Origin of the sequence: Dactylosporangium sp. NPDC006015 (assembly GCF_040614215.1) — a bacterium.
GTDB classification, from domain to species: Bacteria; Actinomycetota; Actinomycetes; order Mycobacteriales; family Micromonosporaceae; genus Dactylosporangium; species Dactylosporangium maewongense.
Genome location: NZ_JBEXUD010000012.1, coordinates 1 through 55,689, shown reverse-complemented (window position 1 = coordinate 55,689; position 55,689 = coordinate 1). Strand labels below are relative to the sequence as shown.

Here is a 55,689-nt window from a genome sequence, read left to right as displayed (position 1 = left end):
CGGGCATGACTTCCAAGGCCACCAGCCATGCCCCCTTCTCCTCCACGACTCCGCGGATGAGTTGCTCGAGTCGTTCCTCGATCCGGCCGCCGAGCACGCGTCGCCGGTACTTCGGGCACCACACCACATGAAACGCGCACTGAAAGACGATGCTGCTGTTCGACCGCAGCCTGACGGACACACGAACAATACACAGCAACGCGCTTTCCACTGTCCGCGCAGAGTTGACGCGCTAACCCCACGGCTGAAGCCGGGAGTCTGCGCGCTACGCATTTCGATCACGAAAGCGGCGGGTCCTCGCCGACGAGCCCGTCGATGGCCTCACGGAGCAGGTCGGCGTGGCCGACGTGGCGGGCGTACTCGTCGTGCAGGTCCATCACGAGCCGCCGGAGGTTCGGCCGCCTGCCGTCGTCGAACGCCCGGTACTTCGCGGGCTGGTCGAGCCCGCCGTCGGCGAGGGCCTCGGCCATGGCGGCCCGGGAGCGCTCGACCGCGCCGCGCCACAGCTCGTAGAGGTATTCGGCGGAGTCCCCGGCCGCGCTGCGCCACACCCAGTCGAGGTCGGTGGCCGCCGCGGGCGCGTCGAGCGGCGGTCCGGGCGCCCTGCCGGTGAAGTCGATCGTGTACAGCTCCTCGACCAGCGCCAGGTGCTTCAGCAGCCCGGCGAGGGTGAGGGTGGACGGCGGCTGGGCGCGCCGCAGCCCCGCCTCGTCGAGCCCGCCGGCCTTCCACGCGAACTGCGCGCGGGACCGTTCGAGGGCGAACAACTGCATCTCCGCCTCGCCGGCGTCCGGCGGTGGCTCGTTCAGCATCATGCCGATCACGGTAGGATCGGTTCCGGACGTTTCGCGTCCGGATTCGCGGAAGGGCGACCGTGGAAAGTCCCGCCTCCCGGGCGCTGCTCGCGCTGGAGCTCGTCCAGGCGAGCCCGGGCATCACCGCCGACCGGCTCGCGGCCAGGCTCGGCGTGTCGGAGCGGGCGGCGCGGCGGTCCATCGCGGTGCTCCGCGACGCGGGGATCCCGATCGAGTCGGTCCGCGGACCGTACGGTGGCTACCGGGTGGGTCGTGGCCTGCGGCCGGCGCCGCTGACGTTCACCGCCGCGGAGGCGCTCGCGCTGGTCATGGCGGTCCTCGACGGTCACCACGACGCCGGTGACCCGGCGAGCCCGGTCGGCGCCGCGCTCGGCAAGCTGGTGCGGGCGCTGCCCGAGCAGGTCGCCGCGCAGGCCGACGCGGTGCGGCGGGCGACCGCACCGGCCCCCGACCGCGCCGCCGCCCGGCCCGACCCGCAGATCACGGCCACGCTCGTGCAGGCGTGCGCCGGCTTCCGGCGGTTGCGGGTGTCGTACCGCAACGAGTCCGGCACCGAGTGGGACGGCGAGGTCGACCCGTGGTCGGTCGTCGTCCGGCACGGAAGGTGGTACCTGATCTGCTGGTCGCACGCGTCCGGCGCGCGCAGGGCGTACCGCATCGACCGGATGCTGGACGTCGCGCTACTCGACACCCGCTTCGACCCGCCGGCGCCGTTCGACCCGGTCGCGGTGCTGGAGGAGCATCTCGCGGTCGGCTGGGAGTACACCGCCGACCTGGTCCTGCACCGCCCGCTCGGCGAGCTGTCGGGTCGCGTACCGGCGGCGCTCGGGCGGCTCGAGCCCCTGGACGACGCGTCGTGCCGCCTGATCGGCTCCACCGGCAACCCATGGTGGTACGCCGAGCAGCTCGCCGCCCTGCCCTGCGACTTCCGGATCGTGGGCGGCCCTGAGCTGCGCCACACGGCCCGCGCCATCGGTCGCCGCCTGCTGGACGCCGCCGGACCTACCCCGGGTTGACGGACCGCCCGTCGGACCACTCCCGCCTGGGCGCCGTCCGCTCGCGGGTGCGAGCGGACAGCAGACCGTCGACCGGCGGCGGCAGGCGCGAATGCCTCGACGCGCCCGCCGCGACGGCCCGGTCCATCGACTGGGCCAGCATGGCGGCGGTCGTGGCCGGCGACGGGAGAGCTGCATGTGGGTCCTCCAGGGATGTCAGGCGAGCGTGCAGGCGGCGCCGTTGAGGGTGAACGCGGCCGGGCGGGCGGTGTTGCCGGTGTGGGTCGCCTGGAAGCCGATGGTCGTGGACGCGCCGGGGGCGAGCACGGCGTTGTAGCTGACGTTGCGGGCGGTCACCTGGCCGCTGCCGGGGCTGATCGTGGCGTTCCAGGCCGACGTGACGGTCTGCCCGGCGGGCAGCGTGAACGCCAGCGCCCAGCCGTTGACGGCGGTGGCGGCGGTGTTGGTGATCGTGATGCTCTCGGTCAGCCCGGTGTTCCACGGGTTGACCACGTCGGCGACCCGGCAGGCCGTGCCGCCGGGCGGCGGGCTGGACACCGGCGGCACCGACGGGCTCGCCGATCCCGGGGCGCTCGGCGAGCCGCTGGGGCCGCCGCCGGGCGTGGCGAGGCCGAAGAACGCGACGGCGTAGGCGGCCATGCCGGCGGAGGGCAGGCTGTGCCCGGCGCCCTGGATGCTGTACGCCTCGACCTGGACCGTGCCGGACGCGTCGGCGTAGCGGCGGCGGTTCCATCCGGACTGCGGCGTGTCCGTCGACGTGGGGGTCTGGCTCAGCCCGAACACGTCGGTCCACTGCTCGATCTCCTCCTGCAGCAGCCGGTACGGCACGAGGGTGTCGTTGGTGCCGTGCCACAGCTGCATGCGGGGGCGGGGTCCGGCGTACCCGGGGTACGCCTGGCGTACGGCGTCGCCCCACTGCTGCGGGGTACGGTCCAGCCCGCCGTTGCCGGTGCAGCGGCTGCTGCCGGGCGGGTAGTCCGCGGCGCCGGCGAAGCAGTTGAACGGCACGCCCATGAACGCCGCGCCGGCCTTGAACACGTCCGGGTAGAGGGCGAGCATGTGGTTGGTCATCATGCCGCCGGAGGAGCTGCCGGTGGCGTAGACCCGGTTCGGGTCGCCGCCGTACTGCCGCTGGACGTAGGTCACCATCGAGATGATCGAGACCGGGTCGCTGCCGGCGCCGCGCCGCTTGGCGGTGTCGGACCAGGTGTCGAAGCAGTTGCCGAAGCCGGCCTGCTGGGTGGCGGTCGGGTAGATCACGATGTAGCCGTGCCGGTCGGCGAGCGAGGCGAACTCGCTGCCTGCGTAGAAGCCGGGCCCGGATCCGCCGCAGCCGTGCATGGCCACGACGATCGCCGGGTTGGCGGGGCGGGTGTCGGGCACGTACACGTGCATCCGCATGCCGCCGGGGTTCGCGCCGAAGTTGGTGACCTCGGTGAGGGTCGCCGCGTAGGCGGGTCGCAGGGCGACCAGGCTCAGGCCGGCGGCGAGGACCGCCGCGGCGGGGGCGATCAGGAGCTTCCAGGTGATGTGCATGCGCCATCTCCTCCGATGCCGCGACCCGTGTCACGGCCCGTGGGTGAGATCGATCGATCGGATCGACGAGGACAGCGCGGCTCCCGAACCATGCGCGGCACTTAGTGTGCCTCCGGTCATCACAAGTGTCAATCGATGAGATTCGCTACAGTCGACCGGTCCCGCTCTACCGCCGGAGGTCGCGTGTCCAGCCCGTTCGACATCGAGGAGATCTTCCCGGACGAGGACGCCGCGGCGGTCCGGCTGCCCCGACGGCAGTCCGGCCCCGCACCGCAGGGCCTGGCGGTGACCCTGCTCGCGGACTACACCATGCGCACCGGCGCCTGGCTGCCGTCGGCGGCCATCGCGGCGCTGCTCGCCGAGACCGGGGTCAGCGAGGCCGGCGCCCGCACCGCGATCAGCCGGCTTGCCCGCCGCGGCGTGCTGCACGGCAGCCGGCAGGGGCGGCACAGCTCGTACCGACTCGCGCCGGCCGCCGTCGCCCACCTGTCCGAGGGCGGGCGCTGGATCGTGCGGTCCGCGGCGGCCGCCGAGCCCTGGGACGGGTGGTGGACGCTGATCGCGTTCTCCCTGCCGCAGCAGGAGCGCACGCGCCGGCGGGCGCTGCGAGGTCAGCTACGGTGGCTGGGGTACGCGCCGCTGTACGACGGGTTGTGGATCTCGCCGCACCCGCTGACGCCGGCCTCCACGGCGCAGGTCGCCGGGGTCGCGCCGGGCGCGGTCACCGTGTTCCGGGCCCGGCACGTCGAGCTCGGCGCCATGACCGGCCGTGAGCCGCTGCGGGCCTGGGACGTCGCGGCGATCGCGGCGCACTACGAGTCCTTCCTGCGGCGGTGGCGGCCGCTGCTGCCGGATGTCACCGCCCGGCGGGTCGGCGGCGCCGACGCGGTGCGCGCCCGGACCGAGGTCATGGACACCTACCGGCGCTTCGCCGTGCTGGACCCGCGGCTGCCAGTGGCCCTCCTGCCGGCCCGCTGGCCGCGCGCGGCGGCCCTCGAGGTGTTCACCGCCGTGTACGACGGGCTGGCCGGCACCGCCGAGGAGCACGTGCGGGTGGTCGCCGGGCGGTATGCCGACGGGCCGCCGCCGGCCGTGCGGTCGCACACCGTCGCGGACCTCCTCGCCGGCGTCGGCCGGATCGCTGAGGCCAGCGGCGCATGAAACTCACGGCGCCTCCGCGCGCAATCAGATCAGGAATCGAGAAGTCGGTCCGACGAGATCGGATTAGCGTGGACGGGAGCCGACGACAGAGGGAGATGTGATGGCCGACGAGCTGATCCGGGTGCGGGGCGCACGGGTGAACAACCTCAAGGACGTCAGCATCGAGATCCCGAAACGCCAGCTGACGGTCTTCACCGGCGTGTCCGGCTCGGGCAAGAGCTCGCTCGTCTTCGGCACGATCGCCGCGGAGTCGCAGCGGCTGATCAACGAGACCTACAGCACGTTCGTGCAGGGGTTCATGCCGACGCTCGCCCGGCCCGACGTCGACGTGCTCGAGGGGCTGACCACCGCGATCATCGTCGACCAGCAGCGGATGGGCGCGGACCCCCGCTCGACCGTCGGCACGGCCACCGACGCCAACGCGATGCTGCGCATCCTGTTCAGCCGGCTCGGGCAGCCGCACATCGGCTCGCCGCAGGCGTTCTCGTTCAACGTCGCCTCGATCAGCGGTGCCGGCGCCGTCACGGTCAAGAAGGGCGGCCAGACGATCAAGGAGCGCCGCGCGTTCAGCATCACGGGCGGCATGTGCAGCCGCTGCGAGGGCCGCGGCAAGGTCAACGACATCGATCTTTCGCAGTTGTACGACGACAGCAAGTCCCTCAGCGAGGGCGCGCTGACGATCCCCGGCTACAGCATGGACGGCTGGTTCGGCCGGATCTTCAGCGGCTGCGGCTACTTCGACATGGACAAGCCGATCCGCAAGTACACGAAGCGGGAGCTCAACGACCTGCTGCACAAGGAGCCGACGAAGATCAAGGTCGACGGGATCAACCTGACCTACGAGGGGCTGATCCCGAAGATCCAGAAGTCGATGCTGTCCAAGGACGTCGACGCGCTGCAGCCGCACGTGCGGGCGTTCGTGGAGCGGGCGGTCGTGTTCGGGGTCTGCCCCGAGTGCGGCGGCACCCGGCTCAGCGAGGAGGCCCGCTCGTCGAAGATCGACGGTAGGAACATCGCCGACGCGTGCTCGATGCAGATCAGCGACCTGGCGTCGTGGGTCAGCTCGTTGTCTTCATCCCAGCCGTCGGTCGCGCCGCTGCTCGCGGCTTTGCGGCACACCCTGGATTCCTTCGTCGAGATCGGGCTGGGGTACCTCTCCCTCGACCGCCCCTCCGGCACGCTGTCCGGGGGCGAGTCGCAGCGGGTCAAGATGATCCGGCACCTCGGCTCGCCGCTGACCGACGTCACGTACGTGTTCGACGAGCCCACGATCGGCCTGCACCCGCACGACATCCAGCGGATGAACGACCTGCTGCTGCGGCTGCGCGACAAGGGCAACACGGTGCTGGTCGTGGAGCACAAGCCGGAGGCGATCGCGATCGCGGACCACGTCGTCGACCTCGGTCCGGGCGCCGGCTCCGGGGGCGGCACGATCTGCTACGAGGGCACCCTGCCGGGCCTTCGCAACAGCGGTACGCTCACCGGCAAGCACCTCGACGACCGTGTCGCACTGAAGCCCGACGTGCGGTCGCCGTCCGGGTATCTCAAGGTCCGCGGCGCGAACGCGCACAACCTGCGCGACGTCGACGTCGACATCCCGCTCGGCGTGCTCTGTGTCGTCACCGGGGTGGCCGGCTCCGGCAAGAGCTCACTGGTGCACGGCTCCGTTCCCGCGTTCGGCGACGTCGTGTCCGTCGACCAGAGCCCGATCCGCGGCTCCCGGCGGAGCAATCCCGCGACGTACACCGGCCTCCTCGAACCCATCCGCAAGGCCTTCGCGAAGGCCAACGGCGTGAAGCCCGCGCTGTTCAGCGCCAACTCGGAGGGCGCCTGCCCCAACTGCAACGGCAACGGCGTCATCTACACCGACCTGGTGGTCATGGCCGGCGTCGCCACCGTCTGCGAGGTGTGCGAGGGCAAGCGTTTCGACGCGTCGGTCCTCGACTACCACCTGGGCGGCCGCGACATCAGCGAGGTCCTGACGATGTCGGTCGCCGACGCGTTCGAGTTCTTCGGCCCCGGGACCGACGCGCACACGCCGCCGGCGCACGTGATCCTCGGCCGGCTGGTCGACGTGGGGCTCGGGTACCTGACGATCGGGCAGCCGCTGACGACGCTGTCCGGCGGCGAGCGGCAGCGGCTGAAGCTGGCCACGCACATGGGCGACAAGGGCGGCGTGTACGTGCTGGACGAGCCGACCGCGGGCCTGCACCTCGCGGACGTGTCGCACCTGCTGGGGCTGCTCGACCGGCTCGTGGACGCGGGCAAGTCGGTGATCGTGGTCGAGCACCACCAGGCCGTGATGGCGCACGCCGACTGGATCATCGACCTCGGGCCGGGGGCGGGGCACGACGGCGGGCAGGTCGTGTTCACCGGGACGCCCGCCGCGCTCGTGGCGTCACGTGCGACGCTGACCGGGCAGCATCTGGCGGAGTACGTCGGCGCCTGAGTTTTTGTCGTACCTCGTCGTTAGTGTGTCGGCGTGGATCTCGAGTTTCCGGCCTCCTGGCGCAAAGTGTTCATCCCCCGCCGGGGCGGCACCCCTGGGCCCGCACTGAAGCACGACCGGGCCCGGGGGACGGAGCTCATCGCCGCTGCGCGGGGCATGATCGACGCCCGGCTCGACCATCCCGACAGCGACCCTTCGCTCGTGGCGCCCGCGCGGGCGTATCTCGCCGACCCCTCCAGCGGCCCTGCCGCCGGCGCGGGGGTGGTGGCGGCGCTCGTCGCCCCCTACGTGGCGTGGAAGGACACGGGCCGGCTGGCCCGGCTCGCCGACCTGTGGATCCCCTCAAGGGGGCTGCTGTTCGCCGCTGCCGCCACGATGGAGGCGGTCGACCTGGACACCGGCGGTTACATGCACAACAGCGTCCAGGTGCCGGCGCGGGTGACGTGGCGGACCCTGCCCGGCTGGGGCTATTTCCCGCACTGGGTGGCGCTCGCCGGGCGGGTCAGGGCGTCGCTGGCCGTCGCGTCCGACGACGACCACGCCGCGGTGGTCGCGATGCTCGCCGGCCACCGGGACCGATCGGCCTACCGGCGGGCCGCCGCCGCGTTCCTCGTCCCCACGCAGCGGGACTGGGTCGACGGCGTCGCCGCGGAGCTGGCCGGCACCACCGACAACTACCGGGCCAAGCTGCTGTGGTGCGCGGCGTCCGGCAGCGCGCACCTGGCCGCGGCGGCGCCCTCCGGCGGCTGGTGGCTCGCCCGCGACACTGAGGCCCTCGCGACCGCCGTGGACGGCACCGGACCCGCCGTCACGCCGCACCTGCTGGAGTGGCTGGATGCGGGCAACGTCGATGCCGCGATCCAGCAGCGGCTCGTGAGCACCCTGGCGCTGTTCCCGACCGACGAGGCGTTCGCGGGGCTGGTCGCCCGCCTCGACCGCAAGTACGTGCCGCTCGCCGCCCTCGACGCGGCCCGCCGTTTCCCGGAGCGGGCGCTGCGCATCCTCGCCGCCGACGCCGGCCGGGCCGCGCAGGACGTGCTGCGGGTGCACGTCCTCGCGCACCGCGACCTCACCGCCGGCGTCTCTCTGCCGCCCGCCGCGCAGGCGCGGGTCGAGGCCATCCTGGCCGACGACAGCGCCGTGCCCCTGGCGTCGCCGCCGGCGCTGCCGGAGCTGCTGGTCACCCCGCCGTGGACGGTGCGGCGCCCGCGTTCGCGGCCGCAGGTCGTCCCCGGCCTCGGCTTCACCGCCGAGCCCGGGCTCGACTGGGCGCCGGGCGAGCGGGACGCGTGGGCCGCGCGGCGCGTGCCGAATGCGACCTGGTGGGCCCTCGACACCTCCATCGAGACCGCGGTGCAGCACTACCGCGCCGGCGCCCTGCAGGGGCACCACGAGGTCACGCTCATGCTGACCGCCCCCGACGACGTGGTCGCCGAGCTGCTGCCCGACTGGCGCCCCCAGCGGATCTGGGACGCCCCGCAGTGGTTCCCGCCGATCGCCGCCCGCTTCGGGCTCGCCGCGCTGCCGGCCGCCCTGCATCTCGCGGACAAGCAGGCCGGGACGTGCACCGAGCTGCTGTTGCCGTTCGCCTCGCCCGAGGTCGCCACGCACATGGCCCGCTCGCTGCGGCGGCTCAAGTCGCTGCGGGCGCTCGTGCTCGCCTGGCTCGACCGGCACCCGGCGTATGCGGCCCGGGCGCTGACCCCGGCCGCGGTGGGCCCGACCGGCCCGGACCGGCAGGCGGCCGAGGAGGTGCTGCGGATGCTCGCGGTCCGGCACCGCGACGAGGTCCTCGCCGCCGGCACCTCGTTCGGCCCCGACGCCGGCGCGGCGCTCGACGCGCTGCTCGGCGGCAGCACCCTCGACGTCCTGCCGGCGAAGATCCCCGACCTGCCGGCCTGGGCCGACCCTTCGCTGATGCCCCGCATCCTGCTCAAGGACCGCTCAGCCGCCCTCGGCGACGAGCCGGCCCGCCACCTGTGCACGATGCTCGCCATCTCCCGGCCCGACGAGGTGTATGCGGGAGTGCCGCTCGTCGTCGAGCAGCTCGACCGCCGCTCCCTCGCCCAGTTCGCCTGGGCCGTGTTCACCCAGTGGCAGTCGGTCGGCGCCCCGCCGAAGGAGCCGTGGCCCCTGCTCGCCCTGCAGTGGCTCGGCGACGACGACACCGTCCGCCGCCTCTCCCCCGTGATCCGCGCCTGGCCCGGCGAAGGCGGCCACGCGAAGGCCGTCACCGGCCTGGACGTCCTCGCCGGCATCGGCTCCGACCTCGCGCTGGCGCACCTGAGCGGGATCGCGCAGAAGGCCAAGTTCAAGGGCCTCAAGGAGCGGGCGACGGAGAAGGTCGCCGAGGTCGCCGCCTCGCTCGGCCTCACCGAGGAGCAGCTCGCCGACCGCCTGGTCCCCGATCTCGGCCTCGACGCCTCCGGCTCCCTCCTGCTGAACTACGGGCCCCGCCAGTTCGTGGTCGGCTTCGACGAGCAGCTCAAGCCCTATGTCACCGTGGACGGCGGCGCGCCGCGCAAGGACCTGCCGAAGCCGGGGGCGCGCGACGACCAGGAGCTGGCGCCCGCCGCGTACCAGCGCTACACCGCCCTCAAGAAGGACGTCCGCACCATCGCCGCCGACCAGATCCGCCGCCTGGAGGCCGCGATGGTCAGCCGGCGCCACTGGACGGCAGCATCGTTCCAGGACCACGTCGTGGCGCACCCGCTACTGCGGCACATCGCCCGGCGCCTCGTGTGGACCGCCACCCTCCTTCCGACCGAACCCGGCGTCGACGCGACCACCGCCGCCGCGGACAACGGTGGCATGACCACGTTCGGCGTGACCGCGTTCCGTGTCGCGGAGGACGGCACCTTCGCCGACGCCGCCGACGACTCGTACACCCTCCCGCCCACCGCGGCCGTCGCCCTCGCCCACCCCGTCCTGCTCGGCGCGGACCTGCCCGCCTGGGTGTCGCTGTTCGCCGACTACGAGATCCTCCAGCCCTTCGCGCAGCTGGGCCGCGCGGTGCACACACTGACCGCGTCGGAGCGGGCGTCGACGAGCCTCGCCAGGTTCACCGACCTGAAGGTCCCCACGAAGACCCTCCTCGGCCTGGAACGCCGCGGCTGGCGACGCGGCGAGCCCCAGGACGCCGGCGTGCAGTGCTGGATCTGGCGCCCCGCCCCGGACAACCGCGCCATCGTCATCGACCTGGACCCCGGCATCCCGATCGGCGCCCACGACATCTTCACCGACCAGGAGCTCAGGACCGTCTGGCTCAACGACCACCCGCGGGGCACCTGGGCCCCACGCACCCTGACCCGCACGTTCGACGCCCTCGACCCCGTCACCGCCTCCGAGATGCTCCGCGACCTGACGGAGGTCCTCACGCCCCAGCAGCCATGACCTCAACCCCGCACACCGTCCGGCGACCGCCGCGGCCAGCGCCGTGTACCGCCTCGTCGTGAGCTACGCCCGCGGCTGGTTCCGCCTGCAGGTACGCCGGTCCTGGCCCCGGCAAGGGATGCGCATCACCGCGTACAACACCACCGGGGGAGCCTGCCTGGTCGCGGGTTCGCCAGCTGGTGCGATGGACCAGTTCGATCTTCAGGGTCGACCAGAAGTACTCCATCAGTGCGTTGTCGAACGAGTCGCCGACGGGCCCCATGGACGGCCGGATTCCGTTGTCGGTCAGACATTGCGAGAGCGGAAGCTCGTGTGGTTCCCGGCGTCGCTGTGTCTCCTCCGCCGCGGTCAGTGCTGCACCGGGGTCACACCATGATCCGTCAGTTCCGCGATGGTACGAGCGGCGGCCAGATCGGCCAGGCAGGTCTCGACGTCGCGACCCTGCGCGTCGAAGCCGACCCGTCGCTCGACGACCCGTCCGGCCGGTCAGGTAGCAGCCGTGCACCGCCAGGTAGTCCATGTTGATCTCGATCCCGGACCGCGCCGAGCTCAGGTGACAGCGCCACCCTGCGCGCCGGGCGACCGGCGACGCCGGACCGTTCGAGCCCGGTCTCACGGACGAGGCGGCGGCTCAGCAGCTCTTCGACGAGACTCGACACGGTCGTCTTGTGCAGGCCGGCGGCGATCGCGGCCCGGGACCGCGGCCCGCTGGCGCGGATGTGCCGCAGCGTGCGGCTCAGGTTGCCGCGGCGCACCGCCGGCTGGTCCGTCGTCTCACGGACCGGTCCCACCCCGCACGCTCCATGACCACCATCGTGCCTCCACCCGACGCACCCGGGTTCGGCGGGCGGTCCTACAACTGCATCGCACCGCATGCGGGTGTCGAAAGGCCAGCGATCCAACCGCGTTCGAAAGGCCGTTACCTCCGCTACCCGCGTGGCTGCCGGCGGATCAGGGCCGCGTCGATGACGGCGGACGGGCCGGCCGGGCTGGGGTTGCGCTGCGCGGACGTCAGGTGCTCGGTGACGAGCCGGTGCACCTCGTCGGCGGCGCCCTGCTCGATGAGCGCGAGGATCCGGCCGTGCACCTCGCCGGCCGCGCGGCGTTCGCGCAGTGGTACGCCAGTGGTCTCCCGGATGCGGGTGGCCCAGTCCTGCTCGTGACTGGACCACAGGGCTTCCAGCGCCCCGGCGAGCACGATCAGCGGCGGGTTGCCGCACAGGCCGACGAGGGCCTCGTGGAAGCGGCGGGACACGCCGACGACCTCGACCAGGTCGTCGATGCGGGCCAGATACTCCTCGTGCAGCGCCCGCAGCCGCGGGACCACGGTGTCGGCCCGGTCGGGCCGGCCTGCGCACAGGGCGGCGCAGGCCGGCTCGACGTGGCGGAGCGCGGTGGCGACGTCGTCGATGCCGACGCGTTGCGCGGCGAGGACGAGGCCGAGGTTGTAGCCGAGGTTCGCCGGGGAGGGCCGGTGCACGACCGCACCGCCGAGCCGTCCCCGGCGGACCGTGATCAGGCCTTCCGCCTCCAGGATGCGCATCGCCTCGCGGAACGTCGGCATGCTCACCGGGTAGCGCTGGATGAGTTCCTCCGACTTGGGCAGCGGGGCACCGTCTGCGAGCTCACCGCGCACGATCTGGCCGCGGATGTGATCGGCCACCTGCTCGGCGAGCCGGTCGGCTGAGACCATGGAGGCGGAGTCTAGTAGGCGTCCGGGTCGTCCTGGACCGCGGGTGGGACCGGGTGCCGGTATACCCTGGACGCGTTCTCCCAGGTCATCTTGCGCACGTCGGCGTCGGGCAGGCCACCGATCTCCTCCTCGATGGTGCGCTGGGTGTGCGGCCAGGTCGAGTCGCAGTGCGGGTAGTCCTGCTCGAGGAAGATGTGGTCGACGCCGATGACGTCGCGCAGCGCGAAGGACGACGGGTCCTCGACCGCGCAGAAGTAGAAGTTGCGCAGCAGCACCTCGGCTGGGGTCAGGTCGATGCCCTTCCAGGTGCCGTACATCTCGTGGTAGCTCAGCATGTGGTTGAGCCGGTCGACGAGGCCGGGCACCCAGCCGATGCCGCCCTCCGACAGCACGATCTTGATGCCGGGGAACCGCACCGGGATACGGGAGTACAACCAGTCCACGGCGGAGAACATCGAGTACCCGAAGAACAGCACGCCGACGACGTCCGGTGGGGCGTCCGGGGCGGTGGACGGCGAGGTTCCCGACGAGCCGATGTGCAGGTTGATGACGGTGCCGGTCTCCTCGCAGGCGCGCATGATCGGGTCCCAGTGCCCGGTGTGCAGCGACGGCATGCCGAGCAGGTGCGGTGCCTCGGTGAAGGTGACGGCCTTGAACCCGCGCTCGGCGTTACGGTAGATCTCCTGGGCGCCGACCTCGGGGTCCAGGAAGTACGGCAGCTGGCAGGGGATCATGCGGTCCGGGTAGGCGCCGGACCACGCCTCGATGTTCCAGTCGTTCCAGGCGCGGGTGGCGGCGAGGGCCAGCTCGGTGTCCTTCGTGGACAGTTGCAGGCGCTGGCCGGCGAAGCCGGGCAGGAACGACGGGAAGCACAGCGAGGCGTACACGCCGCTGAGGTCCATGTCCTTGATGCGTTCGTGGATGTCCCACGAGCCGCGGCGCATGTCGTCGAAGCGGCTCGGTTCCATGCTGTACTCGTCGACCGGCCGGCCGACGACAGCGTTGAAGCCGACGTTCGGGAACTCCTTGCCGTCGTAGATCCAGACGTGGCTGCCGTCCTGTTCGACGACCCGGGGCGTCTGCTCGGCGAACTTCGCCGGCATGCGGCCCTCGAACGCGTCGGGCGGCTCGACGATGTGGTCGTCGACGGAGATGAACGTGTACTTGCGGGGCTGGCGGGGCGGGTCGGGCAGGAAGGTCACCTTCGACCGGTCGGCGATGGTGAACGAACTGTTCTGCAGTAACTCGTCGATCGATGCCATGACGTTGCCTTTCAGTCCAGTACTTCGGGCTCGCGGCGCAGCAGTGAGCGCACGGCGCCGGCCCAGAACACGTCGGTGCCGCGCTCCAGCAGTGACTTCTTCATGCCGTGCCGCAGGCCGGGGGCGATCTCCAGGGGGTCGCGGCCGAGCAGCATGACGTCGTAGGCGAGGCGGCAGGCACGGTCGATGCTCGCCGAGCGGTATGTCGCCTCCTGGATCGTCGGGGCGGTGACGATGATGCCGTGGCTGGCGAGGATGACCACGGAGCTGTCCCCGATCCGGCGGGCCAGGTCGGCGCCGAGCGCGGCGTCGTCGACCTCGCCGGTGTATTCGTGCACGAACGCGAGGTCGCCGTCGTACATGCACCCGGTCTGGTGCACGATTTGCGGCAGCACCCCGATCGCGGCGAGCACGGTGACGTAGTACGGGTGGTTGTGCACGACGACCCTGGCGTCGGGCCGGACCCGGTGCAGTTCGGTGTGGATGTGGATGGCCGGGGTAACGTCCCACCGGCCATCCAGGACGGTGCCGTCCCGGTCGACCACGCACAGGTCGGACGCGGAGATCTCCTCCCACCACAGGCCCCACGGGTTGACCCACATGGCACCTTCGGTGCCGCCTTGGCCGTCTTTGACCATGGTGATGTGGCCGGCGATGTTCTCGCTGAAGCCGCTGTTCCCCAGGATGCGGAACGCGCAGGCCAGGGCCTGCCGGTCGGTGAGGTCGACGCCGATCGGCGGGGTGATGCGGGGCGACCAGGTGGCGGTCCCGCCGTCGCGCATGGGCGCGTCGGTCGAGCCGGGCGGTGCTGTCGTGAGTGTCACGGCTCACCTCCAAATCTTTTAGAAGATTAAGCCGCACCCCGCCAGCAAATCAAGCAATCGCTTGGTTGAATTCGCCTCGCCACTGACGTGGCGCCGCCCAAGGCGGCAGCATGACTACCCAGTGGATTGCCGGTCTGCTGGGACCACCGATCCACCGGGTAGACGACGTGTTCATCAAGCCCCGCGGGCTAGCGCTCCTTGGCGCAGATGACGACGCCCTTGCTGCCGGGCTGTTCGCGCCAGTAGTCGAAGGTGGCGTCCGGCCAGCGGGCGCAGATGATCGAGACGTCCCTGGCGTCCTCGTCGGTGCGGTTCTCGACCCGGCCGAGCACGACGTACCGCGCGCCGGTGGACCCGCAGTCGGCCGTCTCGAACGTCGACGGGGTGGGTTTCCTCAGGCAGTCACCGGCGTCGGGGGCGGCCGGCTCGTCGCGGACGAGGAACCACACGGCGGCGACGGCGACGGCGAGGACCGCCGGGTGCGGCGTCGCGAGATATCGAAGGACATGGCGAACGAACACCAGCGCCACGGACTGTCGGCAAACCGTCTCGGTGTGACTGTGCGCGCGACGTGGCCTGCTACGACAGCGGCGGCGCGCGGGTCAACGCCGGCTTCCTGACCAGCGCCGACTCCAACAACTGACCGTCCGTCGGGAGCCTCGCCGCCCTCACGCGGGCGGCGGGGTGTATCGGTAGACGGCGATGACGAAGTCGGGGCAGACGATCTGGCAGGCGGTACATCCAGTGCAGCCGTCGTGCAGCTCCGGATACCGGTAGCCCTGCTCGTTGACGGTCGCGGACATGCTCAGCACGCTGGGGGGGCAGGCGGCCAGGCACAGCTCGCAGCCCTTGCAGCGGTCGGTGTCGATGACGAGGGTGCCACGGCTCACGGGGTCGTTCCCTTCAGGACGGCCGCCGCGTCCGTCCACTCTGCACCGTCCACGACGGACGGTGGGAAGACGCCGCGGCGGCGCAGCGCGGCGACGGCGTTGTCGGCGGTGAGGCGCAGGTGCGCGAGGGCCGCGGCGCCGGCGGCGTCGGGGTCCCCGTCGCGGATCGCGGCGTATTCGGCGTGCAGGGCGGCACGCTCGGCCGGCAGGGCGTCGTCGATGGAGAACCGGGCCGCGGCCGGGACCAGGCCGCTGAACGTGCGCAGCAGCGCCCGCAGGTGGTTGCGGGCGCCGGCGACGTTGACGACCCGGCGGAACTCGCGGGCCAGGGACTCGAATTCGGCCGGGTCGTCGCAGCCGGCCAGGCTCTCGTCGAGCTTGCCCAGAGCCTCCACGACCGCTGGGTCGCGGCGCGCGGCGACGCGGCGGTTGGTCAACGCGCTGAGCATGCCGTAGAGCTCGAACGCCTCCCGGACGGTGGCGTCGTCGAACTCCGCGACGAACGCCCGCCTGTAGTGGGCGCGTTCGACGAGACCGTCGCGTTCGAGCTGGATGAGGCCCTCGCGGACCGGCACCCGGCTCACGCCGAGCCGCGAAGCGATCTCGTCGAGGTCGAGACGCTGGCCGCTGCGCAGCTCACCGGCGAACAACAGGTCCAGCACGTGCGCCGCGACCGCCTCGCTGGTGTTGGCCCGCTGCAGCTTCACCGGGTCACCAGCTCGCCGATGCCGTACGTCTGCTCCATGGTGCCCTGCTGATACGACGGTCCTTCGGCGGTCGGCACGAACCAGCCGGTCGGGCACATGGTGAGGATCTCCACCAGGCTGAACCCGCCGCCGGCGAGCTGGGTCTCGAACGCCTTGCGCAGCATCCGTTTCGCCTGCAGCACCCCACCGGCGCTGGAGACGGCGCCGCGGGCGACGTAGCCGACGCCCTGCAGCGACGCGACCAGGTCGGCGACCGGGATCGGGTAGCCGTGGGTGTCCGGGTCGCGCCCGTCGATGCTGGTCTTGGTGCGCTGGCCGAGGACGGTGGCGGCGGTCTGCTGGCCGCCAGTGTCGCCGAAGACCCCGTTGTTGAGCATCACGCAGGTGATGTTCTCACCGCGGGCGGCGGCGTGCAGCACCTCCTGCAGCCCTTCGTTGGCCATGTCCCCGTCGCCCTGCAGGGTGAACACGGCGACGCCGGGGCGGACCCGTTTGATGCCGGTGGCGCACGCCGGGGCGCGGCCGTGCAGGCACTGCAGGACGTCGACGTCCATGATGCGCACGAAGCTGCCGTAGCAGCCGTGCCCGACGACGCCGATGCTGCGCTGCACGATGTCGAGCTCCTGCAGCACCTCCAGCAGGATCCGCAGGGCGACGGGCTCGCCGCAGCCAGGGCACAGCGAGTGCTCGCCGAGCAAGAGACTGGGCTTGAAGTCGGCGACCTGTTTCGCCGGGACGGCGGGCGGCCCGGACGTGTCGATGATCATGTCGCACCTAGGATTCGTTCGCGGATCACGGGGGCGTCGAGCAGGGGACCGTAGGAGAGCCCGGACTCGGCGATGCTGACCCCGCCGACGAACCGGACGGCGTCGCGGTCGGCGGCGTGGATGCGCACGTCGTCGAGCATCTGCCCGGCGTTGAGCTCGAAGACCAGGACGTTGCGGGCGCCGGTGGTGGCACGGCGCAGCGCGGCGCCGGGAAACGGCCACAGGGTGACGGGCCGGAACCAGCCGATGCGGTGGCCTTCGGCGCGCAGCCCGGTCACGACGTGCTCGACGAACTTCGCCGCCGTGCCGAACGCCACCACGACGGTCTCGGCGTCGTCCACCATGGACTCCTCGTGGCGCTGCTCCTCCGCGGCGATCCGGTCGAACTTGTCGGCGACCGCGCGCCAGTGCCCGTCGGGGCCGGGGCCGGGGTCGTTGGCCTTGCCCATCGCCCAGGTCCAGATCTGGCGGCTGCGGCCGGTGCCGCCGCCGGTGCCGTCCAGCGCCCAGTCCTTGGCCGGCAGCGGGCCGAAGTCGAGGGCCTGGACGTCGACGCCGACGCGGGTTTGCGCGAGCAGCGGGTCGCCGTACAGCATGACCGGCGCGCGGTGCTTGTCGGCGAGGTGGAACAGCAGCTGGGTGTGCTCGATGGCCTCCGGGACGTCCTTCGGGGCGAGGGTGATCGTGCGGTAGTCGCCCCAGCCGCCGCCGCGGGTGGCCTGGAAGTAGTCCTGCTGGTTGCGGGCCAGGTTGAACACGACGAACGGGGTCTCGTTGAGCGCGGCCTCGGCGATCGCCTCCTGCATCAGCGCGATGCCCTGCCCGCACGAGCCGGTCGCGGCGCGGGCTCCGGCCGCGGCGGCGCCGAGGGTCATGTTGACGCCTTCGATCTCGCTCTCCGCGTTGAGGCAGACCCCGCCGGCCTTGGGCAGCCGCCGTGACATCTCCTCCAGCAGGCCGGTGAACGGTGACATCGGGTAGCCGGTGAAGAACCGGCACCCGGCGGCGATCGCCGCCTCAGCCATGGCGGCCCCGCCGTCGAGCAGCTCCAGGCTCATGCCACACCGGCCCGCACGGTCAGGGCGCCCGCCTCGAGGGCGCGCGCGTTGGCGGGGGCGTGCTGCTGCCGGTAGGGAGGCAGCAGTTCCTCCATCGCGGCGACCAGCGACGCCGCCGCCACCATCGTGGTGAGGGCGTTGTAGGCGCCGAGGAGGACGAACCCGGACGCGTTCGGCGCGCCGCACTCCTTGGCCGCGGCCATCGCGTCGACGACGAAGACCCGCAGGTCGGCGCGGAAGCCGTCGGGGTCGACGAGCGGGGTGTTGGCCACGACGATGCCGCCGGGTCGGAGCCGGTCCTGCACGCCCTCGGCGAAGCGATGGTGGGCGAAGATCGCGGACCAGGCTGACGGCAGGATCGGCAGGGCGTGCAGTGGGGCGTCGCCGACGACGACGCCGGCCTTGGACGGCCCGCCGCGCATCTCGCCGCCGTAGTCTGCGGCGAGCATCGCATAGCGCCCCTCCCGGGTGGCGGCGAGGGCGAGGGTCTTCGCGAGCAGCTGGATGCCCTGCCCGCCGACCCCGGTGACGATGAGCTCCCGCTCCATCCGAGCCTCCCTTGACGAGATTTGAATATTGAATACAAAATCTAACTGCACCGTCAAGCACGGCCGAGGAGAGCATGAGATGCGGGCACTGGTACTGCACGGCTTCGGCGATCCGACCGTCGAGGAGGTCCCGGACCCGGTCCCCGGGCCGGACGAGGTCGTCATCGACGTCGCCTGCGTCCAGCCGAGCGTCACCGAGTGCATGCTCATCGCCGGTGACCCGGTCGCCATGCACGACGTCCTCGCCGCCCGGCTCGCCGCCGGGCCGACCCGCTTCGGCGGCCACGAGTTCGCCGGGGTCATCAGCGTCGCCGGGCCGGGAAGCGGGCACGCGGTCGGGGACCGGGTGACCGCCGTCGAGACGGCCGCGTGCGGCACCTGCGCCGCCTGCCGCCGGGACCGCCCGGACGCCTGCCCCTCCCCCGGTGTGCTCGGCTTCACCCGGGCGGGGGCGTTCGCCGAGCGGGTCGCCGTGCCGGCGAAGTCGGTCGTCACCGTCCCGGACGGGGTCACCGCGGCGCAGGCCGCCGCCGTGCAGCCCCTCGCCGGCGCGCTGCACGGGCACGCCATCGCCGAGGTGCGGCCCGGCGACAGCGTCCTGATCCTCGGCGCCGGCGTGATGGGCGTGCTGCACACGCAGGTGGCCCGGCACGGCGGCGCCGGCCTGATCATCGTCACCGGCCGCAGCCCCGCCAAGCGGCGGCTCGCTCTCGCGGCCGGTGCCGATGCAGTCATCGACGCGACCGAGGACGTCCACGCCGCGGTCCTGGAGGCGACCGGCGGCATCGGCGCCGACGTGGTGTTCGAGACCGCGGGCGGCATGCCGAGCGCCGGACTCGCCGGCACGTCCACCTTGGAGCTGGCCGCCCAATGCGTGCGGCGCGGCGGGCGGATCGTCATGGTCGCGGTCCTGCCCCGGCACGCGAGCGCACCGCTGGGCCTGCTGCGGGAGCGTGCCGTGGCACTGCTGCACCCGCGGTCCGGCGCGGGCGGCTACTCCCCCGGCGGCAGCGCGTTCGAGCAGGCGCTGCGCCTGGTGCGCCGCGGCTACGTCGACCTCGACTGCCTGGTGACGCACCGGCTCGACGGCGTCGACGCGCTGCCGAAGGCCCTGGAGATCACCCGCGACAAGGCGGCGCACGCCGCAGCCGGCCCCGCACAGGTCAGCATCGGCCCCTGGGACGCAGCCGCATGAGCCTGCTGATCGGGGACATCGTCACGCTTGCCGCGCTCACCGCCCCTGGACGGACCGCTGCCACCCTCGGCGCGGGGGCGGTGACGTTCGCGGAGCTGGACGTCGCCGCGAACCGGACCGCGAACGCCCTCGCCGCCCGCGGGGTCGGCACCGGCGACATCGTGCTGTGGTGCGCGACGCCCACCCTGCGCTCCCTGGACGTGTTCGTCGCCTGCGCGCGGCTCGGCGCGGTGTTCGCCCCGCTGAACCCCGCCCTGCCGGTGCACGAACGCGACGCGGTCCGCCGGTACCTCGACCCCCGGCTCGTGCTGTCGGACCTGGCGTTCGGCGAGGCGGGAGTCGTACACCACGAAACCCTCGGCAACGGCTCCAGCGTCTGGGACCGGCGGCCGGTGGACGACGCGGCGCCGCACATCGTGTACCTGACCAGCGGTAGCACCGGCACACCGAAGGGCGCCCTGGTCAGCCACCGGGCGAGCTGGCTGCGTGCGGCACCCGGCGGCGGCACGTTCACCAGCGGCCTGCGCGGGCACGGCGGCGTGGTGTGCACGTTCCCGCTGTACCACTACGGCGGCTGGCACTACGTGATGGAGGCCTGGCAGCACCGCACCGCCGTGCACCTGGTGCGCCGCGCCGACGCCGTCGAGGTGATCGACGTGGTCCGCCGGCAGCGCCCCTCGGCGCTGTACTGCATCCCGGCGGTCTGGGAACGTCTGCTGGACCGGGAGCACCGCGCCGCCGACCTGCGCTCGCTCCTGCACGCCGACACCGGCACGTCCAGCGTCGCCGCGGACCTCGTCGAACGGATCAAGGCCAGGCTGCCCGGCACGACCACGACGATCCTGTACGGCTCCACCGAGGCCGGCCGGATGGCGGCACTGCACGACTGGGATCTGGCCCGCAAGCCCGGCAGCGTCGGGCGGGCCGCGACCCCGAACGCCTTGTGGCTGGCCGCCGACGGCGAGGTCTGCGTCGAAGGCCCCGCGCTGATGAACGGCTACCTCGGCGCCGACCCGCTCACCGGCGAGTACCGCTCCGGCGACCTCGGCCGCCTCGACGAGGACGGCTACCTGTTCCTGACCGGCCGCACCCGCGAGGTGATCCGCACCGGCGGCGAGTCGGTCGGCCCGGCGGAGGTCGAGCACGCGCTACGCGACCTGTCGGGCGTGCTCGACGTGGCGGTCGTCGGCCTGCCCGACGACCGGTGGGGCGAGGTCGTCTGCGCGGTGTTCGTGGTCCCCGACGGCTGCCCGCCGCCGACGGTGGCCCAGGTGCGGTCGCATGTGGAGGGCCGGCTCGCCGGGTTCAAGGTGCCCCGCCGAGTCGCGACGACCAGCACGATCCCCCGCACCCCCGCGACCGGCCAGATCCAGCGCGGCCGCCTGCGCGATCTGCTCACCGACCCGAAGGCCTGACGGCCCGGCAACGCCGTTCAGGCACGCAGGCGCTGGCGGAGCTGGGCCTTGGCGACCTTGCCACCGGAGCCGCGGGGCAGGTCCGGCACGATCTCCAGGCGCTCCGGCCAGTTGTCCCGGGACACCCCGCGCACGTCGAGGTGCTGGCGGAGCCCGTCGAGGTCGAGGGTCTCCGCGTCGCGCAGCACGACGAAGGCGCAGACCCGCTCGCCGAATGTCGGGTCCGGCACTGCCACCGCGGCGACCATGGCGACCGCGGGGTGCGAGCCGACGTGGTCCTCGACAGCGGCGGCGCTGATGTTCTTGCCGCCGCGGATGATGAAGTCGGACTTGCGGTCCACGACCCGCAGGTAGCCGTCGGCGTCGATGGTGCAGATGTCGCCGGTGAGCATCCAGCCGTCGGCCGTGAACAGCGCCTCGTTGGCGGCCGGGTCGGCGAAGTAGCCCAGGCACGTGGCGGGGCCGGCGCACGCGGCCTGGCCGGGGCCGCCGACGGCGGTAACGTCGGTGCCGTCCTCGGCGAACAGCCGCACCCGCATCGCGTCGATGACCTTCCCGGCGGTACGCAGCCGCTGGTCGGTGGTGTCGGTGACCGAGGTCCGCGACAGTGCGCCGGTCTCGTTGGAGCCGAAGAACTGCAACACTCTGGCGCCGGTGCGGCGTTCGAACTCGGCGGCCCGCTCGAACGGCACGGCCTCGCCGCCGGTGAACATGACCCGCAGCGACGACAGGTCCACGTCCGAGGCGACCGGCGAGTTGAGCATCATGATGAACTGGGTGCTGACGCAGCACACGACGGTGACCCGCTCGCGCTCGATGAGGCGCAGCGCCTCGTCGGCGGAGAAGCGGGGCATGACCACGGTTGGGGCGCCCAGCAGCGTGGGGGTGAAGTTGGCGGTCCACTGCGCGAAGCCGTAGGGCGCCGGGATCAGCGTCAGGAACACGTCGTCGGGGCGCAGGTCGCCACACTCGACGGCGAGCTCGTGGTAGTAGAACCAGCGGTCCTGGTTGTGCACCACGCATTTGGGCATGCCGGTCGTGCCGGACGTCGAGTTCAGCAGGTGGATCTCGTCGCGGCGCAGCTCGTGCGCCCCTTTCGGCGCGACCGTGCCGTCCTCGAGTTTCTGGATTTCGAGGTGTACGACGATGCCGAGCCCCTCCACGAGTGCGGCGACCGGCTCGTCGCGGTGCCGGGCCAGACTGACGAGCGCGGTGGCACCCCCGACGGTGAGCAGGTGCCGGACCTCCAGACGGGCCGCCCGCGGGCCGATCGCGACGACGATCATGCCGGCCTTCATCGCGGCGAGGTACACGACGTGCACCTCGACGCCGTCGGGCAGCAGGACCCCGACGCGGGTGCCGCGCGGGAGCCCGGCGTCGGCGAGCCGCTGCGCGAAGGCGGTGGAGCGGGCGTCGAACTGCGCCCAGGTGAGCCGGTCGTCGCCGGCGACGAAGGCGACGCCGTCCGGTTGCGCCGCGGCGTGCCGGCGGACGGTGTCGGGCAGCGTCTCGCCGTCCCGCACCTCGGCGAGGCGGTCGGCGACGTAGCGCTCGTGGACGCTGCCGGGCGCCGGCGCGGCTCCGGCGGGGAACAGGTCGTGCACGAAGAACCCCCAAGACCTCTACCAAACAAGCGCTTGGTTGTGCCATTCTGTTCCTGACCCTTCGAGCATGTCAAGGTAGGGAGCGCCGCGTGCCGGACCTCTGGACTGCCCCCGCCGGCACCCCGGCGGACCTTCGCATCCTGCCGCTGCTGCCCATCCCGGCGGACGCCCACGTGGAGCAGCTCATCTGGCACGGCGACCCAGCGGGTCACGGCGACGACCCGCTGCGGCTCACCTCCGTGGAGGGTGCGACCGGCGGCCGGGTGGTGATGCTGCGGCTGGTGCGGGGTGAGCGGCTCGTCGCCGACCTCCGCGTGCGCCACGGCGCACCCCGCGACGAGGCACCGCACCGGCTGCTGCGCACCGACCTCGGCCCAGGCGCCTCCCGCACCCGCACCTTCACGGTCACCGCGGACCAGACCACCGACCACGTCCCGGACACCGAGCCGGTGCTGAGCACCCCGGCGCTCATCGCCTGCCTGGAGGACACCGCCGCCGACGTCCTGCGCCCGTATTTCGCGCCGGCAACCGCGTCACTGGGCACCTGGATCGGGGTACGGCACACCGGCCCGGCCCGCACCGGCCAGCAGTTCGTGGTGACGGCCGTCCTTGCCGACGTCCGCGGCCGGCGCTACCTCTTCGACGTGCACGCCACCCTCGACGGCCGCCCCATCGGTGACGGCCAGGTGGCCCAGACCCTCATCAGGCACTGAAGCTGACCTACCTGGGCCAGCTCACCGTCGTGCAGCGACGGCTCCACACGCGTCTCGGCCTGCGCTGCCAGCCGCTCGACGATCCCGTCCGCGAGCGCGGTCTCGGCTCCGCTCAGCGGCCGGTGCAGCCGGATCTCGGCGAGGACCGGCGCGAGCCCCGCGGTGCCGGCGTGGAGGGAGTCCCGGTCAGGCGCGGGCTCCGGCCAGCCGTCGGTGACCCGGTCAGGCAGCCACGGCCCGTCGTCGCGGTGCACGTGGCGCAGCGTCCACGCCCAGGCCGCCTCCCCGAGGTCCCGGTAGGTCGCAGCGTCGCCCGTGCCGCCACGCTGTCCGGTGCCCGCGGCGCCGCGGACGTCAGGCGGTGAAGCGCCGGGCCGCGTCGGCTCGCAGCGCCGCCTTGTCCACCTTGCCGCCGGTACCAAGGGGCAGCGACGGCAGGGCGACCAGGTACTCCGGCCAGTTCTGCTTCGACACCCCTGCCGCGTCCAGGTGCACCCGCAGGGCGTCGAGGGTCAGCTCGTCGCGGGTGACGACGTAGGCGCAGACGCGTTCGCCGAGAACCGGGTCGGGGACGGCGACGACGGCGGTCTGCGCGACCGACGGGTGGCCGCCGACCGCCTCCTCCACGACGAGCGCGCTCACGTTGTGGCCGCCGCGGATGATGAAGTCCGCGATCCGGCCGGTGATGGACAGGTAGCCGCCGCCGTCGATGGTGGCCACGTCGCCGGTCAGCAACCAGCCGTCGGGACGGAACAGGGCGGCGTTCGCGGCGTCGTCGTCGAGGTAGCCGGGGGTGCAGCCGGGGCCGCTGGCGGCTACCTGGCCCGGTCCCCCGGCGGCGGTGACGTCGGCGCCGTCGGCGAGCAGCCGCAGCCGCGCCCCGGGGATCGGCCGGCCGGCGGTGGTCAGCCTGGCCGTGCGCGGGTCGTCCACGGTGGTCACCGACAGCGGACCGGCCTCGTTGGAGCCGTAGAACTGCAGCACCGCGCAGCCGGTCCGTTCCTCGAACTCGCGGGCCCGCTCGACCGGCACTCGTTCCCCGCCGGTGAACATGACCCGTAGCGAGGAAAGGTCCGTGGTCGCGAACGCCGGCGAGTTCAGCAGCATGATGAACTGGGCGGTGACCGCGCACAGCACGGTGACCCGGTGTTCCTCGATGAGCCGCAGTGTCTCGGCGGCGTCGAACTCGGCGGTGAGCACGGTCGGGTAGCCGTACATGGCCGGCACGACGTGGGCGCTCCACAGCCCGAAGCCGTACGGGGCGGGCAGCACGCTGGCGAAGACCTCATCGGGGCCGAACCGGCCGGCGGCGTGGGCGAGGGGTCCGAAGTACTTGCGGTTGTTCATCGTCTGCCGTACGCACTTCGGCAGCCCCGTCGTGCCGGACGTGGAGTTGACGAAGAACAGGTCGTCCGCGCCGAGCCCAGGGCCCGGGTGGCCGGCGGCGGGCAGGGACGCCAGGTCGAGTGGGACGTGCCGGGGCGCGCCGCAGCGCGCGGCGATCTCCGCGCCCGGCCGGCCGCGGTGCGACCAGCGGGTGGCGAGTCCCACCGCACCGGTCTTGGCCAGCAGGTGGACGATCTCGGCGTCGCCGGCCCGGGGGCCGATCCCGACGGTGACCAGGCCGGCCTTCTGCGCGGCGAGGTAGGCGATGTGGGTCAGCGCGCCGCCGGTGAGCAGGACGGCGAGCCGGTCCCCGGGCGCGAACCCGGCATCCACATAGGACTGCGCCAGGCGTGACGACAGGACGTCGTATTCGCCCCAGGTGAAGGTGCCCTCGGGGGCGATGAACGCGACCCGGTCGGGGTCGTTGCGGGCGACCATCGCGGCGATCGTCTCGGCGGTCCAGGTGCCGGAGGCGTGGTGGGCGACGACGTCCGGAGGGTACTCAGACACCGGCGCCGCCGTCGAGGCGCAGCACGGCACCGGTGGCGAAGCGCGCTTCGGCGGAGCCGAGGTAGGCGATCGCGGCGGCGACCTCGTCCGGCTCGGCGACCGGCGGGTCGAGCAGCGCCCGGGCGTGCCCGGCCAGCCGCGGGTCCTGGTCCGGCACGGGCACCAGGTTACGTTTCAGCGGCGTGTCCACGGACCCCGGACACACGCAGGCGACCCGCACCCCATCCGGCGCGTACTCCACGGCGAGTGCCCGGGTGAGCGCGACGACCCCGCCCTTCGCGGCGGAATACGCGGCACTGTACCGCCAGCCGCGGACCCCTGCCAGGGACGCCACGTTGACGACGGCACCCCGCGCGGCGATCAGGTGCGGCAGCGCGGTCCGGCAGGCGAGGAACGTGCCGGTGAGGTTCACCGCGAGGATCCGGTCCCACTCGGCGAGGGTGACGTCGGTGGTGTGCGCGTAGGAGGCGACCCCGGCGACGTTGGCGAGCAGGTCGATCCGGCCGCCCCAGCCGGCCGCGTCGGCGACGGCGGCGGCGACCTGATCTTCGTCGCGCAGGTCGCAGCGGATGCCGTGCACCCCGTCGATGTCCACGGCGGCCGTGTCGAGGCCGGCGACCCGGGCGCCCTCGTCCCGCAGGCGGGTCGCGACGGCCCGCCCGATGCCGGAGGCGGCACCGGTGACGAGGGCGACGCGGCCGTCGTACCGTCGCGGCATCAGCGACCGCCGTCGCGCATCGACCGGGCGTCGTGCCCGGCGAGGGAGTCGTGGCCGACCTCGGCGTTGTGCGCGTGGGCGACGTGGTGCAGGCCGAACACCGAGTCCATCCCGGCGCGCAGGCCCATCAGGTCCTCGGCCTGGTTGACCGCCTTCTTCGTCAGGGCGAGGCCGAGGCGGGGCATCTCCGCGATCCGCCGGGCGATGTCCATCGTGGACGATTCCAGGTCGGCGCGTGGCACGACCCGGTTGATCATGCCGAGTTGCAGGGCGCGGTCGGCGTACACCCGCTCACCGAGGAACAGGAACTCCTTGGCGTGCCGGGGACCCATCACCCACGGGTGGGCGAAATACTCGACGCCCGGGATGCCCATGCGCACCACCGGGTCGGCGAAGAACGCGTCGTCGGCGGCGACGATGAGGTCGCAGCACCAGGCCAGCATCAGCCCGCCGGCGATGCAGGCGCCCTGGACCGCGGCGATGGTCGGCTTCGGCAGTTCCCGCCAGCGCCGGCACATGCCGAGGTACACCTCGGACTCGCGGGCGAAGCGGCTCTCCGCGCCGGGTTTGCCGACGTGGTCCCACCACAGGCCGGCGCGGCGCGGGAACGTGGTGTCGATGTCCCGGCCGGGCGTGCCGATGTCGTGCCCGGCGGAGAAGTGTTTGCCCTCCCCCGTGAGCACGATGACCTTGACCTCGTCGTCGTCGGCGGCGCGGTACAGCGCGTCGTCGAGCGCGTAGGTCATCGCGGAGTTCTGGGCGTTGCGGTACTGCGGCCGGTGCATCGTCACGACTGCGACCGGGCCTTCGGTGCGATACCGGACGACGTCTGCTTCGTCGGTCATGTCCCTTGCTCCTTCAGACCGATGGTGGTGGCGAGGGCGGCGAGGCGGTCGCCGGGGCCGGCGAGGGCGGCGAGGGCCCAGGCCCGTTTGGCGAAGCGGTGCAGTTCGTATTCGACGGTGTAGCCGATGGCGCCGTGGCACTGGATCGCGGCGCGGCTCGCCGCGTGCGCGGCGTCGGCGGCGAGCACGACGGCGCCGTCGACGGCGGGTCCCGCGTCCGCGCCTTCCTGCAGTGCCCAGGCGGCGGCAAGGACGGCGGGCCGGGCGAACTCCAGGCCGAGGTACGCGTCGGCGAGTTGGTGCTTGACGGCCTGGAAGCTGCCGACGGGCGCCCCGAACTGGTAGCGCTGCTGGACGTAGCCGACGGTCAGGTCGAGCATCCGCCGGCCGAGCCCGACCAGTTCGGCGGCGTGGCCGAGGGCGGCCCGCCCGGCGGCGGCCTCGACGAGTGCCGGGTCGTCGGTGAGGACGCCGGCAGCCATGGAGACGACGGCGTCGAGACTGGTGTCCACAGTGGATGCGGCAGTGCTCAGGCCACCGATCCGGGCGACACCGCCGTCGAGGTGCAGCACGAGGTCGGCCTGCCCACCGAACGGGGTGAGGCCGCCCGGCCCGGCGACCGCGATCCGCAGCGACCCGGTGGCGGCCGCGGCGGCCCGGTCGTCGTCGAGCGCGGCGAGCAGCGGCACGGCGACGAACGCGGTCGCGGTGACCGGCAGCGCGACGGCGGCGTAGCCGACCTCCTCAAGGACCGGGACGAGGTCGGTCTCGTCCAGGCCGAGGTCGGCCATGGCGGCGAACACGCCGAGATCGGCGAGCGTGGACCAGCCGCCCGCGGCGAGCGGCGCCCGCACCGCGTCGCGCAGCGCGGTCTGGTCCTCAGTCAACGCGAACCGCACAGTGGCTTCCCTTCACGCTCGTGGCAGGCCGAGCACCCGCTCGGCGACGATGTTGCGCTGGATCTCGTTGGTGCCGGCGTAGATCGGGCCGGCGAGCGAGAACTGGAAGCCGCGGGTCCACGGCGAGTCGAGGACCGCTTCCGCGCCGAGCAGCTCCAGGGCGATCTCGTGCAGCTCGATGTCCAGCCGCGACCAGAACAGCTTGTTGAGGCTCGATCGGGCGCCGGGTGGTCGCCCTTCGACGAGGTCGGTGACCTGGTTGAGGGTGAACAGCTGGTAGGCGCGGGCGTTGAGCCAGGCCCGGGTGACCCGCTCCCGCACGACGGGCCGCAGCCGGTCGCCCTGCGCGGCGGCGAGCGCGACGAGCCGCTGCGCGGTGTGCAGGAACCGGCCCGGGGAGCGCAGCGTGAGGCCGCGTTCGGAGCCGGTCGTGGACATGGCGACCTGCCAGCCCTTGCCGGGTTCGCCGAGGACGGCGCCGGCGGGGACGAACACGTCGTCGAAGAAGACCTCGGCGAAGCCCTCGTCGCCGTCGAGGCGGCCGAAGCCGCGGACTGTCACCCCGCTGGCGTCCAGGGGGACGAGGAAGTAGGTGAGGCCGCGGTGCCGGGCGGCGGCCGGGTCGGTGCGGAACAGACCGAAGAGGTGGGTGCTGAAGGCGCCTCGGGTGGTCCAGGTCTTCTGCCCGTTGAGCCGCCAGCCGCCGTCGACGGGTTCGGCGCGGCTGCTGATGGCGGCGAGGTCGCTGCCGGCGCCGGGCTCGGACCAGCCCTGGCACCACAGGTCCCGGGCGGCGGCCATCCGAGGCAGGAGGGTGTCCTGCTGCGCAGCGGTGCCGAACTCGAACAGAGTCGGGGCGAGCAGGAAGATGCCGTTCTGGGTGACGCGCTGCGGTGCGCCGGCGGCGTAGTACTCCTCCTCGAAGATGAGCCACTGCCACAGCGAGGCGTCGCGACCGCCGTACCGGCGCGGCCACGACACGACGGCCCAGCCGGCGTCGAACAGGGCGCGTTCCCAGTGCAGGTGCTCGGCGAAGCCCTCGCGGGTGTCGCCGGACGGCAGCGGGCCGGGCACGTTGGCTCGCAGCCAGGCCCGTGCCTCGGCGCGGAAGGCGGCCTCGTCCGGGGTGTCTTCCAGGCGGATTCCGGTCATTGGCCGAACTCGTCCCGGACTTTGTCGGCCACGCCGGTGAGGTTGAGCTCGAAGGTGAAACCCTGCTCGTAGCGGTAGCTGCGTTTCGGGTCCCACGGGTCGATGCCGTTGAGCGACTCCTTCGCGGCCCGGATGACCGCCGGGTCCTTGGCCGCGATGTCGTGGGCGACGGCGAACGCGGCGGCCCGCAGCTCGTCGCGGGGCACGACGGTGAGGACCGAGCCGAACGCGTGCAGCTCGGCGGCGGTCGCGGTCGCCGACGTGTACATCATGGCCCGCATCTTGTGCTGCGGCACCAGCCGCGACAGGTGCGTGGCCGCGCCGAGGGCGCCCCGGTCGACCTCCGGCAGCCCGAACGTGGCGTCGTCGGAGGCGACGATGACGTCGGCGTTGCCGACCAGGCCGATGCCGCCGCCGAGGCAGAACCCGTGCACGGCCGCGATGACGGGGACCGGGCAGTCGTAGACGGCGCTGAACGCGGCCGCGCAGCCACGGTTGGCCCCGACGAGGGCGCCGTAGCCGGTGCTCGCCTGGAGTTCCTTGATGTCGACGCCGGCGTTGAAACCGCGTCCCTCGGCGCGCAGCACGACCGCGCGGACGCCCGCGTCGGCGCCGGCCGCGTCGAGGGCGGCGGCGAGGGCGAACCAGCCGGCCACCGGCAGCGCGTTCACCGGCGGGTTGGCCATGACGATCTCGGCCACCCCGAGTTCGTCCACTGTGGACTCGATCACGATGCCTCCGTGGTGAAGGTCGCCCAGCCGTACACGGCGACGGTGCCGTCCTGGGTGGTGCACGTCATCTCGACGTCGAAGCTGTCCTCGTCCTGCCGCACGACGGTGCCGTCGCAGGTGACGGTGTCGCCAGGGAAGACCTGGGCGGCGAAGCGGACCCGGAAGGAGCGGACCGCCGCGGCGCCGAACCGGTCGGTCGCCCAGGTCGCCAGGAACCCGGCCTGCAGCATGCCCAGCGACAGCGGCGCCGGCATCCCGGCCGCCAGGGCGAACAGCTCGTCGTGGTGGATCGGGTTGAAGTCCCCGGACGCCCCCTGGTAACGCACCAGGTCAGTCCGAGTCAGCGGGCCGTGGACGGAGGCGGTCATGCCGTCACCTTCGCTTCGGCGCCGCCCTGACCTTGGGACTGCGCTGCCTGATGACCGGCCTCTCCGCTGCGCTGCGTACCGGTCACTGCCGTCTCCACGCCGGTGAGGCGGGCGGTGGCGACGTGGCGGCCGGTCTCGTCGCGGAACTCGGTGACCATCACCGCGAAGGTCAGGGTGCCGCTGCGGCCCTCCTTGCGGGTGACCGACTCGATCCGGGATCGCCCGGTGAGCCGGTCGCCGGCGCGGGGTGGCGGGCCGTGGAACACGAACTCCTGCTCCGCGTGCAGCCCCTTGCGCTGGTCCATCGCGACCGCCGGCCAGGGGTCGGACCCCCCGGTCTGCCAGAAGAACGCGGTGGTCAGAAACGTCGGCGGGATCACCGGGTCCTCCGCCGTCAGATAGTCGGGGTTCGCCGAGCCGGTCGCGCGGGCGAACTCGCGGATCTTGCCGCGTTCGATGTCGAGGGTGAACGGCTCGCCGGTCACCCCGACTGCACTGTCGTCGACCATGCCGGCCTCTCTACGGGTGTTGACTGCTGACCGAGACGACCTCGCCGGTCATGTATGAGCTGTATTCGCTGGCCAGGAACACGATCACGTTGGCGATCTCCCACGGCTCCGCGGGGCGGCCGAACGCCTCCCGGGTGGACAGCTCGGCGAGCAGTTCGTCCGTGGTGACCTTCGCCAGGTGCGGGTGCATCGCCAGGCTGGGCGCGACGGCGTTGACCCGCACCCCGGAGCGGGCCGCCTCGAGGGCGGAGCAGCGGGTGAGCGCCATGACCCCGGCCTTCGCCGCGGCGTAGTGCGCCTGGCCCTCCTGGGCCCGCCAGCCGATGACGGAGGCGTTGTTGACCACCACCCCGGTGCCGCGCGGGATCATGTGCCGCAGTGCCGCCCTGGTACAGCGGAAGGTGCCGGTGAGCGTGACGTCCAGGACCGTGCTCCACTGCTCGTCGGTCATGTCCACGACGGCGGCGGTGCCACCGAGCCCGGCGTTGTTGACCAGCACGTCGAGCCCGCCACCGAAATGCGAGACGGCAGTGGCGAAGAGGTGCTCCACCTGGGCCTGGTCGGTGACGTCGCACGGCACGCCGAGAACGCCGAGGCGTTCGGCGGATTCGGCGAGGCGGCGCTCGTGCCGGTCGGAGACGACGACCGTGGCGCCCTCCTCGACGCACCGCTCGGCGGTGGCGAAGCCGATGCCGGTGCCCGCGGCGGCGGTGACCAGCACGGTGCGACCGGCGAGCAGCCCGTGGCCCGATGTCTTGTTCGGCATGGTCACGACTCTACCAAGCGCTTGCTTGGCTGACCAGAGGCGCGCCGGGCCTGATCGAGCGGCACCGCGACCGCCGCGGTCGTCGACAGCCGCGGCCGGTCCGGCTCCTCCTCCGTCAACGGCGTAGCAGGTCGCAACGAGTCGCGGCTGCGCACGGCCAGGGCCTGATACACCGCCGTCCCGTGCGCCTTCCAGGCCAGTTCCACGTCCGTCAGGTCCCGCACGACCTTCGCCGGCGCGCCGGCCACCAGGGTCCTCGACGGCACCACGAACTCGGCCCTGACGAGGGAGTGCGCGCCGACGAACGCGTATTCGCCGACGTCGACGCCGTCCAGCACGACCGCGTTGATGCCGATGAGCGCGCCGGCGCCGACGCGGCAGCCGTGCAGGACCGCGCCGTGCCCGACGTGTCCGTCCGGGCCGAGGGTCAGGACCGTGCCGGGGAAGGTGTGCAGGACGCAGGAGTCCTGGACGTTCGAGCCGGCCGCCATGACGATGCGCCCGAAGTCGCCGCGCAGGCTGGCGAGTGGGCCGACGTAGCAGCCGGCGCCGACGTGGACGTCGCCGATGAGCACCGCGGTCGGATGGACGTACGCGGTCGGGTGGACGACCGGCACGACGTCCTCGATGGCGTAGGCGGGCATCAGGCGAACCGCTTCAGCGTGTCCGCGGCCTCGGCCATGATGCGCTCGATGAGCTCCGCGCAGCTGGGCAGGTCGTCGATGAGCCCGGCAACCTGGCCGGTGGCCATGACGCCGGCGTCGGCGCGGCCGTCGACCATGGCGGCGCGGATCAGCATCGGGGTGTTCGCGGCGAGGACGAGCTGGCTGAGGCGCAGGTCGTGGCTGCCGCGCATGGCCCGGCCCTCGCGCAGCATGCTCAGCCACGACCGGCCCGACAGCTTCCGCAGCAACTGCGCGTTGCGGACCGCGCGGGGCAGCCGCCGCAGCGCGCCGGTGTCGGCGAGGTCATCGACGAAGGGGGTGCGCAGGACCCGCTGCGGCACGCCGTCCAGCGCCGCGGTGACGACCGTGTCGGTGACGGTGGCGTCGAGGTACCGCTGCTTCACCGCCGCACCGACCGGGCTGTCGCTGGTGAGCAGGAACCGGGTCCCCATCGCGATCCCGGCGGCGCCGTAGGCGAGGGCGGCGACCAGGCCACGTCCGTCGAAGAAGCCGCCGGCGGCGATGACCGGAATGTCGACGGCGTCGACGACCTGGGGCAGCAGCAGGGTGGTGGGGACCGGGCCGGTGTGCCCGCCGCCCTCGCCACCCTGCACGACGACGGCGTCCACGCCCCACGCGGCGACCTTCTCCGCGTGCCGGCGCGCCCCGACGGACGGCACCACCACCACGCCGGCGGCCTTGAGCCGCTCGATCAGTTCGGGCTTCGGCGCGAGGGCGAACGAGGCAACCCGTACACCTTCCCGGATGAGCAGATCGGCGCGCTTTGCCGCATCGGGGGCGTCGGCGCGCAGGTTGACCCCGAACGGCGCGTCGGTCAGCCGCCGCACGTCGGCGACCGCGGTCACCAGTTCCTCGTAGGACAGGGTCGCGCTGGCGAGGATGCCGAGGCCGCCGGCGTTGGAGGTGGCGGCGGTGAGCCCGGCGTCGGAGACCCAGCCCATGCCGGTCTGCACGATCGGGTACCGGATGCCGAACAGCTCGCAGATCGGCGGCCGCAGCGCACTCACGTGTCGACTTCCCGCGAACGGACCGAGGCCGGGTCGATGACCTCGCGGATCAGGGCGAGCTCGGCGTCGGTCGGCAGCCGGGTCTGCGGTACGTCCGCGGGCACGGTCAGCTCGAAGCCGGTCGCGGAAACGATCTCGTCGACGGTGACGCCGGGATGCACCGAGACCAGACGCATCCGGTGGTCGTCGGTGCCGAAATCGAAGACGCCGAGGTTGCTGACCACCCGCCGGATCTCGTGGTAGCGGCCGGCGGCCGGGTTCGCGGCGGCCCGGTCGTAGCCGACGCCGCTGACCATGTCGACCGTGGCGACGAACGAGCGCTGCCCGTGCCGGGGCACCCAGTAGCTGGTGGGGTGATTGACGGTGTTGCCGGGCGCGCCGCGGACGCCGAGCAGCGCCCGGGTCGGGCGGGCGAAGTCGCCGATGGCGGAGATGTTGGCGTTGCCGTAGCGGTCGATCTGGCTGGGGCCCATCATGACGTGCCGGCGGCCGGTGTACAGCAGGTCGAACACGGCCCGGAACGGGATCCAGCCTTCGACGACCGGCGGGGTGGCGCCGATCGCCCAGGTGCCCTGCGTCAGGTACGCCTCGCCGTCGGACAGCAGCAGGTCCGGCGCGAAGGTGGCACGGGCCAGCCGGGCGGCGATGCTCGGCACCAGGCCGATCGGGCTGGCGAGGATCTCCCCGTCGCCGCGCCACACCTCGGCGCAGGCCACGACGCACACCTCAGCGCGAGTGACAGCGCTCATGCCGTTGCTCACGTCAGGACCTCCAGGTACCGGTCGTAGAACGCCGCCCACGCCTGCGGGTCGGCGGCGGCCGCGACGTATTCGCGCTGGAACGCCTCGTCCCGGCCGTAGTCAGGGGCGCAGGAGGTGAAGTGCGCGCCGCGGGGCGCCTCGACGACCCCGTGCACCATCCACCGCTGCAACAGCAGCGACTGCACGGGTGCGGTCCGGATGAGCTCGGCGGTGTCGACGATCTGCTCGCACGACACGTAGGCCTTGTCGGCGGCGCTGCAGAACAGGTCGTCGAAGTACGGGTCGGGCCCCAGGTACTGGGCGTTGCCGTGCACGTCGGCCCGGTTGAGGTGCACCAGGGCCGCGTCGAGGCGCACCGCCGGGATCGCGACGAGTTCCTCGTCGTCGTAGGGCGAGGCGACGGTCCGCAGCGCGGGGTTGACCTTCAGCACGTCGGAGCCGAGCCCGGCACGGCTGGGCATGAAGGGCAGCCGGCACGCTGCGGCGTACAACGCCCAGCGCAGCATGCCCTCGTCGTATTCGGTCACTTCCACCGCGCCCGCCTGGCGGGCCGCCCGGAAGTGCGGCTCGAGCGGGATCGTGTCCAGGGAGACGAACCCGTACACCAGGCGGCGGACCTTCTTGGCGGCCAGGAGCAGGCCGACGTCAGGGCCGCCGTAGCTGACGATGGTCAGGTCGGTGAGGTCGGAGCGCAGGATCGCGCGCACCAGGGACATCGGTTTGCGTCTGGATCCCCAGCCGCCGATCCCGATCGTCATGCCCGAGCGCAGCTGTGCCACGACCTCATCTTCGGTCATCTGCTTGTTCGCCATCGCCGCCTTCTTCACCGCGCAGGCTGGACCTTGCCCGATGAACGTACCAAGCGCTTGCTTGATTGCGCTACACTCGCTGCCGAGCCGTATCTCACGGCCGCGGTCCACGTAGACTCCTGGTGCGAACGGGATTGACGAGGCTGCACAACGACATCGGTGAGGAAGAGCGGGATGGCACGAGAGCCTGGGGATCGACGCGAGCGGATTCTCGCCAGCGCTGCGGCGCTGTTCGCCCGTAAGGGCGTCTCGGCCACGACCGTGCGCGAGATCGCCGACGAGGCCGGCATCCTGTCCGGCAGCCTGTATCACCACTTCGAGTCCAAGGAAGCCATGGTCGACGAGATCGTGACCTCCTACCTGGACGACCTGCGCACCCGCTACAAGCGCGTGCTGGACGGCGAAAGCCACCCGCGGACCCGCCTGCACGACCTCATCGTGGCCTCGCTCGAGGTCGTCGAGGCGCACCCGCACGCCACCGAGATCTACCAGAACGATGTCAACTATCTGACCCAGATCGAACGGTTCGGATATCTGCGCACCGCCGGCAAAGAGGTGCAGAGCACCTGGCTGTCCGTCATCGAGGCAGGCATCGCCGAGGGCGTCATCCGCGACGACCTGGACCCCAAGATCCTCTACCGGTTGATGCGTGACGCCGTCTGGCTGTCGGTGCGCTGGTTCAAGCCCACCGCGGCATACCCGATCACCCGCCTCGCCGAGGACTGCACCTCACTGTTCCTGGACGGCCTGGCCAAGTCCCGCTAACTTGATCTTCAACCTCGGGTGGGCTGGCATCGGCCCCTGGCTGATCATGGGTGCAGCCCTTGATCGATCATTCCTCTTGTCTGGGAAGAAGATCCGATCAAGGGCTGCGGCGGATCAGCGTGCCTGACGGTGGCCGTGGTGGTGCGGGTGGGAATCTCGGCCGGTTCCGCGGGGAAGAAATCCACCAGTCCCGACCACGCCGAACAGGTTTAAAGATCAAGTTAGGCGCGGTGCAGGCCGACCGGGCTGATCGGGCCGACGGCACCGGCCGCGAAGGCCGCTTCGACCTTCTCCACCGTCCACTCGGCGTCCTGGGCTCCGGTGCCCTGCACGACGGGGTGCGCGATCATCGACAGCTCGTCGCCGTCGATGCGGACCACCTGCCCGTGCACGGCCGCGGCGGCGTCGGAGAGCAGGTAGATGACCGCCGGGGCGTTCTGCTCCGGCGGCTTGCTCACGTTCTGTCCCTTCGCGGCCGCGCCGAGGTACGCCTCGAACGTGTCGGCCATCCGGGTGTGCGCGTTCGGTGAGACGGCGTTGACCCTCACTCCCGTGCCGGTCAGGTCGGCCGCCCAGCAGTAGGTGAGCGAGGCGACGCCGCCCTTGCTGGCCCCGTAGGCGCCCATTGCAGCCGACCCGGCGTGCGCGCCGGACGTCACGTTCACCACCGAGCCGCCGCCCTGCGCGAGCATCGCCCGGATCGCGTGCAGGCCGCAGTACGCCGTGCCGAGCAGGTTCACCTCGATGACGGCGCGGAACTCGTCGGGGTCCTGCTGCGACGGGTGCGCGAGGCGGAAGATCCCGGCGTTGTTGACCAGGCCGTCGATCGCGCCGAACACCTCGACGCACCGCTCGACCACCGCGCCGGCGCCGTCCCAGGTGCTGATCGTGCCGACCGCCACGTCGGCCTGGCCGCCGGACGCGGTGATCTGCGCAGCGACGGTCAGAGCGAGGTCGGCGTCGACGTCGTTGACGAGCACCGCCGCCCCCTCGGCCGCGGCGAGACGGGCGTAGGCGGCGCCGAGGCCCCGCCCGGCGCCCGTGACGACGACCGCCTTGCCGTCCAGGGCACCCATCAGGCGAGCCGCTCGATCACCATGGCCATGCCCTGCCCGCCGGCGGTGCACATGGTCTCCAGGCCGAACTGTGCGTCGCGGTGCACGAGGCCGTTGAGCAGTGTGGTGGCGATCCGGGCGCCGGTCATCCCGAACGGGTGGCCGACCGCGATGGCACCGCCGTGCACGTTGACGCGCTCCGGGTCGGCGCCCATCTGCCGGTACGCCGGGATCGCCTGCGCGGCGAACGCCTCGTTGATCTCGACCAGGTCGATGTCGCCGATGCCCAGGCCCGCGTTGGCGAGGGCGCGGCGGGTCGCCTCGACCGGGCCGAGGCCCATGATCTCCGGGCTGAGCGCGGACACGCCGGTGCTGACGATCCGCGCGAGGGGGGTCAGGCCGAGCTCGCGGGCCCGCACGTCGCTGAGCACGACCAGGGCGGCGGCGCCGTCGTTGAGCGGGCAGCAGTTGCCGGCGGTGACGGTGCCGTCGGGTCGGAACGCGGGTTGCAGCGCCGCGACCTTCTCCAGGGTGACGCCGGCCCGCGGCCCGTCGTCGTGGCGCAGCACGGTGCCGTCGGGCAGGGTGACCGGGGTGATGTCGCGGTCCCAGAAGCCGTCGGCGAGGGCCTTCTCGGCGTTGTTCTGGCTGCGGACCGCGAACTCGTCCTGTTCGAGCCGGGTGATCCCGCACAGCTCGGCGACGTTCTCGGCGGTCTCCCCCATCGCGATGTACACGTCGGGCAGCTCCCCGCGGTCCCGCGGGTCCGACCAGGGCCGGGACCCGGTGATGCCGTCGAAGCGCGGGTTGCGGGTGCCGGGCATGCCATCCGCCTTCCCCAATGGGTAGTGCGAGACAACCTCGGCGCCGGCGGCGACGAACGCGTGCCCCTCTCCGGCCTTGATCGCGTGGAACGCCATCCGGATCGCCTGCAGCGACGACGCGCAGTACCGGTTGACGGTCGTGCCGGGCACCATGTCCAGGCCGAGGTGCATCGCGACCTGCCGGCCGAGGTTGTACCCCTGTTCGCCGGCCGGCTGGGCGCAGCCGAGCATGAGGTCGTCCAGCGTCCGCGGGTCCAGCGACGGGACCCGCTCCAGGGCGAGGCGCACGACCTGCACGGCGAGGTCGTCGGCGCGCACGCCGGCGAGGGAACCCTTGTAGGCGCGACCGATCGGCGAACGCACGGCCGAGACGATGACGGCGTCAGGCATCTGCGCAGCCCCTTTCCTTGACGGTTACTGGGAGACCGTCCAGCCGCCGTCGACGGGCAGCAGGACGCCGTTGATGTACGCGGCGGACGGGGAGAGCAGGAACAGCACCGCGGCGGCGACGTCCTCGGGGCGCCCGGCGCGGCGCATCGGGTTGCGGGCGATGAGGTCCCGGCCGAGCGGCGTGTCGCCGAACCCGGCCATCCTCGGCGTGTCGATGAAGCCGGGGGCGACGGCGTTGGCGCGCACCGCCGGCGCGATCCGGGTGGCGAGGTGGCGGGTGTAGCCGGCGATGGCGGCCTTGCCGGCCGAGTACCAGGCCGAGTCGGTGCCGACGAGATTCCCGGCGACGGAGGCGACGTTGACCACCGCCGCGCCCTCGGGCGGGCCGGTGCGCAGCCAGGCCGTGGTGACGGTCTCGACGCTGCCGGCGGTCGCGGTGAGGCCCTCGGCGAAGCCGAGCGGGGCGCCGCCGCTGGCCGGGCCGGCGTTGTTGACGAGGAACCGGGCCGGCCCGCTCGCCTCCAGCGCCGCCGCGACCGCGGCCGGGTCGCGGACGTCGACGACGAGACCGCCCTCGGTCGGGGCCAGGTCCCAGACGACCGGGCGGAGGCCTTGTTCCAGCGCGAGGCGGACGATCGCGGCGCCGATGCCGCTGGCACCACCGGTGACGATGACGGTGTCCATCTACGCCGCCGCGCGCAGGGTCGTCTTGAGCACCTTGCCGCTGGCGTTGCGCGGCAACGCGTCCAGGAACACGTAGGAGCGCGGCAACTTGTAGTTCGCGAGGCGTCCCTTGCAGTACACGGCAAGCTCCTCATGCGTCACTGTGTGGTCCGTTCGCGGGACGATGTAGGCGCGGGCGACCTCGCCGAGGCGCTCGTCGGGGACGCCGATGACCGCGACCTCGGCGACGCCCTCGTGCCGGGCGAGGACCTGCTCGATCTCGGCCGGGTAGGCGTTGAACCCGCCGACGATGAACATGTCCTTGAGCCGGTCGGTGATCCGCAGGTAGCCGCGCTCGTCGAGGACGCCGATGTCGCCGGTGTGCAGCCAGCCGGCGGCGTCGAGCGCGTCGGCGGTCGCCGCCGGGTCCTGCCAGTAGCCGCGCATCACGTTGTACCCGCGGATGAGCACCTCCGAGGTGACCGGATCGACGGCGACCTCAACGCCGTCGATCGCGGCGCCGCAGGTGGTCGACACGGTGGTTGGGTCGTCGTCGGGGCGGCACATGGTGGCCGTGCCGCAGGACTCGGTGAGCCCGTAGGCGGTGAGCACCCTCGCCAGCTTCAGCTCCTCGCGGAGCCGCTCGATCATGACCACCGGCACCGTGGTGGCGCCGGTGACCGCGACCCGCAGGCTGAAGGTGTCCCACTCCGCCAGGGTTACGATGTCCGACAAGTCGGGTAGGTTCTCCGCCGCCAGCGAGTCGACGTAGCGGTTGCCGAGGAATCCGTCGTCGACCAGCAGCAGCCGCGCGCCGCTGCGAGCCAGGATGTAGCCGGCCTCCGGCCCCTTGAAGCGGGTGTTCAGCGGGACGAGGACACCACCGGCGGTGACGACGCCGAGCGCGGCGACGACCCACCGCCACGAGTTCGGCGCCCACAGTGCGACCCGGTCGCCCTTGCCGACACCCCTGGCGGCAAGGGCCCCGGCGAACCGGGCGACCTCTTCGGCCAGCCCGGCGTAGGTGAGCCGGACCGGGCCGTCGGCGATCGCCTCGCGGTCGCGGTGGTGCTCGGCGCCGGAGCGCACCAGGTCCGGCAGCGTCCGGGCACTCAACGGTTCCATGCCACGCACCTTACCAACCAAGCGCTCGCTTGGTAAAGTGTCGAGCATGACAGAGGCTTACCTGGTTGAAGCGGTGCGCACCCCAGTCGGCCGGCGGGGTGGCGGCCTCGCCGGCGTGCACCCGGCCGACCTCGGCGCGCACGTGCTGACCGCGCTCATGGACCGCAGCGGCGTCGACCCGGCCGCCGTCGACGACGTCATCTTCGGCTGCGTCGACGCCATCGGCCCGCAGGCCGGCAACATCGCCCGCACCTCCTGGCTCGCCGCCGGCCTGCCCGACGCCGTCCCCGGCGTCACCGTCGACCGGCAGTGCGGCTCCTCCCAGCAGGCGCTGCACTTCGCCGCCCAGGCCGTCATGTCCGGCACCGCCGACCTCGTCGTGGCCGGTGGCGTGCAGAACATGAGCGCCATCCCGATCTCCGCCGCGATGCTGGCCGGCCGGACGTATGGCTTCGACGATCCGTTCCGCGGCTCCACCGGCTGGCAGACCCGCTACGGTGACCAGGAGATCAGCCAGTTCAGGGCCGCGGAGCTCATCGCCGCGAAGTGGTCCCTCAGCCGGTCTGAGATGGAGGTGTACGCGCTGAGCAGCCATCAAAAGGCGGCCGCCGCCCGGTCCGCGGGCCGCTTCACGCGCGAGACGGCGCCCTACGGTGACGTGTCCGCCGACGAGGGACCGCGCCCGGACACCTCGCTGGAGAAGATGGCCGGCCTGCCCACGCTCACCCCGGGCGGGGTCGTCACCGCCGCACTCGCCAGCCAGATCTCCGACGGCGCCGCAGCCCTGCTGGTCGCCTCCGAAGCGGCGGTGCGCACCCACGGCCTGCGCCCCCGCGCCCGCGTGCACCACCTGAGCGTCCGCGCCGACGACCCCGTCTACATGCTCACCGGCCCGATCCCGGCGACCGCGCACGCCCTGCGGCGCAGCGGCCTCACCATCGACGACATCGACCTGGTCGAGATCAACGAGGCGTTCGTGCCGGTGGTCCTCGCCTGGCAGCGGGAGACCGGCGCCGACCCGGACCGGATCAACGTCAACGGCGGCGCGGTCGCGCTCGGCCACCCCCTCGGCGCGACCGGGGCCCGGCTGATGACGACGCTGCTGCACACCCTGGAGGACACCGGCGGCCGCTACGGGCTGCAGACCATGTGCGAGGGCGGGGGGACGGCGAATGTCACCATCATCGAACGGCTCTGAACCCGCCGCGCTGGTCACCGGCGGCACCCGCGGGATCGGCCGGGAGATCGCGGCGCGTCTCGCCGGTGCCGGCTTCCAGGTCCTGGTCTGCGGCCGGCGCGAACCTGCCGACCTGCCGGCCGGGGTGGTCTTCACCGCCGCCGACGTGCGCGAGCCGGACGAGGCCGCCGCGCTGGTGACGACGGCCGTCGATCGGTTCGGCCGGCTCGACCTCCTGGTGAACAACGCCGGCGGCTCCCCCGCGGTCCCGGCCGCGACCGCCTCGCCGAACCTGGTGACCGCCGTCGTCCGGCTCAACCTCCTCGCGCCGTTCTTCGTCGCCCAGGCCGCGAACGCGGTCATGCAGACCCAGCCGGGCGGTGGGCTGATCGTCAACATCGGCAGCGTGTCCGCGCTGCGACCGGCACCGCCGCGTACGCCGCCGCCAAGGCCGGCCTCGAGGTCCTCACCCGCGCCCTGGCCCTGGAGTGGGCGCCGAAGGTCCGGGTCAACACCGTCACCGCCGGTGTGGTCCGCACCGACGACAACGCCGCGCACTACGGCGACGAGGACGCCCTGGCCGCGGTCGCCGCGACCGTCCCCATGGGCCGCATGGCGACCCCCGCCGACATTGCCGACGCGGTGCTGCTGCTGACGTCGCCCCTCGCGGCGTACCTGACCGGGGCGAGTCTCCTCGTCGACGGCGGCGGCCAGCTCCCCCGCTACACCGAGACCGCCCGCCCCGTCACGCCCTGACCATCCGGCGGGTCCTCGCGACGGCGCACGACCGCCTACGCTCTTGACATGTCGCTCGCCTGGCGGGCCAAAGCCACCCTCGTCGCCGTGGCGGCGCTGGCCGCCATCGTGACGGTCAAGTTCGTGCTCCAGATGGCCATCACGCTGATGTCGCAGGCCGGCAACGTTGTGCGGTCGGCACCGAAGCCGCTGCCACGCCTGGCGTAGCGGCGCTACAGGCCGGCGCGGGACAGCAGGAGGCGGCGCAGGGCGACCGGGTCGCCGGCGAGGAGCCGGTTGGCGGTGGCGCGTTTCAGGAAGCGGTGCGCGTCATGCTCCCAGGTGAAGCCGATCCCGCCGAGCAGCTGGATCGACGCCCGGGTCACGGTCCACGCGGCCTCCGTCGCGATCAGCTTGGCGAGGGGCGCCGCGGTGGCGAACTCGGAGGTGCCTGCGGCGCGCAGGGCGTACCACACGGATGACACCGCCTGTTCGAGGTGGACGTGCAGGTCGGCGACGCGGTGCCGCAGCGCCTGGAACGTCGCGAGGGGCACCCCGAACTGCTCGCGGGTGCGCAGGTGCTCGACGGTGACCCGCAGCGAGGCGCGGGCCACGCCGACGGACTCCGCGGCGAGCGCGGCGTGCAGCAGGTCCTGCGCGCGGGCGGCGTCGCGGGCGACGAGGCGGCCGGGCGCCTGCCACAGCACGAGGGTCCCTTGCCCGCGGGTCTGGTCCAGGGTCGGCTGCGGCCGTATGTCCGGGTCGGTGACGGCGTACAGCGCAGTGCCGTCCGACACGATCACGACCCCGGCCGATTCGGCGTCCAGGACGTGCGCGAACGAGCCGTCCAGGACGAACCCGTCGCCGTCGGGCCGGGCGGTGCAGCTGCCGTCGAGGGCGACCGCGCCGATCAGGTCACCGGCGGCGAGTGCCGGCAGCAGCGACGCGGCGGCGGGCAGGTCCGGGTCGAGGGCGAGGGCGGCGACCGTGGTGGACAGCAGCGGCGAGTGCAGCAGCGCGGCGCCGGCCTCCTCCAGGACGATGCCGACCTCGACCAGGGATGCGCCGAAGCCGCCGTGGTCCTCCCCGATGGCCAGGGCGGTCAGGCCGAGTTCCCCGGTGAGCCGGCCCCAGTCCGCGCCGGTGCTGAAGAACGCGGCGACACTCTCGCGCAGCGCGGCGTGCTCCTGCTCTTGTTCCTGCTTCTGTTCCTGCTCCAGGGTCATCGGGTGCCTCGCGGGGTTCGGCCGAGGATCCGGTCGGCGACGATGTTGCGCTGGATCTCGTCGGAGCCGCCGTAAATGGTGTCGGCGCGGGTGAACAGGAACAGCCGCTGGGCGTCGGTCAGCTCATACGGCGCGGCCTCGGCGACGGTCGACGCGGCCCCGCCCACGTCCATGGCCAGTTCCCCGAGGCGCTGATGCCAGCCGGCCCACAGCAGCTTCGCCACCGACGCCCCGACCGGGTCCGGTTCGGTGGCCGACAGCGCCCGCAGCGCGTGGTGGCGCAGGCCCTGCAGCCCGGCCCAGGCCTCCGCGATGCGGTCCGCGACGACGGGGTCGTCGAAGGACCCGTTGGCCCGCGCGGCGGCGACCACGGCGTCGAGTTCGCGAGCGAAGCCGAGCTGCTGGCCGAGGGTGGCGACACCGCGCTCGTAGGACAGGGTGCGGGTGGCGACCCGCCAGCCGTCACCGGGCGCCCCGACGACCAGGTCCGCGTCGGTGCTGGCGCCGTCGAAGAAGACCTCGTTGAACTCCGACGTCCCGGTGAGCTGCATGATGGGCCGCACCTCGACGCCGGGCTGACGCATCGGCACCAGCAGGTAGGACAGGCCGGACTTGCGGGTCGCGGCGGGGTCGGTACGAGCGAGCACGAAGCACCAGTCGGCGGCGTGCGCCAGGGACGTCCACACCTTCTGCCCGGTGATCCGCCAGCGGTCGCCGGACAGTTCCGCGCGGGTGCGGACCCCGGCGAGGTCGGAACCGGCGCCGGGCTCGGAGTAGCCCTGGCACCACAGTTCCTCGGCCCGGGCGATCGGCGGCAGGAAGCGGCGGCGCTGCGCTTCGGTGCCGTGCGCGATGAGGGTCGGTGCGAGCAGGTATTCGCCGATGTGGCTGAGCCGGCCTGGGCCGCCGGCGCGGGCGTACTCCTCGAAGAACACCACCTGCTCGGCGATGCTCGCGCCACGGCCGTACGGCGCCGGCCAGCCGAGGCCGATCCAGCCGGCGGCGCCGAGCTCCCGCTCCCACTTCGCCCGCAGCTCCAGTTGCTCGTGCTCCCGGCCCGGTCCGCCCGCGCCGACCAGCGGGGCGAACTCGCCGGTCAGGTGCTCCCGCAGCCAGGCGCGGACGTCGGCCGCCCGGAGGCTCACCTCACGCGCCATAGACGGCCGCCGGGGCTGGTGCGCGCGACAGCAGGTCGCGCACGACGGGGCCGAGCTCGTCGGGGTGCCAACGCCGGCCGGCGTCGCGGACCTCGCCGTGCTGCCAGCCGCCGGCGACGCTGACCCGGCCGCCGGAGACCTCGAAGACCCGGCCGGTCACGTCGCCGCTGTCGGCGCCGGCGAGCCAGACGACGAGCGGGGACACGTTGCCGGGGTCCATCTCGTCGAAGCCGGCGTCGGGGGCGCGCATGGCGTCGGCGAAGACCTCCTCGGTCATCGCGGTGCGGGCGCTGGGGGCGATGGCGTTGACGGTGACGCCGTAGCGGGCCAGTTCGGCGGCGGCGACCTGGGTCAGTGCGGCGATCCCGGCCTTGGCGGCGCTGTAGCTCGCCTGCCCGACGCTGCCCATGAGCCCGGCGCCGGAGGTGGTGTTGACGACCCGGGCGGCGACGTCCTCACCGGCCTTGGCCCGGGCCCGCCAGTGCGCGGCGGCGTGCCGTAGCGGAGCGGCGGTGCCCTTGAGGTTGACCCTCATGACGGCGTCCCACTCGTCCTCGGCGAGGTTGACGACCATCCGGTCGCGGGCCAGGCCGGCGTTGTTGACGAGGGCGTCGAGGCGGCCGTGCTCGGCGACCGCCTTGCCGACGAGGGCGGCGGCGAAGTCCCAGTCGGCGATGTCGCCGGGGAACGCGACCGCGCCGGTGTGTGCGGCGACCTCGGCGAGCGCGCCGGCGTCCAGGTCGTTGAGCACGAGGCGGGCGCCGGCCGCGGCGAAGGCGAGTGCGTGCGCCTTGCCGAGTCCCTGGGCGGCGCCGGTGACGATGACGGATCTCATGCGCGGAGCACCTCTCGCTGATACCGGCGGACCTTGTCCCGGACGCCGACGAGGTCGGCGGGGTCGGCCCGGATGACGACCCGGGAGACGCCGAGGGAGCGCAGCGTCTCCAGCTCCGCCACGTTGCCCGGGGCCCTCATGGTGATCTCGACGTCGTCGATGGTGCGGCCGGCTGCCGCGCACTCGGCGGCGAGCGCGGTCCGCAGTTCGGCGAAGCGGTCTGCGCTGACGCCGAGCGGATACCAGCCGCCGCCGAAGCGGGCGGCCCGGCGCACCGCGGCGAGCGAGTGCCCGCCGACGACGATCGGCACGCCGCCGGGGCGGGTGGGCCGGGGGCGGCTGTGCACGTCGTGGAACGACACGAACCGGCCGGTGTGGCTCGCCGGGGCCTGCGTCCAGAGCGCGTGCATGGCGGAGAGGTACTCGTCGGCGCGGGCGCCGCGTTCCTCGAACGGCACACCGAGGGCGTCGTACTCCTCGCGCAGCCAGCCGACGCCGATGCCGGCCAGGAGCCGCCCGCCGCTGAGCACGTCGACGGTGGCGAGGCGTTTCGCGAGGTCGACCGGGTGGTGTTCGGGCAGGATGAGCATGGCGGTGCCGAGGCGCAGCGTGGTGGTGTGCGCGGCGGCGAAGGTGAGCCAGTGCAGCGGGTCGGGGATGTCGTCGCCGGCGCCGAGGCTCATCCGGCCGCCCGGGTCGTACGGATACGCAGAGGTGTAGTCGTCGGGGACCACGACGTGCTCGACGGCCCAGACGGACTCGCAGCCGAGGTCCTCGAGCAGCCGGACGAAGCGGGCGGTGGTGGCGGGATCGGCGGCGCCGGTGCCGCCGAGGACGGGCATGACCCCGAGTTTCAGCTCCACGACGGGTACTCTACCAAACGCTTGCTTGGTAGCGTAGGCGGATGGATTTCAGGTTCCGCAAGGGCGTCGCCGTCGTCACCGGTGCCACCGGCGGCATCGGCAGCGCCGTCGCCCGCCTCCTCGCCGCCCGCGGCAGCCGCGTGCTGCTCGCCTACCGCGGCAACGCCGCAGCGGCCGAGGCCCTCGCCGCCGACCTGCCGGGTGCGAGCGCGCACCGGGTCGAGCTGAGCGATCCGGCGTCGTGCGCGGCGCTGATCGACGCGGCACCGGTCGTGCACACCCTGGTGCACGCCGCCGGGCCACACGTGCCGATGCTGCACCTGAGCCGGGTCGCGCCGGACCGGTTCGCCACGCAGCTCACCGAGGACGTGGCCGGGTTCTTCAACATCCTCGCCGCGACCCTGCCGCGGCTGCGAGAATCCCGCGGCAGCCTGGTCGCGGTCACCACCGCCGCCACCCGCCGGTTCCCGGTCCGCGACGGCCTCTCGGCCGGCCCCAAGGCGGCGGTCGAGGCGCTCGTGCGCGGGATCGCCGCAGAGGAGGGCCGCTTCGGCGTCCGGGCGAACTGCGTCGGGCCGGGCATGCTCACCGACGGCATGGCGGCCCGCCTCATCGCCGACGGCGATCTGGACGAGCGCGCCTTGGAGGTGACCCGCGGCAACATCCCGCTGCGGACGTTCGGCACCGCCGCCGACGTCGCCGAGGCGGTGTGTTTCCTCGCCAGCGACCGGGCCCGGTTCATCACCGGCCAGAAGCTCGACGTCGACGGCGGCTACGCCGCCTGACCACACCGTTCGGGCCCGCACGACGAAGGACGTCGTACGGGCCCGATGCGGCTGGGTCAGTGCGCGGCGGTCTTCAGCACACCCATCCGGGTGCGGTACTCGCCGTCGAGGGCCGCGCCGCCGTCCTCGCGGGTCGCGACCACCTCACCACGGACCAGCACGTAGCCGCGGTCGACGGCGCCACGGACCGCGCCGAGGGCGGGCTCCGCCATGAGCACCGCGACGCCTTCGCCGGCGAGCTGGGTGACGGTGCGCAGCAGCTCCTGCACGACGAGCGGGGCGAGCCCGGTCATCATCTCGTCGAGCAGCAGCACCCGCGGCGAGCCCATCAGCGCCCGGGACACGACGAGCATCTGCTGCTCACCGCCGGACAGCACGCCGACGAGGCTCTTCATCCGGGTCCGCAGGATGGGGAAGCGGTCGATCGCGGTCTGCACCGCACTGCGCGGCAGGCGCAGCAGCTCCGCCATGACCTGCAGGTTGTCCGCGACGTTGAGCTTCGGAAACAGCTGGCGGCCCTGCGGCACCACGGCGATCCCGGCGCGGGCCCGGGCAGCCGGTTTGAGCCGGCTGACGTCCTCACCGTCCAGGAACACCCGGCCGGTCGCCGCGACCGAGCCGTACGCGGCGAGCAGTGCACTGCTCTTGCCGGCGCCGTTCGGCCCGACCAGGGCGGTGATCACGCCGCCGGGCGCGACGATGTCCACACCTTCGACCGCGCTGGCATGCCCGTAACGGACGGTCAGCCCTTCGAGGCGCAGCTCATGAGACGACATGCGGAACCTCCTCGGCGTCATCTGGGGCAGCGGCCGGGGCGGGGTCGGTGGCCCCGAAGTACACCTGCTGCATCTGCGGGCTGTCGAGGCATTCCCGGGGCGAGCCGTCGAACACCGACTGGCCGCGGTCCAGCAGCATGATCCGGTCGACGAGGCCCGCGACGAGGTCGACGTTGTGGTCGACGAGGATCACCGCGTGGCCGCGCCGCTGCACGGTGCGCACCACCTCGGAGATGCCGGTGACGCCAGCCGCGTCCGAGCCGGCGAACGGCTCGTCGAGCAGCAGCACCAGGGGGTCCTGGCCGAGCGCGCGGCCGACCTCGACGAGGCGCTGCTCGCCGAGGGACAGGTCGCCGGCGGGCCGGTCGAGCCGGTCGATGCCGAGCTCCTCGGCGATCGCGGCGACGGCGGCGAGGTCGGCTGGCGGGTACGGGCGGAACGCCCCGCTGAACGACCCGGCGATCATCTGCCAGACGGTGCCGTGCCGCCGGGCGGCCCGGCCGAGCAGCAGGTTCTCCGCGACGGTGAGCTCGAGGGCGAGCTGCGGATACTGGAAGGTGCGGGCCAGCCCGGCCTTGGCGCGCCGGGACGCGGGACCGGCCAGGCGCTGCCCGCGCAGCGTCAACAATCCCTCGGTGGCCGGCTGCGCGCCGGAGATGAGGTCGACCAGGGTCGTCTTGCCGGCCCCGTTGGGCCCGACGAGGCCGAGGACCTCACCGGCGGTGAGCGAGAACGACACGTCCTGCAGGGCGGTGACCCCGCCGTAGCGTTTGGTCAGGCCGGATCCGACGAGGAGCGTCTCAGCCACGGCGTCCCCCCACAAGCTTGGTGAGCCTGCTCGCGTATCCGATGACGCCCTGCGGCGCGATGAGCAGGATGACGAGGACCCCGAGCGCGAGGATCAGCGTGCCGCTGGTCTCCACGGCGGGGAAGTTCAGGGTGAGCTCGACGGCGATGACGGCGCCGAGGACGGCGCCCCAGGGGGTGGCCGCGCCGCCGATGAGCGGCATGAAGATGGCCAGGAACACCAGGTTGAGGGTGAACGTGTCCGGGGTGACGCTGCCGGCCGAGTAGGTGAACAGGCCGCCGCCGACGGCCGCGATCGCGGCGCCGATGGCCAGGGACACGAGGTTCATCACCGGCACCCGCACCCCGGCCGCCTCCACCGCGCGGGGCGCGTCGCGCATGGTCCGCACGATCACACCCCACGGCGACATCCGCAGCCGGTCGAGCAGGAACGCGATGACGCACACGACGACGGTGCAGCCGACGACGACCTGGTAGTGGCTGGGCTGCCAGCCGAGGATGTCGAGCTTGCGGAGGCTGCCGAGGCCCCCCGAGCCGCCGGAGATACCTTCGGCGTCCACCAGCCAGGCGGTGAACGCCATCCCGAACAGCAGCGTCACCGCGGCGAGGAAGAAGCCGGACAGCCGCCGGGTGGCGAGCCCGAGCAGCACGGCGACGGCCGCCGCGACGATCGGCCCGGCGACCCAGGCGAGGATGAGCGGCAGGCCGCTCTTCGTCGAGATCAGGCCGACCGCGTAGCCGCCGATGCCAGCGTACGCGCCGTAGGCCATCGACAGTGATCCCGCCATCAGGTACGGCACGTACATGCCGAGTGCGATCAGCGCGTAGGTGGCGGTCGTGGTGACCAGCGTCTGCTTGTAGCCGTCCGCGCCGACCCAGAGCAGGATCAGCACCGCGCCCACGACGCCGCCCAGCAGGCCGAAGGAGCCGGGGAAGCGCTTCATGCTCGTACCCTCCGCACGAACAGGCCGCTCGGTTTGAGGGCGAAGAACAACAGGGCGACGATCAGCAGCCCGTACACGTGGGACTGTCCGCCGAAGTAGTAGGGGACGAAGACCTCGACGGCGCCGAGCAGCAGCCCGCCGACGAGCGGCGCCCAGACCGAGCCGGTGCCGCCGACCACCATCGCGAGGAAGCCCGACAGCGCCCAGCTGAGCCCCGACAGTGAGCTGACGCCCGCCTTCGGTGCGAACAGCAGCCCGGTGATCCCGGCGAGCAGACCCGACAGCAGGAACGCGATGAGCCGCACCCGGTTGACGGGGAGGCCGAGGAGTCCGGCGGCGTGGGTGCTGTCACCGACCGCGCGTAGCAGCCGGCCGGTACGGGTGCTGCGGATCCACACCGCGAGACCCGCGAACGCGACGACGGTGAAGGCGAGCAGCACCAGGGCGCTCGGCTGCACGACCGTGTCGCCGACCGTCACCGGGTCGAACGTGAGGAGGTTCTGCCCCGGCAACGTGGTGTAGCCGAACAGGTACCCGCCGAGCTGCTGGATCGCGAACAGCACCGCCGCGACGGCGACCAGGGCGGGCAGTTCGCCGCCGCCGGAGCGGCGCTGCACCGGCCTGACCACGACCAGTTCGGTGACGACGGCGAGCGCCGCGGCGGCGGTGATCGCCACCGCCGCCGCGGCCCACACGTTCATGTCCTCGTAGAGCACCAGGTACGACGTGCACAGCCCGCCGACCATCGCGTACGGCCCGATCGCGAAGTTGAAGAACCCGGCGCCGACCAGGACCAGGTAGTAGGCCAGCGCGAGCAGGCCGAAGAAACACCCCATCTCGAGGGCGGACAACCACAGCTGCAGCTGGCCCATACTGTTACCTCACTACTTGGCGCACGGCGGCTGGAAAGTGGCCCACGGGCCCTTGGGCTTGTTGTCCGCGCCGAACTCGATGAGCGACAGCCCGCACGCCCCGTCCGCGCCCAGGTGCTTGTCGGCGCCGAACGACAGCGTGAAGTTCGCCTGGCCGAAGGTGGCCGGGTAGCCCTTGACGCTCTGGATCGCCTCGTTGAGCTTCTTCGAGTCGTCGACCCCGCCGGCCTTCTCGATCGCCAGCTTGAGCACGTGCACCGAGTCCCATGCCTGGGCGTCGTATGCGGTGATGTCGTAGTCCTTGCCGTACTTGTCCTTCAGCAGGGTCACGAGCGCCTGGGTGCGCGGGTTTGCCGTGTTGATGGAGCCCATGAAGATGAGGCCCTCCAGGGCGCCCGGGGCGGCCAGCTTCCAGGAGGCGGGCTGGTTGCCGATGGACGCGAGCGAGAAGCGCTTCGTGCCTTTCATCTGGCTGCCCAGGGTGTTCTGGGCGAGCACCTCGAACGCGCCGCCGACGCTGGTCACCAGGACCGCGTCAGGGTTGGCGTTCTTGAGCCGGGCCACCTGCGCTGACAGGTCGGAGGCGTTGGCCGCGCCCTTCTCGGTGGCCACGATCTGCACGCAGGACAGCGCCGGCAGCAGCGCCTTGTCGAGCGCGGCGATCGTGGTCGTGTCGTCGGTGAGGACGCCGATCTTCGTGATGTTCGCGGCCTTGAAGGCGCCGCAGTACACCTGTGCCCAGTCCGTGGTGGTGTTGGCGAGCATGTAGATCAGCTCGTTGTCCGGCGGTGCGACCAGTGTGGCGGTGACACCGGTGGGTGCGATGGCGGGCAGGCCGAGCGCCGTGAGCGTCGACTTCGCCTGGAGGATGGCGGCGCTGCCGCTCTGCAGGAACAGTGCCTTGGCGCCCTGGCCGGCGAGCTTCTGCAGCACGGCCGGCACCTTGGTCGGGTCGGACTCGTCGTTCTCGACGACCAGCTGCAGCGGGCGGCCCAGCACGCCGCCCTTGTCGTTGACGTCCTGGATCGCCAGCCGGATCGTCTTGCCGGCGATGGTGCTGTAGGAGGCGCCGGAGCCGGTGCTGTCCTCGTCCAGACCGATGATGATCGGAGCGCCGGACGCGGTGCCGTTGCTCGGCTTTTCGTTCCCCGCCTTGTTACCGCAGCCGGCGACGGTGAGCGCCGCCAGCGCGAGACAGCTGACGATGCGGCTCGTCAATGAAACGCCCATTTGTACCCCTGTCACGGAATTATACGAATCGTCAGCCTCAGGAGGAGTGATCGCGGCGAACACCGCCGGCCGTTTGGCCTCATGTCCATAAACCTAACAAGCGCTTGGTTTTTACATCTTGGCCACGGGCGCCCAGCGTGTCAAGAACGCCACGGACGCACGGACGTAACAGAACCGTCAAAATCCGCGACGAACCGCAACACAACAGCGCCGCGGGACGTCCCGCGGCGCTGGTAAGCGACCGGTCGCGCCGGTTACACGGCCAGAGCGTCGACGAGGCAGTCACCGAAGATATCGCGAGGCGGCGCCGTGACGACCACGACGGCCGGAGCGGTGCTGTTCAGACGGCCGGTAGGACCTCGCGGGCGAGGCGCTCGACCTGTTCGTCCCGACCGGGTCCGGACGGCTTCAGGTTGAGCACGGTGAAGCCCATCCCGGTCAGCGCCCGCAGCCGCTCGGCGACCTGGTCCGGCGATCCGGAGATCACGCCGGGCCTGACGTCTCCGACGCGCACCTCGACGTTGGGGGCGCAGGTGATGTCGTCCATCGAGCGGCCGGCCGACGCCGCGCGATGAAACCTGGATCGGTGCTGCCACCGGCTTCCTCAGCGCTCTGCGGCCGCTGGAAGGCTGTCGGTGGTGGCGGCCCAGGACCTGAACTCCGTGACATCACCCCGGAGCAGTTTGCCGTGCTGGTTGCTCTTGCCAAGCAGGAGACCTCTCCGCAGCCGACCCAGGCCGGCCCCCCGGTACCGAGGTTTCCGAGGGCCCGGATGCCAAGATCCTCGCGTTCGGTCCATCGAGAAAGAGGAACGGAAGGAGGCAGCTGACCAGCGTAAACAAGCAATCGAGTTGAGAGCCGACGGCGAGGCTGGAACCCGCAACCTTCCGATTACTGCTCTGTGTGCGCCGGCGCGGAGGGCTCGACGGGGAGGGAGGGGATGTCGGCACGGTAGAGGCTGAGCAGTATGCCGTGGGGCTCGCCGGTGGGGTCGTCGGTGGGGAGGTGGTCGCTGCCGGCGAACTGCTCCAAAGCGCTCGGCGACGCTGCGGGCCTAATCGGGGGTGAGGCGGACGTGGCGCAGGATCGTGACGTCGGCGGTGGTCTCGTCGGCGGGGAGCATCTCGGACAGGGCGGCCTTGACGAGGAAGTCGCCGCCGACGGGGGCGTCCGGGGCGATGCGGAGGCGCTGACTGGTGGGCTCGTGGTACTGCTCGGTGCCGCCCCGGACGCGGCGGGCGCGGTCGCGCGGACCAGGCCGGCCGATGACGTCCTGCGGGAGCTCGCCGCGGAGACGGTCGCCGCGTTTCCGGACGCCGCGGAGATGCAGGAGGTGGGGCCGGCGGACCGGCCCCCACCTCGTCAGACCTTGGTGCAGGTGGCGCCGTTGAGGGTGAAGGTGGACGGGATGCCGTTGGTGCCGGGGACCGAGGTGGCGCTGAAGCCGAAGTTCAGGCTGCCGCCGGCGGGGATGGTGACGTTGTAGTCGGCCGGGTTCCTGGCGGTCACCTGGTTGCCGGTCTGAGTGGGCACGGCGTTCCACATGTTCGTCACGACCTGGTTGCCCGGGAACGTCCACCGCAGGGCCCAGCCGGTGATCGGGGCGGTGCCGGTATTGCGGATCGTCACGTCGCCGTTGAACGTGCTGCCCCAGTCGGAAAGTCCATAGTGGACGGTACAGGGGCCGGACTGTGGCGGCACCGATGGCGAGGCCGACGGTGACGTGGACGGCGTCCGCGACGGGCTGGCGGAGAGTGACACGCTGGGCACGACGCCGCCGCTCTTGGTGATCATGTTGGCGGAGTGGGTGCGGAACGGGGCGAGCTCGGGTGCGCCCTTCATGACGCCGAACTTGCCGTCGACGCTGGTGGCCGAGTACCACCAGAAGGCGCTGCCGTCGCCGCCGGCGGCCTCGAAGTCGCTGTACAGGGCGCTGAACCAGGCGGTCCGGTCGACGTTGTGCACGTTGAACTCGCCCATGAAGAAGGGCTTGCCAACGAGGTTGTGCGAGTCGTTGATCCAGGCACGGACCAGGGTCTTCGTCTGCTCGATACCGAGGTTCGCCCAGGACTCCGTCGGGTACGGGTGCGCGGAGGTGAAGTCGATGTACGGCGACTGGTGGATGTACACGAAGGGGTTGCCCTCGTCGCCGCCGAAGCCGTACCGCGTCTCGTGGCCCTCCAGGCCGGTGCCGAGCAGGTGGTTGGGGTCGATGCCCTTGATGAACGCGCCCATCTCGTCGACCCAGGCGCGCAGCGTCGTGCCGCTGGTGTTCTCGTTGGGGGTCTGGTTCTCGTAGCGCGGCTCGTTCATGAGCTCCCACGCCATGATGGTCGGATCGTCCTTGTACTTGACGCCGCTGTAGTGGTTGGTGCGGTTCAGCGCGTACGAGACGTAGTTCTTGTAGCTGGTGAAGCAGCCTGGGCACTTCGACTTGTTGAAGAACTGCCCCCGGCCCGGCTGGCCGCCGGACAGGCCTTCCCACTGGAGGCGGCGGTCGATCCCGCCGTACGCCTCCCAGTAGTTGTCGAAGACCGGGATGAGGCGGATGTTGTGGGTCCGGGCCGACTCGATGATGTAGTCGAACAGGGCGAACTGCTGCTCGTTGTAGACGCCCTTGGCGGTCTCGAAGCCGTGCCAGCTCTCCATGCTGAACATCCACAGGCGCAGGACGGTCACCTTGTCGGCGGCCAGGTTCGTCATGTGCGCGTCGATCTTGGCCTTGTCCATGTACTGGGTCTCGGTGTCACCGGAGCCGGAGCCGTAGGTGAACAGGTCGTAGGTGTTGGTCCCGGCGAAGTAGAAGCTCTTGCCGCCGAGGCAGAAGCGGATGCCGCAGCGCTGGACGAAGGCGGTGGCGGCGGCGGCCTGGTTGACGCCGGTCAGCGTGACGACGGCGCCGACCAGGACCAGGAGGACGGCGGTCAGCGCGGCGGGCCATCGGCGGCGGGCGGGTTTGCTCATGCGGGTTCCTTCGATGCCGATCGGGCGGGGTGTCCCGCGGCCGGCGCCAGCCGCGAGCATTGAATGTGATCGACCTAACCGGTTAAGCGAAGTCAGGTTACGACTCCACCGAACATCGGTCAAGGATGGAACTTAGCCGATTCAGTTAACCAACCGCGCAGCGCTCACCGGGTCAGGTGCCCGCCCTGGCCGACCTCGTACGCCTCGGCGACCCATCCGGCGAACGCGTCGTCGAGTTGCCCGCGGTCACCGATGCGGAACTGGTGCACGAACAGGCGCTTCGTGTACGGCGACGCGCGCAGGATCCGGGGATCCTCGACCTTCCGCTCCAGGTCCAGGTACCCGGCGAGCCCGTGCGTGGTGGGCCGGGCGCCGGCGAACCCGCGCCTGCTGCCCTTGAACGTGATCGTGGTCTTGGCGACCGCATAGGTGAACGGGCCGCACGCCTCGACGAGCTCGACGAATCGGTGGTACAGCTCCACGCTGCCGGCCGGCTTGCCGCGCAGGTGGTCTTCCACGGCCCAGTCATCGCGCTCCATGCGCTCGACCCTAGCCGCCGGTCAGGGGCCGTAGCGGCGGGTCGGCGGGGCGGCGGGTTTCGGGCCCGCGGGTTTGCGGGCGGCGGGGGCGAGGCAGAGCTGGGTCTGCTCCTGCATCGCGTAGGGTTGGGCGGGGTCGGGGCATGAGCCGGCCGGGAAGACCCTGGCGGTGACGGTGTAGGCGTCGGGCTCGGTGCAGTCGACGCGGCGGGCCTGGGCCCCGTCCTGGCGGACGCACTGACCGACCTGGATCGTGGGCAGCTGCTCCGACGGCGCGACGGCGAAGCCGACCCACACGCCGGTGACGATGGCCACGACCGCGCCGGTGAGGGTGCCGGCGGTGATCTTCGCGGCTCGGACGGCCTTCGACCTGGTGCTGCCGGCCGTGATGTTCGCGGGCTTGCGGCGCACCTTGGGGGTCTTCCGCGGCGCGGTCGTCGCGGGGGCGGGTGCCTGGCCGAACGCCGGCTCGGACCACGGCCAGGCTGACGACTGCCGCGACACGCCGGTCGGGTGTGGGTGGGGGTCCACCCACGGGGCCTGGGGCGGCGCGGAGGCCGTGCTCGTCGAAGCGGCCTCGGGCGACCCGGTCGCCGGGTACGTGGTCCACGCCTCGTGCGGGACGAACGTCTCCTGCGATTCCCACGCCTCCTGCTGATGCCAGGCTTCCTGGGGGGCGTGAGCCGCGTGCGGGGCGGCGTCTCGCGGGTCCCAGGACTCGTGACGGGCCGAAGCCGCGTGCGCAGCTCCGTACGGGTCCCAGGGCTCCTGGTGGCCGGGTGCCGCGCCCCAGTCGTGCGGGGGCGCGGCGGCGTACTGGTCCGGCGTCGTGCGCGGGTCCCAGTGCTCCTCCTCGGGCGAGCCCCAGGAGTCCTGCGGCGCCCCGTCCGGGGACGGGGTCTCGTGCGGGTCCCAGCTGTCGTCTGCCTGAGGAACCGACGCCCGCTGGCGGCCGGAGCCGGGGTGCCTGCCGTACGTCCTGCGCCGGGCGCCCGGCGAGTGGTCCGCGGCGGACGCGCGCGCGGCCGATGCCGGGTGCGCGACGGGGGGCGGCTGCTCGACCGGGGGCTCCGGCTCGGCGTCGGTCACGTGCGAGACGGCGGACGCGTGTGCCCTGGACGCCGGGTGCGGGACGCGCGGCGGCTCCGGCTCCGGAGGCTCGGCGGCCTCGGGCTCCGCGGCCTCGGGCTCCGCGTCGACCACCGCATCAGCCACCTCGTCGGCCGCCGGCGGTCCGGAAACAGGCGGCGCCGACACCGGCGGTCCGGAAACAGGCGGCCCAGACACCGGCGGCCCAGAAACGGGCGGCCCAGACACAGGCGGTGCCGACACCGGTGGCCCAGAAACAGGCGGGGCGGAGACCGGCAGCGCCGAGACGGGCGGCGCCGCGGCCGACGGTACATCCGCCGGCGACGCGACAGGCGAGGCCGCATCGACCGGTGCGGCCGACGACGGCACGCCGGCGGAGGACGGTGCGAAGGGCGACGGCCCGGCGGTCGGCACGAAGTGCGACGGACCGCCAGCCGGTGTGAAGGGCGAAGGCCCGGCAGCGGGCGCGAACGGCGACGGACCGGAGACGGGCGGCGTGAAGACGGGCGGCGACGACACCGGCGGGGCGGAGACGGGCGGTGCGGCGGTGGGCGGTACAGCAGCCGCATCCGCAACAGCAGCGGCATCCGCAACAGGAGCGGCATCCTCAGAGGCCGCGTTCGCGGCAGCGGCAGCCGCGCGGGAGGCGGCCGCGGCGGAGACGGTGGCGGCGGT

The 55,689-nt window shown here is 72.5% G+C and carries 54 protein-coding genes and 2 pseudogenes (1 of these 56 only partly in view); 13 read left to right on the top strand and 43 right to left on the bottom strand.

Translation table 11 applies throughout. The annotated features are described in order from the left end of the window. Together tnpA and ABZ321_RS22690 are read right to left on the bottom strand one after the other, a co-directional pair. Positions 1-181, bottom strand: a pseudogene (tnpA, locus tag ABZ321_RS22695) (IS200/IS605 family transposase) (it extends 220 nt beyond the left edge of the window). Between the two features lie 97 nt (positions 182-278). After that, the gene (locus ABZ321_RS22690) at positions 279-815 is read right to left on the bottom strand and encodes a DUF664 domain-containing protein (protein ID WP_354894224.1); all 537 of its coding nucleotides are present in this window, start codon (positions 813-815) and stop codon (positions 279-281) included. Between the two features lie 59 nt (positions 816-874). Between ABZ321_RS22690 and ABZ321_RS22685 the strand changes: the two genes are divergently transcribed. Further along, positions 875-1,831, top strand: coding sequence for a WYL domain-containing protein (locus tag ABZ321_RS22685; protein ID WP_354894221.1), 957 nt, complete (start codon positions 875-877; stop codon positions 1,829-1,831). A gap of 195 nt (positions 1,832-2,026) precedes the next feature. Here ABZ321_RS22685 and ABZ321_RS22680 read toward each other — a convergent pair whose 3' ends face one another. After that, positions 2,027-3,367 carry a PHB depolymerase family esterase gene (locus tag ABZ321_RS22680; RefSeq protein ID WP_354894218.1) on the bottom strand — a complete coding sequence of 447 codons (1,341 nt, stop codon included), beginning with the start codon at positions 3,365-3,367 and terminating at the stop codon, positions 2,027-2,029. A 183-nt stretch (positions 3,368-3,550) separates the two neighbouring features. Between ABZ321_RS22680 and ABZ321_RS22675 the strand changes: the two genes are divergently transcribed. The 3 genes from ABZ321_RS22675 (at position 3,551) to ABZ321_RS22665 (ending at position 10,370) form a co-directional block, all read left to right on the top strand. Then, on the top strand, positions 3,551-4,528 hold the full coding sequence (locus ABZ321_RS22675) for a PaaX family transcriptional regulator C-terminal domain-containing protein (RefSeq protein ID WP_354894215.1): 978 nt from the start codon (positions 3,551-3,553) through the stop codon (positions 4,526-4,528). 100 nt (positions 4,529-4,628) lie between these two features. Beyond that, a complete protein-coding gene (locus tag ABZ321_RS22670) occupies positions 4,629-6,977 on the top strand; it encodes an excinuclease ABC subunit UvrA (RefSeq protein WP_354894212.1) in 2,349 nt (782 codons plus the stop codon). A gap of 33 nt (positions 6,978-7,010) precedes the next feature. Then, positions 7,011-10,370 (top strand): DUF4132 domain-containing protein, encoded by a 3,360-nt coding sequence (locus ABZ321_RS22665; protein ID WP_354894209.1) that lies wholly within the window; start codon positions 7,011-7,013, stop codon positions 10,368-10,370. Positions 10,371-11,298: 928 nt separating this feature from the next. Here ABZ321_RS22665 and ABZ321_RS22660 read toward each other — a convergent pair. The 9 genes from ABZ321_RS22660 to ABZ321_RS22620 form a co-directional block, all read right to left on the bottom strand. Then, positions 11,299-12,063, bottom strand: coding sequence for a GntR family transcriptional regulator (locus ABZ321_RS22660; protein WP_344499749.1), 765 nt, complete (start codon positions 12,061-12,063; stop codon positions 11,299-11,301). Positions 12,064-12,074: 11 nt separating this feature from the next. Continuing rightward, positions 12,075-13,325 (bottom strand): amidohydrolase family protein, encoded by a 1,251-nt coding sequence (locus ABZ321_RS22655; protein ID WP_354894205.1) that lies wholly within the window; start codon positions 13,323-13,325, stop codon positions 12,075-12,077. A gap of 11 nt (positions 13,326-13,336) precedes the next feature. Further along, positions 13,337-14,149 (bottom strand): class II aldolase/adducin family protein, encoded by an 813-nt coding sequence (locus ABZ321_RS22650; protein WP_344499745.1) that lies wholly within the window; start codon positions 14,147-14,149, stop codon positions 13,337-13,339. Positions 14,150-14,337: 188 nt separating this feature from the next. Then, positions 14,338-14,670: a hypothetical protein gene (locus tag ABZ321_RS22645; protein WP_354894202.1), complete on the bottom strand. Its 333-nt coding sequence runs from the start codon at positions 14,668-14,670 to the stop codon at positions 14,338-14,340. Between the two features lie 147 nt (positions 14,671-14,817). Beyond that, on the bottom strand, positions 14,818-15,039 hold the full coding sequence (locus ABZ321_RS22640) for a 4Fe-4S dicluster domain-containing protein (protein WP_344499742.1): 222 nt from the start codon (positions 15,037-15,039) through the stop codon (positions 14,818-14,820). Further along, positions 15,036-15,746 (bottom strand): GntR family transcriptional regulator, encoded by a 711-nt coding sequence (locus ABZ321_RS22635; protein WP_344499740.1) that lies wholly within the window; start codon positions 15,744-15,746, stop codon positions 15,036-15,038. The genes ABZ321_RS22640 and ABZ321_RS22635 overlap by 4 nt, the downstream gene beginning before the upstream one ends. Next, positions 15,743-16,513: a thiamine pyrophosphate-dependent enzyme gene (locus ABZ321_RS22630; protein ID WP_344499738.1), complete on the bottom strand. Its 771-nt coding sequence runs from the start codon at positions 16,511-16,513 to the stop codon at positions 15,743-15,745. Before ABZ321_RS22630 ends, ABZ321_RS22635 begins: the two co-directional genes overlap by 4 nt. Further along, positions 16,510-17,571, bottom strand: a complete 1,062-nt coding sequence (locus tag ABZ321_RS22625) for a hypothetical protein (RefSeq protein ID WP_344499736.1) — start codon at positions 17,569-17,571, stop codon at positions 16,510-16,512. The genes ABZ321_RS22630 and ABZ321_RS22625 overlap by 4 nt, the downstream gene beginning before the upstream one ends. After that, positions 17,568-18,119, bottom strand: coding sequence for a 2-oxoacid:acceptor oxidoreductase family protein (locus ABZ321_RS22620; RefSeq protein ID WP_344499734.1), 552 nt, complete (start codon positions 18,117-18,119; stop codon positions 17,568-17,570). Before ABZ321_RS22620 ends, ABZ321_RS22625 begins: the two co-directional genes overlap by 4 nt. A 79-nt stretch (positions 18,120-18,198) precedes the next feature. On the opposite strand from ABZ321_RS22620, the gene ABZ321_RS22615 reads away from it, so the two are divergent. After that, positions 18,199-19,314 carry a zinc-binding dehydrogenase gene (locus ABZ321_RS22615; RefSeq protein ID WP_344499732.1) on the top strand — a complete coding sequence of 372 codons (1,116 nt, stop codon included), beginning with the start codon at positions 18,199-18,201 and terminating at the stop codon, positions 19,312-19,314. Further along, positions 19,311-20,729 carry a class I adenylate-forming enzyme family protein gene (locus tag ABZ321_RS22610; RefSeq protein WP_344499730.1) on the top strand — a complete coding sequence of 473 codons (1,419 nt, stop codon included), beginning with the start codon at positions 19,311-19,313 and terminating at the stop codon, positions 20,727-20,729. Before ABZ321_RS22615 ends, ABZ321_RS22610 begins: the two co-directional genes overlap by 4 nt. A 17-nt stretch (positions 20,730-20,746) precedes the next feature. Here the strand turns inward: ABZ321_RS22610 and ABZ321_RS22605 are convergent, their stop codons facing one another. Then, positions 20,747-22,333, bottom strand: a complete 1,587-nt coding sequence (locus ABZ321_RS22605; protein WP_344499728.1) for a class I adenylate-forming enzyme family protein — start codon at positions 22,331-22,333, stop codon at positions 20,747-20,749. 89 nt (positions 22,334-22,422) lie between these two features. Between ABZ321_RS22605 and ABZ321_RS22600 the strand changes: the two genes are divergently transcribed. Continuing rightward, on the top strand, positions 22,423-23,046 hold the full coding sequence (locus ABZ321_RS22600; RefSeq protein ID WP_354894194.1) for a hypothetical protein: 624 nt from the start codon (positions 22,423-22,425) through the stop codon (positions 23,044-23,046). 354 nt (positions 23,047-23,400) lie between these two features. On the opposite strand, the gene ABZ321_RS22595 is transcribed toward ABZ321_RS22600, so the two are convergent. Genes ABZ321_RS22595 through ABZ321_RS22535 form a run of 13 tightly spaced genes read right to left on the bottom strand, consistent with a single transcriptional unit; the run spans position 23,401 to position 34,196 of the window. Then, positions 23,401-24,942 carry a class I adenylate-forming enzyme family protein gene (locus ABZ321_RS22595; RefSeq protein ID WP_354894191.1) on the bottom strand — a complete coding sequence of 514 codons (1,542 nt, stop codon included), beginning with the start codon at positions 24,940-24,942 and terminating at the stop codon, positions 23,401-23,403. Next, positions 24,935-25,660, bottom strand: coding sequence for an SDR family NAD(P)-dependent oxidoreductase (locus ABZ321_RS22590; protein ID WP_344499720.1), 726 nt, complete (start codon positions 25,658-25,660; stop codon positions 24,935-24,937). Before ABZ321_RS22590 ends, ABZ321_RS22595 begins: the two co-directional genes overlap by 8 nt. After that, positions 25,660-26,505 (bottom strand): enoyl-CoA hydratase, encoded by an 846-nt coding sequence (locus ABZ321_RS22585; protein WP_344499718.1) that lies wholly within the window; start codon positions 26,503-26,505, stop codon positions 25,660-25,662. Before ABZ321_RS22585 ends, ABZ321_RS22590 begins: the two co-directional genes overlap by 1 nt. Then, on the bottom strand, positions 26,502-27,404 hold the full coding sequence (locus ABZ321_RS22580) for an acyl-CoA dehydrogenase family protein (protein ID WP_344499716.1): 903 nt from the start codon (positions 27,402-27,404) through the stop codon (positions 26,502-26,504). Before ABZ321_RS22580 ends, ABZ321_RS22585 begins: the two co-directional genes overlap by 4 nt. A 12-nt stretch (positions 27,405-27,416) precedes the next feature. Beyond that, positions 27,417-28,556: an acyl-CoA dehydrogenase family protein gene (locus tag ABZ321_RS22575; protein ID WP_354894186.1), complete on the bottom strand. Its 1,140-nt coding sequence runs from the start codon at positions 28,554-28,556 to the stop codon at positions 27,417-27,419. Further along, positions 28,553-29,287 carry an enoyl-CoA hydratase family protein gene (locus ABZ321_RS22570; RefSeq protein WP_344499712.1) on the bottom strand — a complete coding sequence of 245 codons (735 nt, stop codon included), beginning with the start codon at positions 29,285-29,287 and terminating at the stop codon, positions 28,553-28,555. Before ABZ321_RS22570 ends, ABZ321_RS22575 begins: the two co-directional genes overlap by 4 nt. After that, complete coding sequence (locus ABZ321_RS22565) at positions 29,284-29,655, bottom strand: MaoC/PaaZ C-terminal domain-containing protein (protein WP_354894183.1); 372 nt, start codon at positions 29,653-29,655, stop codon at positions 29,284-29,286. Before ABZ321_RS22565 ends, ABZ321_RS22570 begins: the two co-directional genes overlap by 4 nt. After that, on the bottom strand, positions 29,652-30,164 hold the full coding sequence (locus ABZ321_RS22560; RefSeq protein ID WP_354894180.1) for a MaoC family dehydratase N-terminal domain-containing protein: 513 nt from the start codon (positions 30,162-30,164) through the stop codon (positions 29,652-29,654). The genes ABZ321_RS22565 and ABZ321_RS22560 overlap by 4 nt, the downstream gene beginning before the upstream one ends. A 10-nt stretch (positions 30,165-30,174) precedes the next feature. Continuing rightward, positions 30,175-30,930, bottom strand: a complete 756-nt coding sequence (locus ABZ321_RS22555) for an SDR family oxidoreductase (RefSeq protein WP_344499707.1) — start codon at positions 30,928-30,930, stop codon at positions 30,175-30,177. 2 nt (positions 30,931-30,932) lie between these two features. Then, positions 30,933-31,574: a gamma carbonic anhydrase family protein gene (locus ABZ321_RS22550; RefSeq protein WP_344499705.1), complete on the bottom strand. Its 642-nt coding sequence runs from the start codon at positions 31,572-31,574 to the stop codon at positions 30,933-30,935. Then, positions 31,574-32,623, bottom strand: a complete 1,050-nt coding sequence (locus ABZ321_RS22545) for a nitronate monooxygenase family protein (RefSeq protein ID WP_344499703.1) — start codon at positions 32,621-32,623, stop codon at positions 31,574-31,576. Before ABZ321_RS22545 ends, ABZ321_RS22550 begins: the two co-directional genes overlap by 1 nt. After that, a complete protein-coding gene (locus ABZ321_RS22540; RefSeq protein WP_344499701.1) occupies positions 32,620-33,372 on the bottom strand; it encodes a CoA-transferase in 753 nt (250 codons plus the stop codon). The genes ABZ321_RS22545 and ABZ321_RS22540 overlap by 4 nt, the downstream gene beginning before the upstream one ends. 8 nt (positions 33,373-33,380) lie before the next feature. Further along, a complete protein-coding gene (locus ABZ321_RS22535) occupies positions 33,381-34,196 on the bottom strand; it encodes a CoA-transferase (protein WP_354894177.1) in 816 nt (271 codons plus the stop codon). 171 nt (positions 34,197-34,367) lie between these two features. Here ABZ321_RS22535 and ABZ321_RS22530 point away from each other — a divergent pair, with 171 nt between their 5' ends. Next, positions 34,368-34,958, top strand: coding sequence for a TetR/AcrR family transcriptional regulator (locus ABZ321_RS22530; protein WP_354894174.1), 591 nt, complete (start codon positions 34,368-34,370; stop codon positions 34,956-34,958). A gap of 221 nt (positions 34,959-35,179) precedes the next feature. Here the strand turns inward: ABZ321_RS22530 and ABZ321_RS22525 are convergent, their stop codons facing one another. Genes ABZ321_RS22525 through ABZ321_RS22510 form a run of 4 tightly spaced genes read right to left on the bottom strand, consistent with a single transcriptional unit; the run spans position 35,180 to position 39,015 of the window. Next, entirely contained in the window at positions 35,180-36,034 is an 855-nt protein-coding gene (locus ABZ321_RS22525) for an SDR family oxidoreductase (protein WP_344499695.1), read from the bottom strand. Then, positions 36,034-37,227, bottom strand: a complete 1,194-nt coding sequence (locus ABZ321_RS22520; RefSeq protein ID WP_354894171.1) for an acetyl-CoA C-acetyltransferase — start codon at positions 37,225-37,227, stop codon at positions 36,034-36,036. The genes ABZ321_RS22525 and ABZ321_RS22520 overlap by 1 nt, the downstream gene beginning before the upstream one ends. A 24-nt stretch (positions 37,228-37,251) precedes the next feature. Next, on the bottom strand, positions 37,252-37,911 hold the full coding sequence (locus ABZ321_RS22515; protein ID WP_344499691.1) for an SDR family oxidoreductase: 660 nt from the start codon (positions 37,909-37,911) through the stop codon (positions 37,252-37,254). Beyond that, positions 37,912-39,015, bottom strand: a complete 1,104-nt coding sequence (locus ABZ321_RS22510) for an AMP-binding protein (RefSeq protein ID WP_354894168.1) — start codon at positions 39,013-39,015, stop codon at positions 37,912-37,914. 46 nt (positions 39,016-39,061) lie between these two features. Between ABZ321_RS22510 and ABZ321_RS22505 the strand changes: the two genes are divergently transcribed. The 3 genes and pseudogenes from ABZ321_RS22505 (at position 39,062) to ABZ321_RS22495 (ending at position 41,155) form a co-directional block, all read left to right on the top strand. Beyond that, positions 39,062-40,213 (top strand): acetyl-CoA C-acetyltransferase, encoded by a 1,152-nt coding sequence (locus ABZ321_RS22505; protein ID WP_344499687.1) that lies wholly within the window; start codon positions 39,062-39,064, stop codon positions 40,211-40,213. Continuing rightward, a pseudogene (locus ABZ321_RS22500) lies at positions 40,188-40,948 on the top strand (SDR family oxidoreductase). Before ABZ321_RS22505 ends, ABZ321_RS22500 begins: the two are co-directional and overlap by 26 nt. A 48-nt stretch (positions 40,949-40,996) precedes the next feature. Next, on the top strand, positions 40,997-41,155 hold the full coding sequence (locus ABZ321_RS22495; protein WP_344499685.1) for a hypothetical protein: 159 nt from the start codon (positions 40,997-40,999) through the stop codon (positions 41,153-41,155). Positions 41,156-41,160: 5 nt separating this feature from the next. Here ABZ321_RS22495 and ABZ321_RS22490 read toward each other — a convergent pair whose 3' ends face one another. From ABZ321_RS22490 to ABZ321_RS22475, 4 genes are read right to left on the bottom strand one after another with little or no spacing between them, the layout of a single operon-like run. After that, positions 41,161-42,153 (bottom strand): acyl-CoA dehydrogenase family protein, encoded by a 993-nt coding sequence (locus ABZ321_RS22490; RefSeq protein ID WP_344499683.1) that lies wholly within the window; start codon positions 42,151-42,153, stop codon positions 41,161-41,163. Next, on the bottom strand, positions 42,150-43,310 hold the full coding sequence (locus ABZ321_RS22485) for an acyl-CoA dehydrogenase family protein (RefSeq protein WP_354894164.1): 1,161 nt from the start codon (positions 43,308-43,310) through the stop codon (positions 42,150-42,152). Before ABZ321_RS22485 ends, ABZ321_RS22490 begins: the two co-directional genes overlap by 4 nt. Continuing rightward, positions 43,300-44,145, bottom strand: a complete 846-nt coding sequence (locus tag ABZ321_RS22480; RefSeq protein WP_344499679.1) for an SDR family oxidoreductase — start codon at positions 44,143-44,145, stop codon at positions 43,300-43,302. The genes ABZ321_RS22485 and ABZ321_RS22480 overlap by 11 nt, the downstream gene beginning before the upstream one ends. Next, positions 44,142-45,008, bottom strand: a complete 867-nt coding sequence (locus tag ABZ321_RS22475) for an LLM class F420-dependent oxidoreductase (protein WP_354894161.1) — start codon at positions 45,006-45,008, stop codon at positions 44,142-44,144. The genes ABZ321_RS22480 and ABZ321_RS22475 overlap by 4 nt, the downstream gene beginning before the upstream one ends. Positions 45,009-45,049: 41 nt before the next feature. Here ABZ321_RS22475 and ABZ321_RS22470 point away from each other — a divergent pair, with 41 nt between their 5' ends. Next, complete coding sequence (locus ABZ321_RS22470; protein WP_354894158.1) at positions 45,050-45,793, top strand: SDR family oxidoreductase; 744 nt, start codon at positions 45,050-45,052, stop codon at positions 45,791-45,793. 56 nt (positions 45,794-45,849) lie between these two features. On the opposite strand, the gene ABZ321_RS22465 is transcribed toward ABZ321_RS22470, so the two are convergent. From ABZ321_RS22465 to ABZ321_RS22425, 9 genes are all read right to left on the bottom strand, one after another. Beyond that, entirely contained in the window at positions 45,850-46,569 is a 720-nt protein-coding gene (locus tag ABZ321_RS22465; protein ID WP_344499673.1) for an ATP-binding cassette domain-containing protein, read from the bottom strand. Beyond that, positions 46,556-47,377: an ATP-binding cassette domain-containing protein gene (locus ABZ321_RS22460; RefSeq protein WP_344499671.1), complete on the bottom strand. Its 822-nt coding sequence runs from the start codon at positions 47,375-47,377 to the stop codon at positions 46,556-46,558. Before ABZ321_RS22460 ends, ABZ321_RS22465 begins: the two co-directional genes overlap by 14 nt. After that, a complete protein-coding gene (locus ABZ321_RS22455) occupies positions 47,370-48,320 on the bottom strand; it encodes a branched-chain amino acid ABC transporter permease (protein WP_344499669.1) in 951 nt (316 codons plus the stop codon). The genes ABZ321_RS22460 and ABZ321_RS22455 overlap by 8 nt, the downstream gene beginning before the upstream one ends. After that, the gene (locus tag ABZ321_RS22450; RefSeq protein WP_344499667.1) at positions 48,317-49,192 is read right to left on the bottom strand and encodes a branched-chain amino acid ABC transporter permease; all 876 of its coding nucleotides are present in this window, start codon (positions 49,190-49,192) and stop codon (positions 48,317-48,319) included. Before ABZ321_RS22450 ends, ABZ321_RS22455 begins: the two co-directional genes overlap by 4 nt. Positions 49,193-49,204: 12 nt before the next feature. Next, positions 49,205-50,422 carry an ABC transporter substrate-binding protein gene (locus ABZ321_RS22445; protein WP_344499665.1) on the bottom strand — a complete coding sequence of 406 codons (1,218 nt, stop codon included), beginning with the start codon at positions 50,420-50,422 and terminating at the stop codon, positions 49,205-49,207. A 340-nt stretch (positions 50,423-50,762) separates the two neighbouring features. Continuing rightward, positions 50,763-50,969 (bottom strand): hypothetical protein, encoded by a 207-nt coding sequence (locus ABZ321_RS22440; RefSeq protein ID WP_354894152.1) that lies wholly within the window; start codon positions 50,967-50,969, stop codon positions 50,763-50,765. A gap of 815 nt (positions 50,970-51,784) precedes the next feature. Further along, positions 51,785-53,386 (bottom strand): cellulose binding domain-containing protein, encoded by a 1,602-nt coding sequence (locus tag ABZ321_RS22435; RefSeq protein ID WP_354894149.1) that lies wholly within the window; start codon positions 53,384-53,386, stop codon positions 51,785-51,787. A 164-nt stretch (positions 53,387-53,550) separates the two neighbouring features. After that, positions 53,551-53,925 (bottom strand): DUF5655 domain-containing protein, encoded by a 375-nt coding sequence (locus ABZ321_RS22430; RefSeq protein ID WP_354894146.1) that lies wholly within the window; start codon positions 53,923-53,925, stop codon positions 53,551-53,553. Between the two features lie 21 nt (positions 53,926-53,946). Further along, positions 53,947-55,128, bottom strand: coding sequence for a hypothetical protein (locus ABZ321_RS22425; protein ID WP_354894143.1), 1,182 nt, complete (start codon positions 55,126-55,128; stop codon positions 53,947-53,949). Positions 55,129-55,453: 325 nt separating this feature from the next. On the opposite strand from ABZ321_RS22425, the gene ABZ321_RS22420 reads away from it, so the two are divergent. After that, positions 55,454-55,689, top strand: a 236-nt coding sequence (locus ABZ321_RS22420) for a hypothetical protein (protein ID WP_354894140.1), incomplete at its 3' end; no start/stop codon positions are given.

Excerpts from the sequence above, each read along its gene's own strand:
- ABZ321_RS22620 (WP_344499734.1), bottom strand. The coding sequence starts at position 18,119 with ATGGAGCGGGAGCTCATCGTCACCGGGGTCGGCGGGCAGGGCATCCAG.
- ABZ321_RS22435 (WP_354894149.1), bottom strand. The coding sequence starts at position 53,386 with ATGAGCAAACCCGCCCGCCGCCGATGGCCCGCCGCGCTGACCGCCGTC.
- ABZ321_RS22470 (WP_354894158.1), top strand. The coding sequence starts at position 45,050 with ATGGATTTCAGGTTCCGCAAGGGCGTCGCCGTCGTCACCGGTGCCACC.
- ABZ321_RS22505 (WP_344499687.1), top strand. The coding sequence starts at position 39,062 with ATGACAGAGGCTTACCTGGTTGAAGCGGTGCGCACCCCAGTCGGCCGG.
- ABZ321_RS22455 (WP_344499669.1), bottom strand. The coding sequence starts at position 48,320 with ATGAAGCGCTTCCCCGGCTCCTTCGGCCTGCTGGGCGGCGTCGTGGGC.
- ABZ321_RS22540 (WP_344499701.1), bottom strand. The coding sequence starts at position 33,372 with ATGAGCGCTGTCACTCGCGCTGAGGTGTGCGTCGTGGCCTGCGCCGAG.
- ABZ321_RS22550 (WP_344499705.1), bottom strand. The coding sequence starts at position 31,574 with ATGCCCGCCTACGCCATCGAGGACGTCGTGCCGGTCGTCCACCCGACC.
- ABZ321_RS22430 (WP_354894146.1), bottom strand. The coding sequence starts at position 53,925 with ATGGAGCGCGATGACTGGGCCGTGGAAGACCACCTGCGCGGCAAGCCG.
- ABZ321_RS22575 (WP_354894186.1), bottom strand. The coding sequence starts at position 28,556 with ATGACCGGAATCCGCCTGGAAGACACCCCGGACGAGGCCGCCTTCCGC.
- ABZ321_RS22440 (WP_354894152.1), bottom strand. The coding sequence starts at position 50,969 with ATGGACGACATCACCTGCGCCCCCAACGTCGAGGTGCGCGTCGGAGAC.
- ABZ321_RS22690 (WP_354894224.1), bottom strand. The coding sequence starts at position 815 with ATGATGCTGAACGAGCCACCGCCGGACGCCGGCGAGGCGGAGATGCAG.
- ABZ321_RS22465 (WP_344499673.1), bottom strand. The coding sequence starts at position 46,569 with ATGTCGTCTCATGAGCTGCGCCTCGAAGGGCTGACCGTCCGTTACGGG.
- ABZ321_RS22490 (WP_344499683.1), bottom strand. The coding sequence starts at position 42,153 with ATGACCCTGGAGCAGGAACAGAAGCAGGAACAAGAGCAGGAGCACGCC.
- ABZ321_RS22630 (WP_344499738.1), bottom strand. The coding sequence starts at position 16,513 with ATGATCATCGACACGTCCGGGCCGCCCGCCGTCCCGGCGAAACAGGTC.
- ABZ321_RS22520 (WP_354894171.1), bottom strand. The coding sequence starts at position 37,227 with ATGCCTGACGCCGTCATCGTCTCGGCCGTGCGTTCGCCGATCGGTCGC.
- ABZ321_RS22530 (WP_354894174.1), top strand. The coding sequence starts at position 34,368 with ATGGCACGAGAGCCTGGGGATCGACGCGAGCGGATTCTCGCCAGCGCT.
- ABZ321_RS22450 (WP_344499667.1), bottom strand. The coding sequence starts at position 49,192 with ATGGGCCAGCTGCAGCTGTGGTTGTCCGCCCTCGAGATGGGGTGTTTC.
- ABZ321_RS22485 (WP_354894164.1), bottom strand. The coding sequence starts at position 43,310 with ATGGCGCGTGAGGTGAGCCTCCGGGCGGCCGACGTCCGCGCCTGGCTG.
- ABZ321_RS22510 (WP_354894168.1), bottom strand. The coding sequence starts at position 39,015 with ATGGAACCGTTGAGTGCCCGGACGCTGCCGGACCTGGTGCGCTCCGGC.
- ABZ321_RS22565 (WP_354894183.1), bottom strand. The coding sequence starts at position 29,655 with ATGACCGCCTCCGTCCACGGCCCGCTGACTCGGACTGACCTGGTGCGT.
- ABZ321_RS22560 (WP_354894180.1), bottom strand. The coding sequence starts at position 30,164 with ATGGTCGACGACAGTGCAGTCGGGGTGACCGGCGAGCCGTTCACCCTC.
- ABZ321_RS22610 (WP_344499730.1), top strand. The coding sequence starts at position 19,311 with ATGAGCCTGCTGATCGGGGACATCGTCACGCTTGCCGCGCTCACCGCC.
- ABZ321_RS22680 (WP_354894218.1), bottom strand. The coding sequence starts at position 3,367 with ATGCACATCACCTGGAAGCTCCTGATCGCCCCCGCCGCGGCGGTCCTC.
- ABZ321_RS22660 (WP_344499749.1), bottom strand. The coding sequence starts at position 12,063 with ATGGTCTCAGCCGACCGGCTCGCCGAGCAGGTGGCCGATCACATCCGC.
- ABZ321_RS22555 (WP_344499707.1), bottom strand. The coding sequence starts at position 30,930 with ATGCCGAACAAGACATCGGGCCACGGGCTGCTCGCCGGTCGCACCGTG.
- ABZ321_RS22670 (WP_354894212.1), top strand. The coding sequence starts at position 4,629 with ATGGCCGACGAGCTGATCCGGGTGCGGGGCGCACGGGTGAACAACCTC.
- ABZ321_RS22625 (WP_344499736.1), bottom strand. The coding sequence starts at position 17,571 with ATGAGCCTGGAGCTGCTCGACGGCGGGGCCGCCATGGCTGAGGCGGCG.
- ABZ321_RS22655 (WP_354894205.1), bottom strand. The coding sequence starts at position 13,325 with ATGGCATCGATCGACGAGTTACTGCAGAACAGTTCGTTCACCATCGCC.
- ABZ321_RS22515 (WP_344499691.1), bottom strand. The coding sequence starts at position 37,911 with ATGGACACCGTCATCGTCACCGGTGGTGCCAGCGGCATCGGCGCCGCG.
- ABZ321_RS22535 (WP_354894177.1), bottom strand. The coding sequence starts at position 34,196 with ATGGCGAACAAGCAGATGACCGAAGATGAGGTCGTGGCACAGCTGCGC.
- ABZ321_RS22495 (WP_344499685.1), top strand. The coding sequence starts at position 40,997 with ATGTCGCTCGCCTGGCGGGCCAAAGCCACCCTCGTCGCCGTGGCGGCG.
- ABZ321_RS22480 (WP_344499679.1), bottom strand. The coding sequence starts at position 44,145 with ATGAGATCCGTCATCGTCACCGGCGCCGCCCAGGGACTCGGCAAGGCG.
- ABZ321_RS22590 (WP_344499720.1), bottom strand. The coding sequence starts at position 25,660 with ATGCCGCGACGGTACGACGGCCGCGTCGCCCTCGTCACCGGTGCCGCC.
- ABZ321_RS22525 (WP_344499695.1), bottom strand. The coding sequence starts at position 36,034 with ATGGGTGCCCTGGACGGCAAGGCGGTCGTCGTCACGGGCGCCGGGCGG.
- ABZ321_RS22445 (WP_344499665.1), bottom strand. The coding sequence starts at position 50,422 with ATGGGCGTTTCATTGACGAGCCGCATCGTCAGCTGTCTCGCGCTGGCG.
- ABZ321_RS22615 (WP_344499732.1), top strand. The coding sequence starts at position 18,199 with ATGCGGGCACTGGTACTGCACGGCTTCGGCGATCCGACCGTCGAGGAG.
- ABZ321_RS22585 (WP_344499718.1), bottom strand. The coding sequence starts at position 26,505 with ATGACCGACGAAGCAGACGTCGTCCGGTATCGCACCGAAGGCCCGGTC.